Annotated in this window: 57 protein-coding genes, 2 pseudogenes and 1 riboswitch (2 of these 60 only partly in view); of the genes and pseudogenes, 32 read left to right on the forward strand and 27 right to left on the reverse strand. The window is 42.7% G+C overall.

Annotation, left to right across the window (positions count from 1 at the left end; genetic code table 11):
- The 5 genes and pseudogenes from ACNO7B_RS01150 to fabF form a co-directional block, all read right to left on the reverse strand.
- Window positions 1-637, reverse strand: partial view of a SurA N-terminal domain-containing protein gene (locus ACNO7B_RS01150; RefSeq protein ID WP_008359353.1) — the 5' portion only. It extends 134 nt beyond the left edge of the window; 637 of the gene's 771 nt are visible here — the first part of the coding sequence; its start codon is at window positions 635-637; its stop codon lies off the left edge, out of view.
- A gap of 152 nt (window positions 638-789) precedes the next feature.
- On the reverse strand, window positions 790-2,277 hold the full coding sequence (locus ACNO7B_RS01155) for a thioredoxin domain-containing protein (RefSeq protein WP_410685440.1): 1,488 nt from the start codon (window positions 2,275-2,277) through the stop codon (window positions 790-792).
- 132 nt (window positions 2,278-2,409) lie between these two features.
- Window positions 2,410-2,853 (reverse strand): annotated as a pseudogene (locus ACNO7B_RS01160) (thioredoxin domain-containing protein); the annotation flags it as partial.
- A complete protein-coding gene (locus ACNO7B_RS01165; protein WP_196768955.1) occupies window positions 2,816-2,989 on the reverse strand; it encodes a hypothetical protein in 174 nt (57 codons plus the stop codon). The pseudogene ACNO7B_RS01160 and the gene ACNO7B_RS01165, both read right to left, overlap by 38 nt.
- Before the next feature lie 20 nt (window positions 2,990-3,009).
- On the reverse strand, window positions 3,010-4,242 hold the full coding sequence (gene fabF / locus ACNO7B_RS01170; protein ID WP_099496265.1) for a beta-ketoacyl-ACP synthase II: 1,233 nt from the start codon (window positions 4,240-4,242) through the stop codon (window positions 3,010-3,012).
- 103 nt (window positions 4,243-4,345) lie between these two features.
- Between fabF and ACNO7B_RS01175 the strand changes: the two genes are divergently transcribed.
- Window positions 4,346-5,182, forward strand: coding sequence for a helix-turn-helix transcriptional regulator (locus ACNO7B_RS01175; RefSeq protein ID WP_410685388.1), 837 nt, complete (start codon window positions 4,346-4,348; stop codon window positions 5,180-5,182).
- A 68-nt stretch (window positions 5,183-5,250) separates the two neighbouring features.
- On the opposite strand, the pseudogene ACNO7B_RS01180 reads toward ACNO7B_RS01175, so the two are convergent.
- Window positions 5,251-5,375: pseudogene (locus ACNO7B_RS01180) on the reverse strand (DUF255 domain-containing protein); the annotation flags it as partial.
- Between the two features lie 241 nt (window positions 5,376-5,616).
- The gene (locus ACNO7B_RS01185) at window positions 5,617-6,399 is read right to left on the reverse strand and encodes a hypothetical protein (RefSeq protein ID WP_410685389.1); all 783 of its coding nucleotides are present in this window, start codon (window positions 6,397-6,399) and stop codon (window positions 5,617-5,619) included.
- Window positions 6,400-6,803: 404 nt separating this feature from the next.
- Between ACNO7B_RS01185 and ACNO7B_RS01190 the strand changes: the two genes are divergently transcribed.
- The 7 genes from ACNO7B_RS01190 (at window position 6,804) to ACNO7B_RS01220 (ending at window position 10,900) form a co-directional block, all read left to right on the forward strand.
- The gene (locus ACNO7B_RS01190) at window positions 6,804-7,064 is read left to right on the forward strand and encodes a metal-sensitive transcriptional regulator (RefSeq protein ID WP_003217059.1); all 261 of its coding nucleotides are present in this window, start codon (window positions 6,804-6,806) and stop codon (window positions 7,062-7,064) included.
- Between the two features lie 125 nt (window positions 7,065-7,189).
- The gene (locus ACNO7B_RS01195; RefSeq protein ID WP_035702998.1) at window positions 7,190-7,672 is read left to right on the forward strand and encodes a DsrE/DsrF/DrsH-like family protein; all 483 of its coding nucleotides are present in this window, start codon (window positions 7,190-7,192) and stop codon (window positions 7,670-7,672) included.
- 14 nt (window positions 7,673-7,686) lie between these two features.
- Window positions 7,687-8,043 carry a rhodanese-like domain-containing protein gene (locus tag ACNO7B_RS01200; protein WP_017366511.1) on the forward strand — a complete coding sequence of 119 codons (357 nt, stop codon included), beginning with the start codon at window positions 7,687-7,689 and terminating at the stop codon, window positions 8,041-8,043.
- Window positions 8,044-8,096: 53 nt separating this feature from the next.
- Window positions 8,097-8,657, forward strand: a complete 561-nt coding sequence (locus ACNO7B_RS01205; protein ID WP_024719146.1) for a sulfurtransferase TusA family protein — start codon at window positions 8,097-8,099, stop codon at window positions 8,655-8,657.
- A 15-nt stretch (window positions 8,658-8,672) separates the two neighbouring features.
- Entirely contained in the window at window positions 8,673-9,800 is a 1,128-nt protein-coding gene (locus ACNO7B_RS01210) for an MBL fold metallo-hydrolase (protein ID WP_417901056.1), read from the forward strand.
- Between the two features lie 34 nt (window positions 9,801-9,834).
- Entirely contained in the window at window positions 9,835-10,065 is a 231-nt protein-coding gene (locus ACNO7B_RS01215; RefSeq protein ID WP_008343881.1) for a sulfurtransferase TusA family protein, read from the forward strand.
- 58 nt (window positions 10,066-10,123) lie between these two features.
- The gene (locus ACNO7B_RS01220; RefSeq protein WP_138824945.1) at window positions 10,124-10,900 is read left to right on the forward strand and encodes a sulfite exporter TauE/SafE family protein; all 777 of its coding nucleotides are present in this window, start codon (window positions 10,124-10,126) and stop codon (window positions 10,898-10,900) included.
- Window positions 10,901-10,952: 52 nt separating this feature from the next.
- Here the strand turns inward: ACNO7B_RS01220 and ACNO7B_RS01225 are convergent, their stop codons facing one another.
- Window positions 10,953-11,129 (reverse strand): hypothetical protein, encoded by a 177-nt coding sequence (locus ACNO7B_RS01225; RefSeq protein WP_017358723.1) that lies wholly within the window; start codon window positions 11,127-11,129, stop codon window positions 10,953-10,955.
- A gap of 175 nt (window positions 11,130-11,304) precedes the next feature.
- A complete protein-coding gene (proS, locus tag ACNO7B_RS01230; RefSeq protein ID WP_417901057.1) occupies window positions 11,305-12,738 on the reverse strand; it encodes a proline--tRNA ligase in 1,434 nt (477 codons plus the stop codon).
- A gap of 399 nt (window positions 12,739-13,137) precedes the next feature.
- A riboswitch (purine riboswitch) is annotated at window positions 13,138-13,237 on the forward strand.
- 77 nt (window positions 13,238-13,314) lie between these two features.
- Between proS and ACNO7B_RS01235 the strand changes: the two genes are divergently transcribed.
- Complete coding sequence (locus tag ACNO7B_RS01235) at window positions 13,315-14,487, forward strand: MFS transporter (protein ID WP_017358727.1); 1,173 nt, start codon at window positions 13,315-13,317, stop codon at window positions 14,485-14,487.
- A gap of 53 nt (window positions 14,488-14,540) precedes the next feature.
- Here the strand turns inward: ACNO7B_RS01235 and ACNO7B_RS01240 are convergent, their stop codons facing one another.
- Together ACNO7B_RS01240 and ACNO7B_RS01245 are read right to left on the reverse strand one after the other, a co-directional pair.
- On the reverse strand, window positions 14,541-14,918 hold the full coding sequence (locus tag ACNO7B_RS01240) for a hotdog domain-containing protein (protein WP_048002330.1): 378 nt from the start codon (window positions 14,916-14,918) through the stop codon (window positions 14,541-14,543).
- A 137-nt stretch (window positions 14,919-15,055) separates the two neighbouring features.
- Complete coding sequence (locus tag ACNO7B_RS01245; RefSeq protein WP_417901058.1) at window positions 15,056-15,823, reverse strand: GNAT family N-acetyltransferase; 768 nt, start codon at window positions 15,821-15,823, stop codon at window positions 15,056-15,058.
- 207 nt (window positions 15,824-16,030) lie between these two features.
- On the opposite strand from ACNO7B_RS01245, the gene ACNO7B_RS01250 reads away from it, so the two are divergent.
- The 3 genes from ACNO7B_RS01250 to ACNO7B_RS01260 all read left to right on the forward strand — a co-directional run bounded on the left by ACNO7B_RS01250 (window position 16,031) and on the right by ACNO7B_RS01260 (window position 18,308).
- Complete coding sequence (locus ACNO7B_RS01250; protein ID WP_024719151.1) at window positions 16,031-16,489, forward strand: MarR family transcriptional regulator; 459 nt, start codon at window positions 16,031-16,033, stop codon at window positions 16,487-16,489.
- Between the two features lie 348 nt (window positions 16,490-16,837).
- The gene (locus tag ACNO7B_RS01255; RefSeq protein ID WP_417901059.1) at window positions 16,838-17,299 is read left to right on the forward strand and encodes a DUF523 domain-containing protein; all 462 of its coding nucleotides are present in this window, start codon (window positions 16,838-16,840) and stop codon (window positions 17,297-17,299) included.
- 181 nt (window positions 17,300-17,480) lie between these two features.
- Window positions 17,481-18,308, forward strand: coding sequence for an aldo/keto reductase (locus ACNO7B_RS01260; protein ID WP_035703019.1), 828 nt, complete (start codon window positions 17,481-17,483; stop codon window positions 18,306-18,308).
- A 50-nt stretch (window positions 18,309-18,358) separates the two neighbouring features.
- On the opposite strand, the gene ACNO7B_RS01265 is transcribed toward ACNO7B_RS01260, so the two are convergent.
- Window positions 18,359-19,441, reverse strand: a complete 1,083-nt coding sequence (locus ACNO7B_RS01265) for an iron-containing alcohol dehydrogenase family protein (protein ID WP_035703021.1) — start codon at window positions 19,439-19,441, stop codon at window positions 18,359-18,361.
- A gap of 199 nt (window positions 19,442-19,640) precedes the next feature.
- On the opposite strand from ACNO7B_RS01265, the gene ACNO7B_RS01270 reads away from it, so the two are divergent.
- Window positions 19,641-20,609, forward strand: coding sequence for a rhodanese-related sulfurtransferase (locus ACNO7B_RS01270; RefSeq protein WP_007498459.1), 969 nt, complete (start codon window positions 19,641-19,643; stop codon window positions 20,607-20,609).
- A 342-nt stretch (window positions 20,610-20,951) separates the two neighbouring features.
- Complete coding sequence (locus ACNO7B_RS01275) at window positions 20,952-22,571, forward strand: APC family permease (protein WP_417901060.1); 1,620 nt, start codon at window positions 20,952-20,954, stop codon at window positions 22,569-22,571.
- Between the two features lie 34 nt (window positions 22,572-22,605).
- On the opposite strand, the gene ACNO7B_RS01280 is transcribed toward ACNO7B_RS01275, so the two are convergent.
- Window positions 22,606-22,806, reverse strand: a complete 201-nt coding sequence (locus tag ACNO7B_RS01280) for a hypothetical protein (protein ID WP_046526618.1) — start codon at window positions 22,804-22,806, stop codon at window positions 22,606-22,608.
- A 185-nt stretch (window positions 22,807-22,991) separates the two neighbouring features.
- On the opposite strand from ACNO7B_RS01280, the gene licT reads away from it, so the two are divergent.
- The 3 genes from licT (at window position 22,992) to ACNO7B_RS01295 (ending at window position 27,364) form a co-directional block, all read left to right on the forward strand.
- Entirely contained in the window at window positions 22,992-23,828 is an 837-nt protein-coding gene (gene licT / locus ACNO7B_RS01285; protein ID WP_008343858.1) for a BglG family transcription antiterminator LicT, read from the forward strand.
- A 236-nt stretch (window positions 23,829-24,064) separates the two neighbouring features.
- Window positions 24,065-25,924, forward strand: a complete 1,860-nt coding sequence (locus tag ACNO7B_RS01290) for a beta-glucoside-specific PTS transporter subunit IIABC (RefSeq protein ID WP_008343857.1) — start codon at window positions 24,065-24,067, stop codon at window positions 25,922-25,924.
- Window positions 25,925-25,942: 18 nt separating this feature from the next.
- Window positions 25,943-27,364 carry a glycoside hydrolase family 1 protein gene (locus ACNO7B_RS01295; RefSeq protein ID WP_284724755.1) on the forward strand — a complete coding sequence of 474 codons (1,422 nt, stop codon included), beginning with the start codon at window positions 25,943-25,945 and terminating at the stop codon, window positions 27,362-27,364.
- A gap of 21 nt (window positions 27,365-27,385) precedes the next feature.
- On the opposite strand, the gene ACNO7B_RS01300 is transcribed toward ACNO7B_RS01295, so the two are convergent.
- Window positions 27,386-27,703, reverse strand: a complete 318-nt coding sequence (locus tag ACNO7B_RS01300) for a hypothetical protein (protein ID WP_098681017.1) — start codon at window positions 27,701-27,703, stop codon at window positions 27,386-27,388.
- A gap of 272 nt (window positions 27,704-27,975) precedes the next feature.
- Here ACNO7B_RS01300 and arr point away from each other — a divergent pair, with 272 nt between their 5' ends.
- Window positions 27,976-28,392 carry an NAD(+)--rifampin ADP-ribosyltransferase gene (gene arr, locus ACNO7B_RS01305; RefSeq protein ID WP_017366526.1) on the forward strand — a complete coding sequence of 139 codons (417 nt, stop codon included), beginning with the start codon at window positions 27,976-27,978 and terminating at the stop codon, window positions 28,390-28,392.
- Window positions 28,393-28,453: 61 nt separating this feature from the next.
- On the opposite strand, the gene ACNO7B_RS01310 is transcribed toward arr, so the two are convergent.
- The 6 genes from ACNO7B_RS01310 to ACNO7B_RS01335 are packed head-to-tail and all read right to left on the reverse strand — an operon-like array spanning window position 28,454 to window position 35,942.
- A complete protein-coding gene (locus ACNO7B_RS01310; protein WP_410685396.1) occupies window positions 28,454-30,373 on the reverse strand; it encodes a BglG family transcription antiterminator in 1,920 nt (639 codons plus the stop codon).
- Window positions 30,370-31,254 (reverse strand): ROK family protein, encoded by an 885-nt coding sequence (locus ACNO7B_RS01315; protein WP_058336297.1) that lies wholly within the window; start codon window positions 31,252-31,254, stop codon window positions 30,370-30,372. The genes ACNO7B_RS01310 and ACNO7B_RS01315 overlap by 4 nt, the downstream gene beginning before the upstream one ends.
- A 57-nt stretch (window positions 31,255-31,311) precedes the next feature.
- On the reverse strand, window positions 31,312-33,975 hold the full coding sequence (gene mngB, locus ACNO7B_RS01320; protein ID WP_417901061.1) for a mannosylglycerate hydrolase: 2,664 nt from the start codon (window positions 33,973-33,975) through the stop codon (window positions 31,312-31,314).
- Between the two features lie 27 nt (window positions 33,976-34,002).
- Window positions 34,003-35,121, reverse strand: coding sequence for a PTS fructose transporter subunit IIC (locus tag ACNO7B_RS01325; RefSeq protein ID WP_017358746.1), 1,119 nt, complete (start codon window positions 35,119-35,121; stop codon window positions 34,003-34,005).
- Window positions 35,122-35,157: 36 nt separating this feature from the next.
- Complete coding sequence (locus ACNO7B_RS01330) at window positions 35,158-35,487, reverse strand: PTS fructose transporter subunit IIB (RefSeq protein WP_007498438.1); 330 nt, start codon at window positions 35,485-35,487, stop codon at window positions 35,158-35,160.
- A complete protein-coding gene (locus ACNO7B_RS01335; RefSeq protein ID WP_008342176.1) occupies window positions 35,484-35,942 on the reverse strand; it encodes a PTS sugar transporter subunit IIA in 459 nt (152 codons plus the stop codon). The genes ACNO7B_RS01330 and ACNO7B_RS01335 overlap by 4 nt, the downstream gene beginning before the upstream one ends.
- A gap of 242 nt (window positions 35,943-36,184) precedes the next feature.
- On the opposite strand from ACNO7B_RS01335, the gene ACNO7B_RS01340 reads away from it, so the two are divergent.
- Together ACNO7B_RS01340 and ACNO7B_RS01345 are read left to right on the forward strand one after the other, a co-directional pair.
- On the forward strand, window positions 36,185-38,851 hold the full coding sequence (locus tag ACNO7B_RS01340) for a S8 family serine peptidase (protein ID WP_417901062.1): 2,667 nt from the start codon (window positions 36,185-36,187) through the stop codon (window positions 38,849-38,851).
- A 109-nt stretch (window positions 38,852-38,960) separates the two neighbouring features.
- The gene (locus tag ACNO7B_RS01345) at window positions 38,961-39,443 is read left to right on the forward strand and encodes a hypothetical protein (protein WP_048003127.1); all 483 of its coding nucleotides are present in this window, start codon (window positions 38,961-38,963) and stop codon (window positions 39,441-39,443) included.
- Between the two features lie 344 nt (window positions 39,444-39,787).
- Here ACNO7B_RS01345 and ACNO7B_RS01350 read toward each other — a convergent pair whose 3' ends face one another.
- The 3 genes from ACNO7B_RS01350 to mmuM form a co-directional block, all read right to left on the reverse strand.
- On the reverse strand, window positions 39,788-40,408 hold the full coding sequence (locus ACNO7B_RS01350; RefSeq protein ID WP_138824969.1) for a hypothetical protein: 621 nt from the start codon (window positions 40,406-40,408) through the stop codon (window positions 39,788-39,790).
- A gap of 113 nt (window positions 40,409-40,521) precedes the next feature.
- Complete coding sequence (gene mmuP, locus ACNO7B_RS01355) at window positions 40,522-41,925, reverse strand: S-methylmethionine permease (RefSeq protein WP_008342173.1); 1,404 nt, start codon at window positions 41,923-41,925, stop codon at window positions 40,522-40,524.
- Window positions 41,926-41,971: 46 nt separating this feature from the next.
- Window positions 41,972-42,910 (reverse strand): homocysteine S-methyltransferase, encoded by a 939-nt coding sequence (mmuM, locus tag ACNO7B_RS01360; RefSeq protein ID WP_035703182.1) that lies wholly within the window; start codon window positions 42,908-42,910, stop codon window positions 41,972-41,974.
- A 337-nt stretch (window positions 42,911-43,247) separates the two neighbouring features.
- On the opposite strand from mmuM, the gene ACNO7B_RS01365 reads away from it, so the two are divergent.
- The 4 genes from ACNO7B_RS01365 to ACNO7B_RS01380 all read left to right on the forward strand — a co-directional run bounded on the left by ACNO7B_RS01365 (window position 43,248) and on the right by ACNO7B_RS01380 (window position 45,250).
- The gene (locus ACNO7B_RS01365) at window positions 43,248-44,078 is read left to right on the forward strand and encodes a YitT family protein (RefSeq protein ID WP_025206673.1); all 831 of its coding nucleotides are present in this window, start codon (window positions 43,248-43,250) and stop codon (window positions 44,076-44,078) included.
- A 107-nt stretch (window positions 44,079-44,185) separates the two neighbouring features.
- A complete protein-coding gene (locus ACNO7B_RS01370; RefSeq protein ID WP_017360399.1) occupies window positions 44,186-44,503 on the forward strand; it encodes a PadR family transcriptional regulator in 318 nt (105 codons plus the stop codon).
- On the forward strand, window positions 44,496-45,083 hold the full coding sequence (locus tag ACNO7B_RS01375) for a DUF1700 domain-containing protein (protein ID WP_417901063.1): 588 nt from the start codon (window positions 44,496-44,498) through the stop codon (window positions 45,081-45,083). The genes ACNO7B_RS01370 and ACNO7B_RS01375 overlap by 8 nt, the downstream gene beginning before the upstream one ends.
- Entirely contained in the window at window positions 45,080-45,250 is a 171-nt protein-coding gene (locus ACNO7B_RS01380) for a hypothetical protein (protein ID WP_017360401.1), read from the forward strand. The genes ACNO7B_RS01375 and ACNO7B_RS01380 overlap by 4 nt, the downstream gene beginning before the upstream one ends.
- Before the next feature lie 209 nt (window positions 45,251-45,459).
- On the opposite strand, the gene ACNO7B_RS01385 is transcribed toward ACNO7B_RS01380, so the two are convergent.
- A complete protein-coding gene (locus ACNO7B_RS01385) occupies window positions 45,460-46,677 on the reverse strand; it encodes a multidrug effflux MFS transporter (RefSeq protein ID WP_017358619.1) in 1,218 nt (405 codons plus the stop codon).
- A 211-nt stretch (window positions 46,678-46,888) separates the two neighbouring features.
- On the opposite strand from ACNO7B_RS01385, the gene ACNO7B_RS01390 reads away from it, so the two are divergent.
- Complete coding sequence (locus ACNO7B_RS01390; RefSeq protein ID WP_008342165.1) at window positions 46,889-47,425, forward strand: GNAT family N-acetyltransferase; 537 nt, start codon at window positions 46,889-46,891, stop codon at window positions 47,423-47,425.
- 57 nt (window positions 47,426-47,482) lie between these two features.
- On the opposite strand, the gene ACNO7B_RS01395 is transcribed toward ACNO7B_RS01390, so the two are convergent.
- A complete protein-coding gene (locus ACNO7B_RS01395; RefSeq protein ID WP_136944900.1) occupies window positions 47,483-47,689 on the reverse strand; it encodes a hypothetical protein in 207 nt (68 codons plus the stop codon).
- Between the two features lie 114 nt (window positions 47,690-47,803).
- Here ACNO7B_RS01395 and ACNO7B_RS01400 point away from each other — a divergent pair, with 114 nt between their 5' ends.
- A complete protein-coding gene (locus ACNO7B_RS01400) occupies window positions 47,804-48,340 on the forward strand; it encodes a DUF402 domain-containing protein (protein WP_282900423.1) in 537 nt (178 codons plus the stop codon).
- Window positions 48,341-48,377: 37 nt separating this feature from the next.
- Here the strand turns inward: ACNO7B_RS01400 and ACNO7B_RS01405 are convergent, their stop codons facing one another.
- Window positions 48,378-49,991: a S8 family serine peptidase gene (locus ACNO7B_RS01405; RefSeq protein WP_417901064.1), complete on the reverse strand. Its 1,614-nt coding sequence runs from the start codon at window positions 49,989-49,991 to the stop codon at window positions 48,378-48,380.
- Window positions 49,992-50,179: 188 nt separating this feature from the next.
- On the opposite strand from ACNO7B_RS01405, the gene ACNO7B_RS01410 reads away from it, so the two are divergent.
- From ACNO7B_RS01410 to ACNO7B_RS01425, 4 genes are all read left to right on the forward strand, one after another.
- Window positions 50,180-51,664, forward strand: coding sequence for an amidase (locus ACNO7B_RS01410; protein WP_065459760.1), 1,485 nt, complete (start codon window positions 50,180-50,182; stop codon window positions 51,662-51,664).
- A 45-nt stretch (window positions 51,665-51,709) separates the two neighbouring features.
- Window positions 51,710-52,273: a TetR/AcrR family transcriptional regulator gene (locus tag ACNO7B_RS01415; protein ID WP_017366541.1), complete on the forward strand. Its 564-nt coding sequence runs from the start codon at window positions 51,710-51,712 to the stop codon at window positions 52,271-52,273.
- Window positions 52,274-52,353: 80 nt separating this feature from the next.
- The gene (locus tag ACNO7B_RS01420) at window positions 52,354-53,376 is read left to right on the forward strand and encodes a quercetin 2,3-dioxygenase (RefSeq protein ID WP_046526606.1); all 1,023 of its coding nucleotides are present in this window, start codon (window positions 52,354-52,356) and stop codon (window positions 53,374-53,376) included.
- 160 nt (window positions 53,377-53,536) lie between these two features.
- Window positions 53,537-54,670 carry a zinc-dependent alcohol dehydrogenase gene (locus ACNO7B_RS01425; protein ID WP_048003134.1) on the forward strand — a complete coding sequence of 378 codons (1,134 nt, stop codon included), beginning with the start codon at window positions 53,537-53,539 and terminating at the stop codon, window positions 54,668-54,670.
- A gap of 21 nt (window positions 54,671-54,691) precedes the next feature.
- Here ACNO7B_RS01425 and ACNO7B_RS01430 read toward each other — a convergent pair whose 3' ends face one another.
- The gene (locus ACNO7B_RS01430) at window positions 54,692-55,129 is read right to left on the reverse strand and encodes a MarR family winged helix-turn-helix transcriptional regulator (RefSeq protein WP_007498406.1); all 438 of its coding nucleotides are present in this window, start codon (window positions 55,127-55,129) and stop codon (window positions 54,692-54,694) included.
- A gap of 262 nt (window positions 55,130-55,391) precedes the next feature.
- Here ACNO7B_RS01430 and ACNO7B_RS01435 point away from each other — a divergent pair, with 262 nt between their 5' ends.
- Together ACNO7B_RS01435 and ACNO7B_RS01440 are read left to right on the forward strand one after the other, a co-directional pair.
- Window positions 55,392-56,900, forward strand: a complete 1,509-nt coding sequence (locus ACNO7B_RS01435; protein WP_417901065.1) for a class I adenylate-forming enzyme family protein — start codon at window positions 55,392-55,394, stop codon at window positions 56,898-56,900.
- Between the two features lie 67 nt (window positions 56,901-56,967).
- Window positions 56,968-57,274 carry the 5' portion of an amino acid permease gene (locus ACNO7B_RS01440; RefSeq protein ID WP_017358611.1) on the forward strand. The gene runs 1,076 nt beyond the window's last position, so the window shows 307 of its 1,383 coding nt (coding positions 1-307); its start codon is at window positions 56,968-56,970; its stop codon lies off the right edge, out of view.

The following is a 57,274-nucleotide window of genomic DNA, read 5'->3' on the forward strand; positions in this document are numbered from 1 at the left end:
TTTGTTTTTTCATTTGTTCGGCGTATTGGTCATAGTACGCTTTGACGTCTTTTTCAGACACAGAGGCTGATTTGATTTCTTTGTCGACATATTGGCTGTATTTGATGCTGTCGGCAATATCACTTTTCAGCTGATCCATTGTCAGTCCGCTCTTTTTGAGTGCTTCTTCAAATTGAGCATTGTCTTTAAATTGTTTCTTTTCTTCTTTTAGCTGCTTATCGACTTGCTTGTCAGAGGCTTTATAGCCCTTCTTCTCAGCATCTTGTAGGATGAGCTCTTGACCTACTAGCGCATCAATGGTTTGCTTCTTGACAGCTTTTGCGCCTTCTTTAGATGTTGGGTCTTGTCCTGACTGCTGAAGTTGACCTTGAATGGTTGATAGGGCGCTATTGTATTCACTGCCTGTGATTTTATCTTTGTTGACGGTCGCAACGACCTTTTGATCATCAATTTTTTGTGCGTCTAATTTCTTTTGCATCTCTTCCATTTGCTTTTGCTGCTCTTTTTGGTCAGCCTGTGTTGTTTCCTTGCTTTTTGCTGAATCGTTTTGCTTATCCTGTTTCGCATCGTTTGATGAGCAGGCTGCAAGCCCCACTGATAACAGACAAGCAATGAGTGTATATGATACTTTTTTCAATTATTTTCTCTCCCTTCGGTATGAGAACATCTAGTGCGCATTCTAACCGTTTTTTAGGAAAAATAAAACCGTACAGACAATTTGTTAGCGGATTGACATGTTTTTTATCTGTTTGTCCTCATTTTGTCTTCTCATAGTCATCATATGACAGCTTAAATTTGAAATAATTGTTCCATCGCTTCGTCGAGATTGGTGATCGGCTGGCGGCAACTGTAGTTCTCGCAAATATAGACTGTCATGCTGTCGTTGATCGTTTTGTAATTTTTTGCAAAAGGTGCGAGTTTTGCTAGTTCTTGCCCTGTTTCGGCAGTTAAAATGAGATCAAATGGCATGAATCGTTTTTGCAATGCTTGTAGAAGCTGTTCTTTTTGCGGATCGCCCTTTTTCCCGAGAATAATGATTTCTCGTTTTGCGGCATATTGGCTTAATAGTCCTTGTAAAAAAGCGGTATGTCCGCTTGGGTAGGAAGAGACATCGACGTAAAAGGCGCTGAACATCTTCTCTAGTGTTTCGATCCAGTCTTGACGTCCGATCATTCTGCTTAGTTTCAGAAGCTGTTGGAGTGCAGTGCTGTTACCAGACGGCATGGCCCCGTCGTATACTTCTTTTTCACGAACGATAAGCGCTTCTGCATCTGAGCCTGAGAAGAAAAAGCCCCCGATTTGCTCATCCCAAAATAGTTCAAACATATTTTCAGCAACGGCTTTGGCTTTTGTCAGCCAATCTAGGTCAAAGGTCGCTTCGTATAAAGACATATACGCTGTGAGCATGTGCGCATAATCCTCGATAAAGCCTAGATGCTTTACGTCCCCTTCCCTGTAGCGGACCATGAGCCGTTCCTGCTGGACGAGGTGTGTTTCGAGAAAAGACATCGCCTGTTTTGCCATGCGTATGGCCTCTTTTTCATGAAAGACACTCCCTGCTTTGGCAAGTGCGGAAATCATCAGCGCATTCCACGAGGTGAGTACCTTGTCATCGATTAGCGGTGCAGGTCGCTGCTGTCTTACAGTGAGTAAGATGTGTCGAGCGGATTGCAGTTTGGAATGAAGGGTTTTGTCGTCGATTGAATATGCTGCCTTGATGTCATCAAATGAGGTAGAAATGGTATGAGGGATGTTCTGTCCTTCAAAATTTCCTTCCTCTGTGATGTGGTAGACCGCACAAAATAAAGTGCCGAGGTCATCACCTAAATGGGTCATGATCTCCTTTTTTGTCCAAACGTAATATTGCCCTTCCTTTCCTTCTGAATCGGCATCGATTGCCGAATAAAAAGAGCCGTCACGATTCATCATGTCTCGTTTGATAAATTGAATGAGGTCCTGGACAAGCTTTTCGTACTCATGATGTTGAGTGATTTGATAGGCTTCGGTGTAGGCATCTATTAGCAAGGCGTTATCATACAGCATCTTTTCAAAATGCGGCACAAGCCATTTTTCATCTGTTGAATATCGAGTAAATCCAGAACCAATATGATCATAAATACCGCCGTTTGCCATGCCGTTTAACGTTTTTGTGACAGCATATAACGCATTTTCTTGCCCTGTCCATTCAAAATAACGCATGAGAAACGTGAGCATATGAGGCGCAGGAAATTTAGGCGCGGAGCCGAATCCGCCATACAGTGTATCAAAGCTGTTCATGAGCTGATAATAGGCTTTGTGAATTGCCTCTTGAGACAGCGTATTTTCTGTCTGCCCTGCTGCTTTAATCCTCAGATTATTTGTCGCTTTCTCTGCCAATGATTCAATATGATCTCGGTCGTTATGGTACGCATCCAGCAATTGTGTCAGTGCCTCGATGAAGCCAGGACGCCCATATGCACTTCTCTTTGGAAAATAAGTCCCCGCATAAAAAGGCTTTTGATCCGGCGTGACAAACACGTTCAGCGGCCAGCCGCCTTGCCCCGTCATCATCTGACAAACCGACATATACATAGAGTCGATGTCTGGACGCTCCTCACGATCGACTTTGATTGAAATGAAATGCTCGTTTAGGATGTCAGCGACTTGTTGATCTTCAAAGCTTTCGTGTGCCATGACGTGGCACCAGTGGCAAGTGGCATAGCCGATGCTGACAAGCACCGGTTTATTTTCACGTTTCGCTTTGTCGAAGGCTTCTTGTCCCCACGGGTACCAGTGAACTGGGTTGTGGGCGTGCTGAAGGAGATACGGGGATTTTTCATTGATGAGTGGGTTGGGTGTTTGGTTGTTTGGCATGGGTCACCTGCTCTTTCAATTTTTTAAGTATTTTCTTTTCTCCATTTAATATATCAGATTGCTGAGGCTCGTCATATTTTGTCTGTGAGGTATTCCCATCATAAAAAACAAGGGCTATAAACCCTTGTTTTGTCATTATTTCACCTTTTCATCACTTCAATCGTAATGTTTTAACAAGATGGCTGAATTATGTCCTCCAAAACCAAAAGAATTGGATAGCCCATATTTCAATGGAAGCTGTCTCGCTTCTAATACAACATCTAAATTGCAATCTGGATCTTGTTTCTCTACATTAATAGTTGGTGGAATCATTCCTCGTCTCAAACTTTCCACTAAAGCAATCGCTTCTACTCCGCCAGCAGCACCAAACATGTGCCCAGTCATTGACTTGTTCGCCGTTGTTGGAATTTCGCCTGAACGATCACCAAATAATTTCTTAATGGCTAGAACTTCTGAACGATCACCTACTTGTGTACTTGTTGCATGAGCACTAATAACATCGATTTCACTTGTTGATATATCTGCACTTCTCAATGCTTTCTTCATGGCTAAGTAGGCACCCCTACCTTCTGGGTGTGAAGCGACCATATGATGTGCATCTGAACTAGCCCCGTATCCCACTACTTCACATAATATCGGCGCATCTCTATGAATTGCGTTGTCTAATGATTCTAATACTAAGATACCTGCGCCTTCACTCATAACAAAGCCATCTCTATCTGTATCGAATGGTCGGCTGGCTCGACTTGGGTCTTGGTTTCTAGTAGATAGTGCATGTGCGTTTCCAAAGCTAGCCAAAGATATCTGATTGACGGCAGCTTCTGCTCCACCGGCAAATATAATATCTGCTTCATCGTTTCGGATCGCATTGAAAGCTTCACCAATAGAGGTGTTCCCAATAGAGCAAGCTGTGACCGGTGACAATGATGGCCCTTGTGCGCCCAATTTGATGCTGATTTGGGCCGCAGCTGCATTTGAAATCATCATGGGGACAAGGCTGGGGCTTACTCTCGAGGGACCTCGTTTGTCTAATACATGCACATTATCTACAAGCGATTGTATGCCTCCGATTCCTGAACCAACATATACGCCTAAACGTTCAAGATCTACTTGATCTAACTGTAATTGTGAATGTTCTAATGCTTGTTCGGCTGCTGCTAAGGCAAACTGACTAAAACGATCTAATCGTTTTGCTTCTTTTCTCCCTAATATTTCATCTGCATCGAAATCACGAACGATTCCAGCTATTTTTGTTTTATAATCAGTCGTATCAAAAGAATCAATGAGAGATATTCCTGATTGTCCTTTAACTAATTGATTCCAAAAGCTATCTATATCATTTCCAAGTGGAGAAATAACTCCCATTCCAGTAATGACAACTCTTTTCATGATCATTCCCTCCTTGTTTTTATTAACTTTAGCCATTGTGTTATCCTATTACAAGTTGTTGTTTATCCTAGTATAATGAATAATATTTTAAAAGGAGACCTTAATGAAACCTGAAACAAGACTTCAAGCATTATCAGAATTTCTAAAAAACCAACGTTCAAAAATCACGCCTCAAATGGTTGGTTTACCTGTAGGAACCCGCCGAAGAACACCAGGACTCAGAAGAGAAGAAGTGGCTCAACTAGCCGGTGTGAGTCTTACTTGGTATACATGGTTAGAGCAAGGCAGAGATATAAAAGTATCTACTTCGGTATTAGATGCGATTTCTAGTGCATTACAATTAAACAACGATGAAAGGAGATATTTGTACGCTTTAGCGTTAGAGGAAGGTGTGAAACAATCCTATATCATTGAGAATGAGAAGGAAATCAGTCCGGCTTTAGTGAAAATTCTGCAGGAACTTCGTTATTGTCCAACGATTATATCTGATAGAAGAAGTCAGATTGTTGGGTGGAATCAAGCTGCAGCTAATGTATTTTTGGACTTTGAACAAATCATCCCAGCAGAAAGAAATATCATCCGCTTACTATTCGCAAGAAAGGAATTTAAAAGTTTAGCCGTGAATTGGGAGCATTTTGTAAGAGGATATATCGCCATATTTAGAACGTATTATGGACAGTATGTGGCGGATGACTGGTATGAGCAATTTATAGAAGAAATGGAGCAGGCATATCCTGAGTTTCGTAAAATATGGAATGAAAATGAGATCAGTTATGCACCTGAAGTATTAATTGAATTTCGTCATGCTAAGGTAGGGAAAATGTTGTTTAATCTCACTTCATTACAAGTGTATGGGGCTACTGATTTAAGATGCAGTGTCTATACTCCAGTTGAGGATACTGAAACGGAGCTTAAGTTAAAACGTTTAATTGAAGGGTAGGTTTCGTTTGGATGAGGTTATTATGGCCATTAAATATAAAAGAGATCCTATGCCGTCAGTGAGAAGTGGGCATAACCGATGCTGATGAGCACGGGTTTATTTTCACGTTTGGCTTTGTCAAAGGGCTACTCCCACGGTTATAAGTGAACTGTTTGTGAGCGTGTTGAAGGAAGTATGTTGAATTTTCATTGATGAGTGGATTGGGATTAGTTGTTTGGTATGGGTCACCTTCTTTCTGATTATTATTTTATTCAAAGAAAGAGTTGGAAAACGTTCACTCAAAATAAACGTAAAATTTTACTATTAAAAAAAGAGCCATTTATATTTTGAAGCATGTCAAAATTATAGATGCATAATCAGATTTGATAAATTAACAATAGGCTTTAATACTCAAGAACAAAAAACATTTTACATTATAAACTGGTATCTATTTTTCATGAGATATCATCTGGATATCCATATGGATTAGAGATTGCAGAGAACCACCAATCCGATTTTGAACCAAGTTTTTGACCTATTTGTGTAAATAATTCGTTCGATTTATTTTTTGCATTATAATAGTTATCTATTGTGAATTTTTTTTTGAATTGGTGATTAAGCCTAATAATTTTTTTGAAATAAACATATCCTAAACCTCTAACTTCAAAATAATGTTTTATAAGTAACTCTTGTGCATTAAAATGATCTGTATGCCCTAAAAGTTCATATAGTTGAGTAAACATAAGGGGTCCTTGTATGTACTTGTCTACTTTATAAGAATTAATTTTAAGTTTTTTGCAAAGCTGAACATAGTCTAATAACAATGTATTGCAAAGAGCTATCTCTTTATCAATTGTCTTTTTATAGATAGTATCTGGTTCTTTATTAATCAGATTGAAATAATCCATGATTAATTCTGGTTTTGCATACTGTAAATTAGAACCTATTTTTTCTAATATCATTCTGAAAATCTTTTTTGGATTCTTTGATTGCAACCATAATAACTCTAATGGTTTTATCTCAATATTTCTAGCATGTACAAACTCCCCAATTATATAGTTCTCTATTTCAAAAATTACAGGAGAGTATAAATTCTGAAGAGATTCTTTATGATATTTTATATCTTCCCTTTTTCGGGAGAAATGATGTGAAAATAATTGGGCTGTAGAAGCAGCGCCAAATCCAGCAAAGATTGTTATAATTGTTTTAAGATCTAATTGTTCAAAAAAATTATCCACAACATCACCTATTTTTTGTTAATTATTTCGGTTCCTTTTTGGATAGAAAAAGTTATTTACATATTAGCAATCATCAGATGCCTTTTACGACGCTTCATTTTGTCGCAACTTTTATTAACCCTATCAAAGTAAAATTATACCATAAAAGCGTATTTTAACTACCCATTTTCTATATTATAGAGCAATAACGTGAACCTAATCTCATTTTTATTTCATATAGTGTGTTTCGCTCTTTATTCTATTTATAAGGTGAATATATACTCTATGAAAGAAGCTAGTGCGTAATGAGTAGAGTTGCTGGGATAATTATCTCATTAGCCTTTTATACTAATTCATCATGTTTGACTAAATACCTGTCAGGGTATACTATCTGATCATAGGGAAAAGAGAAAGGAGCGTTAAACGTGGAGTATAATCAGCAGATGAAGAATCGTCTTCGCCGGATTGAAGGGCAGATTAAAGGGGTTCTTGCGATGATGGAGCAGGGAAAGGATTGCCGCGAGGTGGTGACGCAGCTATCTGCATCACGCAATGCCATTGATCGTGCAATGGGTGTGATTGTGAGTACAAACCTTGAACAATGTGTCCGTGAAAGTCTTGAACAAGGCAAGGATACAGAGGGGCTTGTCAAAGAAGCGGTTGAGCTCTTGGTGAAAAGCCGGTAAGAAATTCCTCAGCCTTTGGAGGTTGACGAATTTTTTTACTTGTTATAATATACCCTTACCGGTATTTGTATATATTTTTTGTTTTCAATATACCCCCACGGGTAATGTATATAAGGAGGGTCATGATGGAGGAACAGAAAAAACGAACAACAATTGTTTTATTTAGTGGAGATTATGATAAAGCGATGGCCGCTTATATTATTGCAAATGGCGCAGCAGCTTATGATCACGAGGTGACGATTTTTCATACCTTTTGGGGGCTGAATGCCTTGCGTCAGGAAGAGATGGTGCCACTGAAGAAGGGATTTTTAGAAAAAATGTTTGGCAAAATGATGCCGCGCGGCGCTGATCGAATGGGGCTGTCAAAGATGAATTTTGCAGGAATGGGGCCGAAGATGATCAAGCATGTGATCAACAAACACAATGCCATGACCCTGCCGCAGCTCATTGATATGGCAAAGGAACAAGAGATCAACCTCGTGGCATGTACGATGACGATGGATCTCTTAGGGCTGCAGGAGAATGAATTACTAGCAGACATTCAATATGCCGGTGTGGCAGCGTATTTAGCAGAGGCTGAAATCGGGAATGTGAACTTATTTATCTAGGGGGGTGTCCATACATGATTCAAACGCTTTTGCTCATCATGGTGATCGCTTTGCTTGTGAGCCGTTTTCTTCCCGTACGGGGTGTGAAACAAATGGACGCAGCTCATCTGAAACCTAAATTGCATAGTCGGCATCAACAGCTGATAGACGTGCGATCACCATTAGAATTTCAAACAAACCATATAAAAGGCTTTCAAAATATCCCCTTACCACAGTTAAGGAATCGAGCGCATGAGCTTGAGAAAGACAAAGAAGTGTATGTGATCTGCCAAAGCGGGATGAGAAGTATGCAGGCGGCTAAATTGTTAAAAAAACAGGGATTTACCCACATTACGAATATCAAGGGTGGCATGAATGCTTGGCGATTATAGGTATAAATAGGCTTTGGAACATACCCCCACCCCTATAAAAAGGAGGAAAAACAATGCAGCAACCAACAGCAATTCTAGATGCAAAAGGATTGGCATGCCCAATGCCCATTGTCAAAACGAAAAAACAAATGAATGAGCTCTTGCCAGGAGATGTGCTTGAAGTGCAAGCAACCGATAAAGGGTCTACAGCGGATTTAGCGGCTTGGTCAAAAAGCGCCGGTCATGAATTTTTAGGAACAAAAGTAGAAGGACAGGTGCTTCATCATTTGATTCGTAAAGGCGGAGCGAAACAGGAGGAGGAGCAGTCAATGATTTCGGAAATGTCGTTGAACATGTTTCAACAGAAGGTAAAAGAAGATCAGTCATTGTTTATTTTAGATGTACGAGAGCCAGATGAATACGAAGCGGGCCATATTCCAGGAGCTGTTCACATCCCTCTTGGCGAGGTGGAACAACGTGCTGAAGAATTGAACCGAGAGACGCTCATTTACCTCATCTGTCATTCAGGCAGAAGAAGTGAATTAGCCGCACAAAAGTTAAAAGAAAAAGGATTCCATCAATTGATCAATGTAGTGCCAGGCATGAACAGCTGGACAGGAGAGATTGAAAAATAGGAGCTGAATGAAACGATGACTGTAAAAGCAATGACAGCAGAACAGTTAACAAAAAAGATCATCAACAAAGAGCCGATCTTTTTGTTGGATGTACGAAACGAATCAGATGTGCAGGACTGGAAAATTGAAGGGAAAGCCGTTGAATATTTAAATGTGCCTTACTTTGAGCTTCTTGATGGCGTAGAGGATATGGTGGAGAACATACCGGATGACCTAGATGTACTGGTCGTTTGTGCGAAAGAGGGCTCTTCTATTATGGTGGCAGAGATGCTGTCAGAGGCAGGCAGAACGATCCATTATTTGCAAGGCGGCATGAAGGCATGGAGTGAGCATTTAGAGCCAGTGAAGATCGGTGATTTAACTGGCGGTGGAGAGTTGTACCAATTTGTGCGAATGGGCAAGGGGTGCTTGTCCTATATGATCATGTCGAATGGGGAAGCTGCGATTATTGATGCGGCTAGAATGACGGAGGTCTATACGCAATTTGCTAAAAAACATCAAGTCACAGTGACGCATGTGTTTGATACGCACCTTCATGCGGACCATATATCTGGCGGGAAAAAGCTGTCTGAACAGACTGGGGCCACCTACTGGCTACCGCCAAAAGACGCCGAAGAGGTGACGTTTTCGTACAATCACCTTGAAGAAGGGCAGCGTGTGACGATTGGAGCGACGGAGATTGATATTCATGCCCTATATTCACCGGGCCATACGATTGGTTCAACCTCTTTTATCGTAGACGGCCGTTACCTCCTTTCAGGTGATATTTTGTTCATTGATTCGATCGGACGACCTGATCTAGCCGGTATGGCGGAGGACTGGGTAGGTGATTTGAGAGAAACCCTTTATACACGATATACGGCGCTTTCGGCAGAATTGATTGTGCTACCTGCACATTTTATGATCGTGGAGGAGCTTAATGAAGACGGCAGCGTTTGGAAGGAGCTAGGCGCTTTGTTTGAAGAAAATCACGGGCTGAACATTGAAGATGAAGACGTATTTAGACAAATGGTCACGCAGGATCTCCCTGCACAGCCAAACGCTTATCAAGACATTCGGTCTACCAATATGGGGAAGCTGAATCCAGACGAGGAAGCACAGAGAGACATGGAAATTGGTCCAAACCGTTGTGCGATTCGATAATGTTCAATAAAATAAAGAAGCGAGGGATGATCAGATGACATCAGATCACATTTTAGACGTAACCGGGCTTGCATGCCCGATGCCAATTATTCGGACGAAGAAAAAAATGAACGACTTGGCAGAAGGTCAAGTATTAGAAATACATGCAACAGATAAAGGAGCTAAAGCTGATTTGGCTGCATGGGCTAAGTCAAGCGGACATGAATTGATCACGCAGACGGATGAAGGACATGTGCTGAAGTTCTGGGTGAGAAAAGGGTCCTAAAGGGGAGAGGGGTATCTATGAGGGAGCCCCTTTTCCTTTTGCAAAGGAGGAGACCAGCGTGGATTTTGCATTTTTCATTACTTTATTTATCATTGGATTTATTGGTTCCTTCTTATCAGGAATGGTTGGAATAGGAGGATCGGTGATCAACTATCCCATGCTGCTTTATATCCCGCCTCTAGTCGGAGTGATGGCATTATCGGCACACGAGGTTTCAGGGATTGGTGCCATTCAAGTACTATTTTCGACACTCGGCGGTGTGCTGGCGTATCGAAAAAGCGGATTTTTACATCGACCATTGATTTTATATATGGGGAGCAGTATATTGGCAGGGAGTTTATTAGGCAGCTATTTATCAAATTTCCTTCCAGAGAAAGGCATCAATGTAGTCTATGGTCTTCTTGCCATTGTCGCTGTCATTTTAATGCTTGTTCCGAAAAAAGGTCAGCGGGCAGAAGCGGATGGAGAGGCGACCTTTCATAAAGGACTGGCGGCTGGTATTGCCTTTGTGATCGGAAGTGTATCGGGTGTATTAGGTGCAGGCGGTGCCTTTATTTTAGTGCCGGTGATGCTATCAATTCTCAAAATCCCTGTGCGGATGACGATTGCCTCGTCTCTGGCCATTACGTTTCTCTCTGCGATCGGCGCATCTGCTGGGAAAGTGCTGACGGGTCAAGTCATGTTCATGCCTGCTCTTGTCTTAATGGCGGCCAGTTTGATTGCTGCGCCGATTGGGGCGAAAATTGGTCAGAAAATCAATGCCGTTTATTTGCAGTGGGCGCTTGCCGTGATGATTACAGCCACAGCGATCAAAATCTGGGTGGATTTATTATAAGAAAAAGACCAACAACTGAGAGCAAGGGCTCTTTTCCATGTGTTGGTCTTTTTTATTTCATGTCATCGTGCTCGATATACGTTTCAAGTGCAGGGTGGTACTCTTTTTGATAATGAAGATTGGGGCATGTTTTCACGACTTTGCCTTGCAAGGCATTGGACTTCGAGACATCTAATGCTGTTTTACATTTTGGACAACGTTCGTTAAATATTGAGAGCCAGCGCTTCATAGATCACCACTCCAGTTAAAGTCTTAAAAACCGATTATATTAATATGAATTATAGGGGATTGTGTGAATGAGGTCAATGGATATTTGGCTCTTTTTAACAAAAAAGAAGCATCGTATAAGATGCTTCAGCGTATAGACAAACCCTCGCATTCTTTGTCAACAATTTGAAATATGATTAGTAGGCTTTCGCCCAGAACACCATATCAGAAGCAGGTTTCCCGCAGCAGACACATGTGTCAGAAACGGATTCTTGTTCAAACGGGATACAGCGTGATGTCGCCCCTGTTCTCTCTTTGATGTCGTTTTCGCAGTCTTCATCACCGCACCACATGGCTTTGATCAACCTGTTTTCTTCGGCAAGAAGCTGTTCGATGTCTTCGATTGTGTGGGCGTTTGATGTTTTTTCATGTAATCGTTCTTTTGCTTTTTCGTACATCGTCTGCTGAATGTCTTCAAGCGTGGACGTGATGGCTTGTTCAAGTGCATCTAACGTGATGGCTTGCTTTTCACCTGTGTCTCGTCTTGCGAGCATGACCTGGCCTTTTTCCATATCCTTTGGTCCCACTTCTACACGTAAAGGGATGCCCTGCATTTCACATTCGTTGAATTTCCAGCCAGGCTGTTTATCGCTTGCATCGATGTCAGCGCGTGCGATGCGGGCGAGTCGATCCTTTAATTCATAGGCATGATCGAGGACACCTTCTTTATGGGAAGCAATTGGCACAACACGTACTTGGATTGGTGCAATGTTTGGCGGCAGGACTAGTCCTCTGTCATCGCCATGTACCATGATCATAGCGCCAATGATTCTTGTGGTGAAGCCCCATGATGTTTGCTGGACATGCTCTAATTTTCCTTCTCGATTTAAAAATTCAATGCCAAACGCCTTGGCAAATCCGTTGCCGAAGAAGTGGGAAGTGGCGGTTTGCAGGGCTTTTCCGTCATGCATCAAGCTTTCAACCGTATAGGTGAAGCGGGCGCCAGCGAATTTTTCTTTCTCTGTTTTTCTTCCTTTAATGACAGGGATCGCTAGAAGCTCTTCACAAATAGACGCATAGATATGGAGCATTCTTTCTGTTTCTTCAATCGCTTCTTGCTCAGTCTCGTGACAAGTGTGCCCTTCCTGCCAGAGGAATTCAAGGGTTCTAAGAAATGGACGTGTTGTCTTTTCCCAGCGGACGACATTGGCCCATTGGTTATATAGCTTTGGTAAATCACGATAGGAGTGAATGATGTTTTTATAATGCTCAGCGAACAGCACCTCAGATGTTGGTCTGACGCAGAGTCTTTCTTGTAATTCCGAATCACCGCCATGTGTCACCCACGCCACTTCAGGAGCAAAGCCTTCGATATGATCCTTTTCTTGCTGGAGAAGGCTTTCTGGGATAAAGAGCGGCATATAGACATTCTCGTGACCTGTTTCTTTGATTTGACGATCAAGTTCGTCGCGAATATTTTCCCAAATTTTAAAACCGTATGGCTGAATGATCATACTGCCTCTAACGCTTGAATAATCGACGAGACGCGCCTTTGTGACAACATCTGTATACCACTGGGCAAAGTCGTCTTCCATGCTTGTAATTTTCTCAACAAATTGTTTCTTTGACATCGTCTTTTTCCTCCTTTTAAAAAAACAAAAAAGCTGTGCTTTAAGTTAGGGACCATTCCTGGTGGTACCACCCTAATTTAAAGCACAGCTTTACACTCGATCATGATAACGGTATGAACCGCTGTATGAAACAGAACTAAATCGGCAGGTTCACTTGAAGATGTCAGTAGGAACTTCTCAGCACCGTTCCCTCTCTGGTAAAGATCGATTCAAGCTACTATTCCAGATCTACGTTGATCCTTGTTCGTTGATTTTTCATCAGTTTACCTGTAAATGGGGGAGAAAGCAAGTTGGTCTGCAAGTTCATTTTATGCCTTTCTGAGGTCGTTTATGTTGAAGAGCCATTGGCAGATATTTTCTATTTTTGCAGCTTGCACGTTATGGAAGGCTATGCTAATATATTTGAAGAAAAAATAGACTTGTATAACCTCAATAATATGGTTTGAGGGTTTCTACCAGGATCCGATAAATCCTGATTACAAAAGCGCGCTTTCCTTTTTTGTAATCAGGGTTTTTTTGTTTGTCTGCACCCTGTATCAAAAGTGAAAGCCATGATATAGAGAAGGGATGTTAGACATGAACTGGAGAGTTTATTTATTAGCTGTTTCTACTTTTGCGGTTGGATTAGTTGAGCTTGTGGTCGGGGGCATTTTGCCAAGTTTAGCAGAGGATCTCAATGTGTCTCTTGCGACAGCTGGGCAGCTGATCACGGTATTTGCGATTGTGTATGCTATTTCAGCACCGGTGCTACTGACCGTCACAGCCAAAATCGAACGAAAGCGTCTTTATTTAATCGCATTATTGGTCTTTACATTAGGCAATGTATTCACATATTTTAGTTCCACCTTTGCCCTTGTCATGATCTCTAGGGTCTTGATTGCCATGAGTACAGCGCTTGTTGTGGTACTATCATTGACGATTACCGCCAAGCTGGTGGAACCGGCGCATCGAGCGAAAGCATTAGGTCTGATTTTTATTGGGATTAGCTCATCACTTGTTCTCGGTGTACCGATCGGTATTTTTATTACAGAGAGCTTTGGCTGGAGAGTGATGTTTTTAGGAATCAGTATTCTGTCAGCTATATCCATGGTACTCATTTATTTTCTATTGGAGAAAATGCCTGTTGAAAAAGTCACACCGCTTAAAGAACAAATTCGTTCTTTAGGGCATCCGAAAATTTTCAGTGCACATTTGATTAGTTTGTTCATGCTTGCTGGTCATTATATGCTGTATTCTTATTTCACGCCATTTCTGATGGAAGTTCTGCATATGACTCCGTTTTGGATTAGTATTTGTTATTTGGTCTTCGGGCTTGCGTCGATTGGCGGGAATGGGTTTGGCGGCTGGCTGAGTGACAAACTAGGATCAGGAAAAGCCATTTTGCTTGTGACCATGGCGTTTGCCATTGTGATGTTTATCCTTCCTTATACAGCGGGAGTGTTTATGCTCTTTATGGTGATGGTTGTCCTATGGGGTGCTCTTAGCTGGGCACTGACACCTGCTTTGCAGAGCTATTTGATTCAAACAGACCCTGTGACGTCTGATATTCAGCAGAGTTTGAACACATCCGCTTTGCAAATTGGGATTTCCATTGGATCAGCAGTGGGCGGCGTCATGTTTACAATGACCGGTTCATCTGTTGATTTGGCTAAATTCGGCGCTGTTTTTGTGCTGATTGCCTTTAGCTGTGCAGTGATATCATTAAAGAGACCGCCGCTTTATATGGATCGTCAGCATCACGCTGAATAGAAGAGAATAAAATCGTTTCCGTGTTAGTTAGCTGCCTCATCATAGGCAGCTTTTTATTTTTTGAAAACCACACCTTCACTTTTACCAGTAATGACTTCTTCTCCATGCTGATTGATATAACGGGAAAAAAGGTAGACTCGATGGTATTTTTCAAGGGGTTCTACCTTGGTGACGGCCATCTGGCAGGTAATGGTGTCACCTGTATAAACAGGGCGTATGAAGGTACATGTCATCTCTTGACCGATAAAATGAAACTGCCCGCCAAGCTTCGTGGCTAGACTTGCTGTGAGAAAGCCGTGTACCATGAGCCTGCCTTGATCATCTAGCTCGGTATGATGTTTGCCAAGATCACCTGTCATCTCGCCAAATTGGATCACATCTTCATGCGTATAGGTTTTGCTTGTTTGAAATTGATCGCCTGGTCGAACCATCTGTTCTTCAGCTCCTTTTTTTAAATGTACCAAAGGAGTGAATGAATGTACATTCATTTTTGTGATGAGATGTTAGAGGCAAAGAAGAGACAGGATGCCTTTCTTTGCCCTTGATACGTCAGGAAAAATGTCATCTTCTATTCAAAAATAACCATTTCTCCAATTGGATGAAATCCGGCACGCTGATAGATATGTTTGCCGTCATTTGAGGCTTGTAACATCACACACTTTTGTTTGTTATCTGTCTGGGTCAGAAGGTAATGAAACATGTCACTGCCAAGTCCTCTTCCGCGGTGTTCTGCCTTTGTGATGACATCATAAATACCATAGCTGTCTGCTGTTTCAATCAATAAGCCCGTTGTGACCGGTTTGTTGTGTTCATATCCAACGAACATGCGGGTACTCGGGTGTAATCGTTCAATCGAAAAGCGCTGGAAATAGCTGTTTAAAGCGATAGCCTCAGGTGATCCTTCGAAAAGTTCAATAAATAAATGTTGATAATCGAGAAAAGTTTGATCGTCAGTCACTTCCTTGATCGTAAGCGATTGAGAGGTCCTTTGATCGATGTCGTTTGTATGTTCAAGCATCATGATGGTATTGCGTTCCACTTCTTGAAGCCCATATTTCTGCATGATATTCGACCAATCGGTGTGGAGCAGGCTTTGAGTGATCCATGTGCTGAATGCTAGCTGCTGTTGCTGCATTTGTTCGATGGCAGCTTCCACTTTTTGTTGATCTTGTATGTGCGCTGAAATGGGTAATAACAAATTGAACGTGTCAGTTGATATATGCGTGTTTGATAAAACGAAATCTTCTGTTGATAGGAACGATCCGTTGACAACAGAAGAAAACAAATTTATTTTTTCTTCTAACTGGCGAATGGCCATTTGCTGCTCTGTTTTCATTCTCTCACCTTCTTTTTTTGATTGAGGGGTACCTATCATAAATAATAGCAAAGAAAAGGAAATTGTGCCGTCTCTTGCAATCTAGTAAAAAAGTTCTTTTATTTATCAGGTCTGATGACCCATTCTTTTCCTCATCCCCACATTTCTTTTGACTCCTTTATTGATTATTAGTACCATTTTATTAACCAGTTAAGAGTGGAGGTTCAGATGGAAACAAACGAGCAGATTGTCTTAAAAGCGATTCAAGATTTGATTATGCATAGGGAAAAGAAACGGAACGATCCAACAGATCCACTGATTACCACGACTGATACACTCAAGCAAGATTGGACACTTACACAGCTTCATATTTTATCTATGATTCAAGCAAACCCTAATGAATCCAATAATACATTTCTTTCACAACAACTAAAACTATCAAAACCAGCCATTACAAAGGCTGTGAAAAAGCTCATCGAAAAAGGCATGGTCGACTATTGCCACCGGCAAGGTGACAAGAAATCCGTCTATTATTCACTCACAGAGGAAGGCACACAGCTTGCGGCACTGCATGATGAGCTTCATGAACAGGCAGTCTCCTCCTATTTAGAATTCCTCCATGAATTTAATGAAGACGAACTACAGGTTATTGAGCGCTTCTTAAAGGCTTGGAAGGAAAAGATATAAATAACGGGCTGAAAGCTTTCTATAAACTAGATGCTTTCGGTTTTTTTATGGTAAAATTAACATATATTGACGTTGTTCGTGATGATGATTGAGGGAGGGAACCGTGTTGGTGGAAGAGATGATGGGAAATTTCAAAAAATATGTATTTATCATGCCGTTCGTCGGATTGTTTGTCAGCTTGCTATTATTTGTTTATTTTTTTGGGATCACAGGAGTTGAAGGGTCCATGTGGGCGGCTGTTTTGTATTGTGCTCTGCCCTTTCTGATGTACACGATACTCTGTTTGCCTTTATGGATTTATTTTAAAGTCAGCAAAAAACGTTCAATACATAGAAATGAGGAACATACATGATCGTTGTCAGCGCTTGTCTTGCGGGATTAAAGGTCCGTTATAATGGCAGCCATCGATTAGATCAACGTATCGAGGAGCTTGTGCAGGAAGGAAAGGCGGTAACAGTTTGCCCTGAGCTGCTTGGCGGTTTCTCTACACCAAGACCTCCCGCTGAAATTATTGGTGGAGATGGTCATGATGTCTTACGGGGGCAGGCTGCTGTTGTTGATGTTCATGGAAGAGATGTAACAGAGATGTATGTAAATGGTGCACAAGCCACGCTTAAGCAGGTTCAGACTCTTGGCGCAACATCCGTGGTGTTAAAAGAGTACAGCCCTTCTTGCGGAAGCCGGATGATCTATCGGGGAGAGTTTAACGGGAAGACAAAGGCTGGGGACGGTGTGACGTCTGCCTTGCTGAAACAGCATGGGATTCAAGTATTCTCTGAGGAGGATGATTGGACCTCGCTGTTTGTATAGGGATAAGTAGAAATCTATTTAATATAAAAACAAATATATTCACATAAAAATTATGTGTTGTTAGTATGGGACAAAATGAAATTAGATCATAGTAGCCCTTGCATGGTCTATTTTCATGCATGATCTTTCGCACATTCGGGTATAGTGCATGGTAAGCAAAAATGAAGCGGAGGTTTGTTTGATGAGTGGATTAACAGATACAGTCACATTAGCAAACGGAGTGAAAATGCCGAAGCTTGGCTTTGGTGTATGGCAAGTAAAAGATGGGGATGAGGCTGTAAATGCAGTCAAAGACGCACTTGAAGCGGGCTATCGCAGTATAGATACAGCAGCGGCCTATCAAAATGAAGAAGGTGTTGGCAAAGCCATTCAGCAATCAGGCATCTCTCGCGATGATCTGTTCATTACGACAAAAGTCTGGAATAGTGATCAAGGATATGAGTCAACGCTTGAAGCCTTTGAAACGAGTATGAACAAACTAGGTCTGGATATATTGGATCTTTATTTAATCCATTGGCCGGTTGAAGGCAAATATAAAGAAACGTGGAAAGCGCTAGAGAAGCTGTATAAGGATGGGCGTGTTAAGGCAATTGGCGTGTGTAACTTCCATCAGCACCATTTAGAAGATTTATTAGAAGAGGCAGAAGTGGTACCAATGGTCAATCAAATTGAGCTGCATCCGAAGCTGACGCAGGAGCCTTTACGTGACTACTGCAAGGCAAAAGGCATTCATGTAGAAGCATGGTCGCCATTAGGCAGCGGGAAACTTCTTAACCATCCGGTGCTTCAAGATATTGCGAAAAAACATGAGAAGTCAGTGGCGCAAGTCATTCTTCGCTGGGATTTGCAGCATGGCATTATCACCATTCCGAAATCTGTGACGAAGAGCCGAATCATCGAAAATACAAACGTATTTGATTTCGAGTTGTCCGCCCATGAAATGAGTGTCATTGATCAGCTCAATGAAGATGAGCGCACGGGTCCAGACCCAGATAACTTCGATTTTTAATAGAAAGAAAGCACAGGCGGGATGCCTGTGCTTTTTATTTGCCCGTATGTTCAAACCGTTTTTTGAGGCTGATAGGTCTCAATGATTTGAATGGCGTCGACAATTTGCTCTTTCGTATAGTCTCCAATCAAACAAAAGGTTTCATCTTTACGTGCAGCATGGTTTGCCACTGTATGTGCTGCTTCCTCTAGCTGAGATGTGATGCCAAGATCACGCATCGTTCTAGGTAATCCGAGTGTTTGATAGAGCTCAAGTAATTCTTCTACTTCCGTCATACGGTTTTCTGCGGCAAGCTGGACGAGAATGCCATAGGCCACTTTTTGTCCATGTAACACATGATGTGTTTCATCAATAAATGTTAATCCATTATGAACGGCATGGGCTCCTGCCATTCTGCCATAACGTCCTCCATAGCCGCCGACTGTTCCGGCTAACGTAATGATCGTATCTGTTACATCTGCAAAGGCTTGAGAAAGCTGGCCTGTTTTTAAACTGCTAACGGCTTCTTCACTATGAGTCAGAAGAATGTCACGAACGTACACTGCCTGCTTTAATGCAGCATGTACCATGAGCGGCAAGGTGCCTTTTGTGTTACGAATAATGGCTTCCGCTTCATACCATTTTGCCAGCGTATCCCCAATTCCGCTTTGGAGATAGGAAAGAGGAGATGAAAGCAAAAAAGTATGATCAATTAACGTGAGATAGCTGGACCGCTTATGATAGTCGACCCTCATAAAATTTCCCTTGTCATCATAAATGACGCTGAGCGGTGTAGAAGCCGCACATGTCCCAGGAATCGTCGGCACCATGATCACTTCAATTTGGAGAGCGTCGGCAACAGACTTCGCTGTATCTAAAATCGTGCCACCACCGATCCCGATGATCACGTCTGAACTCTTGAGTTCTTCCGCAATTCGTGTGATCGCATTTGGTGAACTGTAACCTTTATGCTGAACAACAGGCCACTCGGATGGAAGCTTTGTGTACTGTGAAAAGGCTTGATATGAGTCATATCCTGTCACTATAGCTGGTGACTGAAAGGGAGTAACAAGTGACTCGATTTCATGATAAATCCCCTTTTGAGAAATAAACTGGTTAGGACCGCTTCTGACGATCTCTTCTGGCTGGATCATTGACTTATGCTCCTTTACGAAATCATATAGTTCTTAAATCATCTCATTTTACAGAAAGTTCTGTCAAATAATCGAACAATATGAGACCATAGACCCTTCCGTTTTATGGAATTTAACTGCTGACATTGCCTTAAGGTATGTATTTCCTGTATGATATAAAATGGTATGTTTTGATTAAATTTAAGAGGTGTTTATATATATGGAAAAACAATATCGTGTATTACTTTACTATCAATATGTCCCCATTGAGGATCCAGAAACGTTTACAGCAGAGCATCTAGCATTCTGTAAGGAACTTGGTTTGTTAGGTCGTATTCTTGTTTCATCTGAAGGCATAAACGGAACCGTTTCTGGTACCATTGAGCAGACGGACAAGTACATGCAAGCATTGAAAGAAGATCCACGCTTTGCGTCCATGCCAATTAAAATTGACGAAGCAGATGGTCATGCATTTAAGAAAATGCACGTCCGTCATCGAAATGAATTGGTGAATTTAAGTCTTGAAGATGATGTGAATCCGCTAGAATTAACGGGAAAACATCTCAGCCCAGTTGAATTTTACGAGCAAATGCAATCACCTGATACGGTCGTGATTGATGCACGTAATGATTATGAGTTTGATGTCGGTCACTTCAGAGGTGCTGTGCGCCCTGACATTGAGACATTCCGTGAATTGCCTGAGTGGATTCGTGACAACAAAGAGATTCTTGAAGGGAAAAAAATTCTGACGTATTGCACAGGCGGCGTACGCTGTGAGAAATTCTCAGGATGGTTAAAGCGTGAAGGCTTTGAAGATGTATCCCAGCTTGACGGTGGAATTGTCACGTACGGAAAAGACCCAGAAGTTCAAGGAAAGCTATGGGACGGTCAATGTTATGTGTTTGATAACCGCCTAACGGTTCCAGTCAATCAAACAGAGCACGTCGTGGTAGGAAAAGATTTCTTCACTGGCGAACCTTGCGAGCGTTATGTGAACTGCGCGAACCCTGCATGTAACCGCAAAATGATTGCAACAGAAGAAAGCGAGCATAAATATATGCGCAGCTGCAGCCATGAATGCCGCACAAGCGAACGTAACCTTTATGTGAAACAGCACAATTTATCTGAAGAAGAAGTTCAAGAAAGACTAGCTGTCATTGAAAAAGAACAAGCAATCTCACAAGGATAAGAGGGTTTCCCTTTTATCCTTTTTTCTTTGGATGATATGTGTTCAGAGGGAAGAGGAAGTCATTTCCTCTTTCTTTTTTGTTTTGTTTTTTTCAAAATAAGGGTAAAGGTAGTTAATCAGTCTAATAGATTGAACAGTTGAAAAAGCGCTTTCTTTTGAAATAAGCATGTTCGACTATTTCAGAAAATGGAGAATTGAGAGATAATATAACGGGCAAAAAATGAACAAAGATAAAAGTTCAGATCAGAAAGTATTTGCCAATGGAATGAAAGGTGAGCTGCTATAAAAGAAAGGCGCTTGCTCGACACATGCTCTGTATTTTAATCGAAAGGTGTTATGAACATGAATCATTTGCATCGTAGGATGGGAACTTTCGCTTTAATGATGGTAGGTCTTGGCTCAATCATTGGTTCAGGATGGCTCTTTGGTGCGTGGCGGGCTGCTCAAATCGCCGGCCCTGCTGCTATTTTGTCATGGTTGATTGGGATGGTTGTTATTTTATTTATCGCATTGTCTTATAGTGAACTCGGATCGATGTTTCCAGAGGCAGGCGGAATGGTCAAATATACGCAATATTCACACGGCTCTTTTATTGGATTTATCGCCGCTTGGGCAAACTGGATCGCGATTGTCTCAGTGATTCCTGTTGAGGCAGTGGCCTCCGTTCAATACATGAGCTCATGGCCTTGGGAGTGGGCAAAGTGGACAAGCCATTTGGTCACAAAAGGGGTTTTGACGACCGAGGGGCTCATGGTGGCAAGTGTGCTGCTGGTGATTTATTTTCTGCTCAATTATTGGACAGTTGGGTTGTTTTCAAAGGCGAATACATTCATTACGGTTTTTAAAATCGTCATTCCAGGATTAACAATTGGTGCGCTCTTATTCGTAGGTTTTCATAGTGAGAATTTTACTTCTGGAACAAGTATTGCGCCGAACGGCTGGGCGAGTGTGCTGACAGCTGTCGCAACATCAGGGATTGTGTTTGCTTTTAATGGCTTCCAAAGCCCGATTAATATGGCAGGAGAAGCGAAAAATCCAGGGCGTTCGATTCCAATCGCCATTGTTGGATCGATTTTAATTGCAACGGTCATTTATGTGCTGCTGCAAATCGCTTTTATTGGCGCTGTCGATCCATCAATGATTGTGAATGGCTGGGGGCATTTGAATTTTAACTCGCCATTTGCTGATCTTGCCATTGCGCTAGGAATCAACTGGCTTGTCCTCATTTTATATGCAGATGCGTTCGTTTCTCCTTCTGGAACAGGGATTACGTATACGGCGACGACGTCTCGTATGATTTATGGGATGGAAAAAAACAAGTACATGCCGAGTGTACTTGGTCGTCTGCACCCAATTTATGGTGTGCCTCGTCCAGCGATGTTTTTTAACTTAGGCGTATCGTTTATCTTTCTGTTTTTGTTTAGAGGATGGGGGGTTCTCGCTGAAATTATCTCTGTGGCGACCCTGATTTCCTATTTAACAGGACCTGTGACAGTGATGACGCTGAGAAAGACGGGCACAGATTTATATCGTCCACTGCGAATTAAAGGACTCAGCATCATTGCCCCGCTTGGTTTTGTCTTTGCATCATTGACACTGTACTGGGCGAGATGGCCGCTGACGGGTCAGGTGCTGTTCATTATTCTCATCGGTCTGCCAATCTATTTTTACTATCAAGCAAAAGCGAAGTGGAAGGGCTTTGGCCGTCACTTTAAAGCAGGTGCTTGGATGGTTGTGTATTTGCTTGTGATGATGACGATTTCCTGTCTCGGTAGTGATAAATTTGGCGGGTATAACGTCATTCATTATGGTTGGGATATGGCGCTCATTGCAGTTGTGGCGTTGTTATTTTATATGTGGGCACTCAAAAGTGGATTTGAAACAGAGTTTTTAGAAGATGCGAAACAAATTAATGATGAACTGCGTGCTTCTCAGAAAGAAGCCGCCTCATCTAAGGAATAACGGAAGGGCTGCCTGAATACTGAGGGCAGCCTTTTTATTTGGATGGATGATGCATGACATGCTGCTTTAGCCAAGTGGTAACGCCGTGTAGAACGGTGGCTGTCACAAGACAGATAAGCGCATATCTCCATAGCTGATCTAAGCCTTGTCCACTAAGCCAAAAAACAATACCTAGAATAAAGAGAGTCAGAATGAACATGAATAAAAAAGATGCTGACCAGAAAAAAGCCTTCATCGAAGGTCACCTCCTCGGGGTATTGTATGCAGGCCGAGAGAGGATCAGACCAGCAAGAAAGAAGTGAAAATATCGTGAAATCTATTTCAAAAGTCAGATAAAAACGCCAAGTGATTTGACAGTTGTGTTAAGATGAGAGCATATTTTGAGTGTAGATGGCTGGTTATAGACGGAGGTGTTTGGAGATGCAGATTCAAAAGGTTCTAAACAATAATGTCATTAGTGTGATAGATGAACAAGGAAAAGAAATCGTCGTCATGGGCAGAGGCATCGCTTTTCAAAGACGTCCCGGCGACCCGGTGGACGAGGCGTTAATTGATAAAGTGTTCCGCCTAGAGGATCATTCCGTACATGAGCGAATGAAAATGCTGCTTCAAGAGGTTCCGTATGATGTCGTCAAGGTGACCGAGGAAATGATCCAATACGCACATACAAAGCTGAACCGAAGATTAAACGAAAGTCTGCATGTATCGCTAGCAGACCATATTCATTACGCCATCGAACGATTAAAGAAAAACCACTTGATTGAGAATTCGCTGATTTGGGAGATTAAACGTTTATACAAAGATGAGTTTCTCGTGGCGAAGGAATGCCTTGAGATGATTGAAGATCGTCTTCATATTGAACTGCCTGAAGATGAAGCGGGCTTTATTGCCATGCATATCATTAATGCAGAGCTCAATGAAGACATGAATACAACGGTCAATATCACGAAAGAAGTGAATGCCATACTGACCATTGTGAAATATCATCTGAACATGGAATTTGACGAAGACTCGCTCAACTTTTATCGTTTTCTCACACATTTACGCTTTTTCGTACAGCGTCTCATCAACGAAACGTTACTCGTCAGTGAAGATCAAGATTTATATCAGCTGATTAAAGTGAAATATCCGAAGGCGTACGAATGCGCAAAGAAAATCGCGGAATATGTGTATCAAACGTATCATCGCGACCTGACATCAGAGGAGATGCTTTATCTATCGATTCATTTGAATCGACTCATCAAACGAGAAAAATAAAGATAGAATTTTAAAAGAAAGCGTTGACATCATAAAAAGTGAGTGGTACTATTTGCTCATAAACATAAAAGAATACGGTTTCACAATGATCGTCTTAGAGGATTGTGACTGTTCGGCAGGCAAAACCTAAACGTTCACTGAAAAAGCGCAATAGCAAGTTGCGACTATTTTTGGTGCCCGTTTAGGTTTTTATTTTGCCTAAAAACGTATTTTTTTGAAAAAAAGGGGGTTTTTGTATGAGTCATCGTCAATTAGCAGAAGACATTATCAAACATATCGGGACAGAGAAAAATGTTCATTCATTGGTTCACTGTGCCACAAGACTTCGCTTCACATTAAATGACAGATCAAAAGCAGATAAAGCGGCCATTGAAAAATTAAATGGTGTGGTGACTGTCATGGAAAGCGGAGGCCAGTTTCAGGTGGTCATTGGCAACACCGTACCAGAGGTATATCGAGAGATTGGGGAGTTTACGAATCTATTAGAGGATTCCACTTCTTCATCTGCTAGATCAAGTGAAGAAAGTACAAGTCTTTTCGGAAAATTCGTCGACATTGTTTCTGGAATTTTCACACCGCTTCTAGGTGTCATGGCGGGTGCCGGTATTTTAAAAGGACTTCTAGGCATCTGTATCAATGCAAAATGGTTATCTCCTGAAGATACGTCGTATCAAATTTTATTTGCCGCATCAGACAGCTTGTTCTACTTCCTGCCGCTGCTGCTCGCATTCACTTCTGCTAGGAAGTTTAAAGCGAATCCATTTGTCGCTGTGACGATTGCAGGTGCACTGATCTACCCGACTATTCAAGAGCTCACAAAAGGCGGCGGAGATGTGTCGTTCTTTGGCATTCCGGTTGTCTTAATGTCTTATACATCAACGGTTATCCCGATTATTTTGGCAGTGTTTGTGATGGGATATATCGAACGTTTCTTTAACAAAGTCATTCATGAAAGTGTGAAAAACTTTATTACACCACTGATTTTACTGGTCACGGTCGTTCCACTGACACTGATCGTATTTGGACCATTTGGTGTGTATGCAGGGAACGGAATTGCAGCCGTCCTGCTGAAAGTATTCTCCTTTAGCCCTACACTTGCCGGTGCTTTAATTGCGATGGCATGGCAGGTTCTTGTCATCTTCGGTATCCATTGGGGGCTTGTGCCAGTCATTTTAAATAATATTGCGGTTCATGGAAAAGATCATATTAAGCCGGCTACTGCGCCAGCTGTATTTTCACAAGCCGGTGCTTCAATCGGTGTTATGCTGAAAACAAAGAACAAAAAGCTGAAATCATTAGCTGGATCGACAGCGGTTTCTGCTGTATTTGGAATTACAGAGCCTGCTGTATACGGCGTCACACTTCGTTTGAAAAAACCATTTATTGCAGCGGTTATCTCTGCCGGTGTGGGTGGTGCCATTATCGGTTATTCACAAAGTATTGCGATCGCGTCAGGTCTTCCGAGTTTACTGACACTTCCGATCTTCTATGGTCAAGGGTTTACAGGATTCTTAATCGGAATTTCCGTTTCATTTGTCCTTTCAATCGTCTTAACCTATTTGATTGGATTCAAAGATCCTGTGGATGAAGAAGATGCTCCTGCAGCTAGTTCTGCACCAGCATCTGAAAATGAACATGGTGTCAAAGCAGCTCATGTGAAAAGTCCTTTATCTGGCGAAGTCATCAAGCTAGAAGAGGTGCAAGATAAAGCCTTCTCATCTGGCGCATTAGGTAAGGGCGCAGCCATTATTCCATCAGAAGGCAAGCTGTTTGCACCAGTAACTGGGGTCGTGACAACGGTATTCCCAACAGGACATGCATACGGTCTCACCTCTGAAAGCGGAGCAGAAGTACTCATTCATATTGGACTGGATACTGTACAACTTGGAGGCCGTCATTTTACGCCGAAGGTTGAGCAGGGCCAAACCATTACAGAAGGTGAACTGCTTGCGGAGTTTGATATTGAGGCCATTCAAGCAGCAGGTCTTTCTGTCACAACACCTGTGATTATTACCAATTCCGGTGAATTTAGCGATATCATTGAGACAGAAGAAAAACAAGTGACACCAGGACAATCATTTTTACACTTAGTTTAAGAAAGGGAGGATATAATCATGAGATATTCAACACTAGCACCATTTCCAAAAGACTTTTTCTGGGGCGGATCGACTTCCGCCTATCAAGTAGAAGGTGCGTGGAACGAGGATGGCAAGGGACCTTCAGTCATTGATATGAGAGAAAGCTATCCTGAGGGGACAACGGATTTTAAGGTAGCCAGCGATCACTATCATCGGTATAAAGAGGACGTGAAGATGTTTGCAGAAATGGGCTTGAAGGCTTATCGTTTCTCCATTGCATGGACACGTATCATTCCAAATGGAGATGGGGAGATCAATCAAAAAGGAATTGACTTCTACCATTCTCTTATTGATGAATTGCGCCGCTATGACATTGAACCAATTGTGACGATGTATCACTTTGATTTACCTCATGCGCTTCAAGTGAAAGGCGGCTGGTCAAATCGTTCAACAGTCGATGCGTTTGAACGTTATGCGGAGGTTTTGTTCCAGGAGTATGGCGAGAAGGTAAAATATTGGCTGACGATTAATGAACAAAACATGATGATCTTACATGGATCGGCTCTCGGTACACTGGATCCAAATTTAGAGAATCCGAAAAAAGAACTGTATCAGCAGAACCACCATATGCTTGTGGCACAGGCGAAAGCCATGACGCTTTGTCATCGTTTGCTGCCTGAGGCGAAAATCGGACCAGCGCCAAACATCGCCCTTATTTACCCGGCATCACCAAAACCTGAGGATGTCATTGCTGCGGCCAATTACAATGCGATCCGCAACTGGCTATATCTTGATATGGCGGTATTCGGTCGTTATAACAACCTTGCATGGGCATACATGAAGGAAAAAGACATTCTTCCTGTGATTGAAGAGGGAGATATGGATATTTTGAAAAGTGCAAAACCAGACTTCATTGCCTTTAACTATTACACATCTCAAACGGTTGAAGCGAGTAAAGGAGATGGCAATGATGAATTTGCCCGCGGCGGAGATCAGCATTTAAAATCTGGTGAAGATGGCGTCTACAAAGGCGGCAACAACCCGTTCTTAAGTAAAAATGCATTTGGCTGGGAAATTGACCCTACCGGCTTCCGATCTACGATGCGTGAAATCTACGACCGCTATCAGCTACCGCTTATTATTACAGAAAACGGGCTGGGCGCTTTTGACAAGTTAGAAGAGGATGGATCGATTCAGGATGATTATCGAATTGATTATTTAGAAAAACATATCGAACAAATCAAATGGGCGATTACTGACGGTGTTGAGGTATTCGGGTACTGCCCGTGGTCAGCCATCGACTTAATCAGTACACACCAAGGCTGCTCAAAACGTTACGGTTTTATCTACGTCAACCGTGATGAATTTGACCTGAAAGACCTGAAGAGAATTCGGAAAAAGAGCTCTTATTGGTATGAAACATTGATCGAGCAAAATGGAGAGAACATCGGGAAGTAACAATATCACACTAAAAAACCCCTAATTTTTAGGGGTTTTTTTCTCTTCATGACTTGTAACTATATCAACTGGATGTATCAAGTTTTCATCATCATTATCCTCATCAGTGTAAGGCATAATAAGTGAATCCAATTCTTCTTTATCATCAACTAAAGCAACGTAAGTTGTATAATCCTCTAAATCTGATGGAAACAATTCAGCTTGACCAACATTACTTTTCAATGCTTGGTCAATAGCATTCTTTAATTCTATTAAACCCTCACGATTACCAATAATATAAGAATCCATATGCCAACTTTTTTGTGCATATATATGGCAAATCTTATCTCTATCTTTCATTATCTCATTACACCCTTCCTGAAGAATTTAATTGATTATGTGCCAACACGCCAACCACATAAAACGTCAAACGTCTCTTTGGCTTTTATGGCGTCTAACAGCTTTTTATCTCTTTCAAGAAGACTGCTTTGTATGTATGCTTGCTGTTTTTTCACACCTTACTCTCTACTATCATTATACCCCGAATTTAATCTCATTTATAGACTGTTTTCCGCCCGCATCAGGCCGTATACTGTTATACGCAAGTCAAAAACGATAAGGGATGTGGCTGTATGAATGACAAGAAAGATGTTTTAGATCCTGGGCCGTTTTTTCATGGGACGAAAGCAGAATTGAAGATTGGGGACCTGCTTGAACCATTGCATTTATCCAATTATCAGGATAAACAATCGAACCACATCTATTTCACCGGAACATTAAATGCAGCCAAATGGGGAGCTGAATTAGCCCGGTCTGATTCCAAAGAGAGAATTTATGTTGTGGAACCGACAGGCGAGTTTGAAGATGATCCGAATTTGACGGATCAAAGGTTTCCGGGGAATCCGACCCGTTCTTATCGATCGACATCCCCTTTGAAAATTGTCGCAGAATTAGGCGCTTGGGAAAGACACTCCGATGAAGAAATCAACCATATGCTGACGTCGTTAAAAAAGTTAAGGGAAGAAGGAAAAAATGTCATATACGATTGACTCCTATGTGAGGAATAGATGAATAAAAGGCCGTCCGATTTCACTTGGGCGGCCTTTTGTACTATTGAAACAGGACATGCATCAGCTCATCAAATGTCTTTGCATGTGTCAAGGAATGAAGGCGGTCAGGACTGTCTAATAAATCGACAGCTTGTTCAAAAAATTGATTCATGCAGGCAGCGTCATCTTTCTGAATGGCTAACAAGAAAATCAGAGATACTTGATCTCCCTGCCAATCAATTGGCTGTTTCAATCGTGCAATTGCCACGCAGGAGGTGCCTTCATTTGTGATGAGCGGGTGAGGCATCGCAATCCCCTTGCCAAGATAAGTAGATGACATTTGCTCCCGCTCCAGCACGGAGGAACGAAAAGAAGATGAAACAAGATGATGCGCCTCCAGCCGGCTGCAAAGCGTATCTAATACCTCTTCTTTGCTTGAAAGGTTCACATCCAACAAGGTCAATCGTTCTTGGAAAAAAGCCATCAGCTCCTGCGAAGGGGAACCATGTCCGTTTAACAGGTGAATGACCTCACTCACACGCTGGACATCATGATGTTCAAAAAAAGCATTCACTTGAATGATTGGTTTCCCCTTTGGTGCGAGAGGTACGGTTGTAATAATTACATCACATGGCAAAGTCGTGCTAAAAGCGTAATCCTGATAAGAATAAAGCTCAACAATCTCAAGCTCATGTTGAAAGGCCGCCTTCAATTTAATTTCAAGCAGACGTGCCGTTCCTAGTCCAGACCCGCATACAATAATGGCCCTCTTTTTTTGCGAGGTGTCAAGATGACTTCTTTCAAATGAAGCAGCAATATGTAAGGCAACATATGCCGCTTCATCTTCATTTGGCGTCCGCACCAGCTGTAAGGCATTGAGTCCGCTGACAGCCAAATCAAACGGATAAGGATAAGAAGTTTTGATCTCATGCAAAAGCGGATTTTGTAAAGACACACCGTATTGAATTCGATTTAATAATGGCTTCATATGCAGCATCAAATCTTGACGCAGGATATCGTCATCTACAAAACGATGACCGCTTGTTTTTTCAATGTGCTGGAGAAATCGTGTCACTGCCTGACGTACTTCTTCTGTTGTTTGGTGCTCATCGATTTCTTTCCACGTTTGATTCGCTAAGAGATGCATCACCAAGTAATCTGTTTCATCCTCTGATAAGGTGACATGAAACGTGTCGTTTATTTGATGAGTGATCTTTTGAGCGATTCTTGTTAACACTGGCGGTTTTTGTGTATGAGTGGTACTGGCGGGTATCCGCTGGTTTTTTTTCGTTTGTTGAATGGCAATCGCTAAGTGAATCACTAAATTCTTTAGGGCAATATCTTTAATGAGCAGTGATTCTTGATATAGATTTGTCAGCACAATGGATCGAATGGTTTCAAGTGAAATGTCAGGGAAATGAAGCTGTTCCCGCTCAGTTATATGAGATAGGGCGGGTTCTTCTTCAAGCAGTAAGTCTGCGTAGCACGTCCTTTTTTGCAATTCGTCTCCGTCTACTTTTAAGCCAAATCCGGGCTTTGAGACAAGGGTCATACCGTAACGGGCTAACAGCTCCCGTCCTTTTTTTAAATCACTGCTGACCGTCATACGGCTGATGAACAATTCTTCTGCTAATTGATCAATTTTTAAGTAGTCTGATTGAAGCAATAGTTTTCTCATCATAAATCGTATGCGCTCTTCTGGCATGACGGGTACGAGAGAGCGGGCAGGAAGCTTTTGCTGATGAAGCCAAAGCAGGAAAGCGTCTTGGTCACTTGTTAAGAGCGTATACCCTTTCCCTCGGATGGTCTTGATCATGGCTCCAGCTTGTGTTAACAGCTCGTTTGCTTCTTTGATTAAATTGCGGATGGAGCGGTCAGATAAGCGAAAAGAGGCAGTGAGCTCCTCCAGCTTCACGAACCCTTTCGTTTCAAATAGCCGCTGAATGAGCTGGTAGGTTCGAGTATCTGCCGTCATCATCATTGCGCCGCTCCTTGTTCCTTTAAGGCATCAGCTCCAAGGGCAATGGCTCCCATTAAACCAGATAATCCGTCAAAGGAAGGCTTTGTGACGATTTCATTTAATGGCTTTGGTAATTGTAAGTAACCATGAAGACGCTTGTCTGTTTCTTCAAGGATGAGCGGCAGCAAGGCCGGCTGTTTCATGACACCTCCACCCAAAATAATGCGTTCTGGTGAAAGGGTGAGTAATAAATTTGCGGTCATTTGCCCGAGATAATAAGCTTGAAGTGACCAGGCTGGATGCTCTTCTGGCAGCATTTGTGCCAATGTATGATAGCGGCCTTCTATGGCAGGTCCAGATGCCAGTCCCTCTAAACAATCATGATGGATCGGGCAGCAGCCCCCATAGGTGTCATGAGGGTGGCGCTGAACGGTGATATGTCCCATTTCTGGATGAAGCAGTCCGTGGATGAGGCGGTTTTCAATATAGGCACCGCCGCCGATTCCCGTCCCAACCGTGATATAGATCAAGGAATTTGGTCTGTCTGTTTCCGTTGAAAAACGAGCTTCACCAAGCGCCGCACAGTTCACATCCGTATCAAGCTTCATAGGGAGACCGAGTGCTTGTTTTAAGGTTGAGAGTAATGGAAATTGGCGCCAAGCTGTTTTGGGTGTTTCGAGAATTGTTCCATAGCTGGGGCTGTGTTCTTTTACATCGACAGGTCCGAATGCGCCTATGCCAATCGCATCGACTGGATGCTCTGTAAAGTATTCGATCACTTGCCGGCATGTTTCTTCTGGGTTCCCTGTTGCAAAGGAAGTCATATGTTCAATCGTTCCGTCTGTTGTTCCGTAGCCGCAGACAAATTTTGTACCGCCTGCTTCGATGCCTCCAATTCGCATGATCAATGCCCTCCATTAAAGAGGGGCGGAATCCAAATGGATCCCGCCCCTACATGTTCATTTTTTCTTTACAATGTAGGTTTGTACCTGACAAGGTGTGAGCGGTTCAATGTGTAATGATCCATGTTGTGCTTTCAGTATATGTCCTTCAGGTGTTTCGCCTAAATTCGCTGTTTCTCCATGTTGTAGAGATGAACTATTGATTGAAGCGGCTGTTTGACGTGTTAAATATGGATTGAAGAGACGAATGACAATGCCTGTTCCATGCTCTTCCTTTTTCAAAGCGCTTAGAACGGCCCCGTCTGTCTCAATGTCAAGCAGGCTATAAGTAGATTGTAAGTCTTCTTTTTCATCTCGGAAAGAGAAAATTAAACGACCGTTTAAAAAGTCTGCCCGCTCGTAGCACTGAACCGGGGTGGTGTAACGTTTAGCAAGTTGAGCCAAGTGTCCTTCACTCACCGCTTCTTGGCTATAGTGCATGCCAAAGGAGAATGATAGCGATCCTTGAAGCTGGGCGTCAGGTGTTTCCACGATTTTTTCTCCAGAAGCCCGGCCAGGACGGTAAAGAAGGTTTTCTTTCCCCATTTTTCCGAAACAGCGGAAGAGTGTGTAAGCAATGGTTGTGTAGTCTTCGCCTGTGATTTGGTATTCTCTGACGCAGTCCGTCAAAAGAGAGACACCATATGCTTCATTGCGAAGTGCAACAAATGATTGCATGGGTTCAATGGTAATCGGTTTTTCTTCCCAATGTTCATTGTTCCACCATTCTAGCTCTTGCGTCAGCTCCGTTGGACGTTCGATGGTGCCAAACTGTTGATCGCTGAGTGATACGTTTGATGCAATACCTGTATCAAAGAGTACCCGTAGACGGTGGTCTAGCGCATGGTTGTCCACATTTACATGAAAACGGATGACCGCTTCATCTTTATTTAAAGCCACCTTCGCTGTGATCGGGAGGGAAGTCGTCACCTTTTGCTTCGAACGTTCCTCTAAATCATATGGGACAGTCAATTGAAGCTTGATGGTGAGCTCTTCCTGTAAACTGCTTTTAGATACGGTGATGTCTGCTGATGAGATATCTTTAGACGATACATAAAGATCCTCACGCGGTGGTGAATAGTTATAAGAATCCCCATCATCTCCGTTGTCTTCAAAGATCATTTGCTCAGAGAACGTTCGTCCAGTCTGTTTATCCGTAATTTCTAATGACCCATTGTCATTTGCTGCAATGCGGTAAAACGTATTTTCAATGACACGACCTTCTGTTTTTTCAAAAATGGATTCACTAGATTCATCGAAAACCATGCTGACTTGTGTATAACCAACGGATGGCAAGTCGACTGCTTCAATGAGTAAAACAGCTTTCCATACTTGCTTTGGCATGTACACCTCTTTGCTTGGGTTAAGTGAAATCTGCTGTGCTAAGACATAATCTGTCACATCGGTTTTGCTTTTGACTGTGTAGTGAAGAGTTCGTCCATCAGCGTCTTTTAGTGTAAATGGACGTTCTGTGATAAAGGTTTCGACTTCAATGACTTCAGAGCGCTTTGAAGGCAGTGTATTAAATAAAGTGAACGTGATTTCTTGCTCAGTTTGCAGCCGGATGGCGATGAGACGCATGTGTAAGTCCACAAGATTCTCGGCGATTTCCTTTGCCTGTTTATAGCGGAAGAAGACATCTTGATTCGTCGTATCACTATTACAGCCGCCAATGCTATCATGCGCTGCATTTTCAAACATGAGGTACCAAATATCACGCACCGTGTCATGCGGATAGTCATGTCCGAGTGAATAGCTGATTGTAAGGATCGGCTCCATCACATTGACAAGATAGTTTTCAATTTGGTTGTTTAAGATTTTCAAATCTGCTCTTGTTGAAAAAATAGACTTATGAATTCGCATATGCTTGGCATGAATGAGCTCTCCTTCTAATGTCTCAAAAGAAGTCCGCTCTTTTTTCACTGCTGCAATGTAGTCTTCTAAACTGCTGATTTGATAGTGGTGCTCGTCTATTTCATTGGCTTTTTCTAATAAGTCAGGCAGGTTTTTACGAATAGGCGCCTGGTCAAAGCCATTTGGGAAATAGACATTCTTTGTCGTGGCTTTTGCTTGCAGCGCCCCGATTTTTTCAGAAAGGAAAGATTGCAGGTCTTCATCCTTTTCAGGAATATTTCCTCCGTAGTAGTAGCCAAATGGCAGATTCACTGCAAAAACTTCACTGCCATCCGCCCCGCGCCAATTAAATTCTGTGTGATTCGTCATATGATCAGAAACGCCGCGCCAAAAGGCTGTGTCGACAATACCAAAGCCTTGATAAATTTGAGGCATTTGTGCAGATTGACCGAAGGAATCAGGGACATAACCGACCTTCATGACATGTCCAAACTGCTGACAGCGCTCAATCCCATATTGCAGGTTCCGTACAATCGATTCCCCAGAAATCACGAGCTGATCCGTTTGTGTATACCACGGACCGATGATGAGGCGTTTTGCTGTGACGAGCTGTTTGATTCGATCCTCATCCTCTGGGCGCCATTTCAAGTAATCATCTAGCAAAGATGCTTGTGCATCGAGCATGAAGTAATGGAATCGTTCATCTGTTTCGAGGGTGTCCAATATGTCCATTACGCTTTTCATTAAGTAGATACGGGAGCGGGAGGTGGTAAAATACCATTCCCGGTCCCAGTGAGTATGTGGAATCACATGTACATTGACAGTCATTGTGTAACACACCTTTCTTTGTTCAAATTATCCTTCTAGCACAAGGTCAAAATCATCTTCTTCTTTCTGCTTCTGATCATGTTCTGGCTTTTGGGGTTCTTTTTTCTCAGAGAAGTTCACAAGTAGGTTGGCACCAATTCCAATAACAAGTGCGCCAGTTAGCGCGCCGATTAAATATGCCCACCAGTTTCCTACTGAGAAGAATCCGTAGAGTCCGCCAATTGGCGGCATGATGTCATGGACACCTAATAAGGCAGCAACCCCGCTTCCAGCAGCACAAGCGACGACATTCAGCGGAATCAATTTCAAAGGATTGACGAGTGTAAAGGGAATGGCTCCTTCTGTAATCCCGATAATCCCCATCACAAGACCGCCTCGTCCGGCTTCTCTGAAGGTAGGAGAGAAGTTGCGTTTTCGAATCAATGTCGCAAGCCCGTATCCAAGCGGAGGAATGACAATCGCGATATTGACGAGAATGGCAGGAAGATAGACACCTGATAGGAAGAGCGCGTTACCAGCCATCCAAGCTGATTTATTCACTGGGCCGCCAAGATCGAAGCCAATCATGGCACCTAGAATGAGAGCAAGTGCGAGTGTACTTGTTCCATCTGCAACCATGCCTTTGATCCATTCAATTAATGCGGTGTTCAAAGCCCCTAATGGACCGCCCAGCAGAACGGACATGAGAAGTCCGGTTAAGCCAACAGTAATGAGCGGTAAGATGAGCAGAGGGACGAGTCCAGCTGCGGAGCCTTGAATTTGAATTTTTCTTTTCACAAAGAGAGCGACATATCCGGCGAAGAAACCTGCAATGACGGCGCCGATAAAACCAGCATTTGTTGAGCTGGCAAGAGCTCCGCCGATAAAGCCGGCCGCAAGACCAGATTTATCCGCAATCGAATAGGCAATAAAGCCAGCGAGCAGTACGTTCATTAAGCCAATGCCTGTCCAGCCAACCTGTTCCATCAAATAGGCACCATGTAAAATGCCGCCTGCATCTTTATAGGCGTTTAAATCTGACACACCAAAACCTAACCCGACTAGTTTGGCTAAACCAACGATAAGTGAAGCTCCGATGATCACCGGAAGAATATAAGAAATACCGGTCATGAGGTGGCCTTCAATGACTTTTAATTTTGCTTTCATTCTGCTTTGCTCCTTTCTATATGGCATTGCTCTTGTTTATTGGGATTCAGATTTTTTCTTTTCAACCAGCGCAACGGCTTTTGTGATGATTTGCTCGGCATTTTTTAGGGCGCGTCCGATTTCGACACGAACAGTAGGAATACCTGAGAAGCGTTCAGCGTCGTTAATATGCTGATTGGAGGCGATAATGCAAAGGTCTGCCTGCTTGGCTTCCTCTGCTGTAATGCCATTCACCTGTCCCATAATTCCTTGTTGCTCGATTTTAATCTCGTGTCCAAGCTGTTTACCCGCATTCTCTAATGCTTTTGCTGCCATTGGTGTATGAGCTAACCCTGCTGGGCATGAAGTGACACCGACAATTTTCATTGTGTAATCCCCTCTTTCAATTGTTGTTCAATGACTTCGTAATAATAGTCTGCTGTTTGACCGGGTTGAATCTTTTCGATGAAAGCAGGCTCCATTAAACTTGTGGCAATGCCAGACAGTAATTTGAGGTGTGTGACATTGGCCTCTTCTAGTGGAACGAGCAGTGTAAATAAATAGCTTGTTGGCAAATCGTCGAAGCTTCCCCAATCAATGGGTTGTTCAAGTTCTAAAAAGAGAAGTGAAGCCGTTTGAACAGCAGAGCTTTTTGTATGAGGAATCGCAAAACCTTGCTGAAGTCCTGTTGAGACTTCGTCTTCGCGTTTCAACAAATCTGTTAATAACCCTGACTGATCATCTGTAATGTGAAGGTCTTCAGCTTTCTCGGAAATGTATTGTAAAATCTCATTCTTTGATCGACCGTTTACTTGTGTAAAAACATGATCTTTTTGGAACAAGCTGATCCCTTCTCTCTTGTTTGTTAAGCGCTTACAATTTGATTGTAATGTACTTTTCGACATGGTTAAATAGCATCATTTTCCGTTTGAAATGGCAAAAAGTTTATGAAGCGATTAGACTAGCCATCTGAATATCTCAAATCCTAGCTTAAAACGAGTTTAATTATGTCAAAAATAGATTCTACTAAAAGGGATTATGTGATATTCTTCCAAGGTATTGTAAAAGATAAGGGGGTCTTTTCATGTTTAAAAAGCAGGTCAAATCCTGTGTGGTTGTACTCATGGCCATCATTCTATGTATGGCTGCATTACCTGGGTACGAAGCATCAGCAGCTAGTAAAGGCACAAGTGTCAATGAAGCCATTGGATTGAAAGATGGTGAAGTCATCTCAGGTACATTACAGAATGAAAAAGAAGAGTCATGGTACCAAATCACGCCATCTGCAGATGATGTGGCAAAACATACACATATGCAAATTGCTGTCAAAAGCAAACAAGTGTTATCTGTATCGGTCTACCCAAGTAAGGATAGAGCGATAAAGGATGACACTTATTCGAGATATCGTGTGGACACAGCAAGTGGAGAGACAGAAATCAACTTCCCGCATGCATGGTCAGGTCCTTACTATGTCAAAGTGCTGTATTTAGGTTCAGAGGAAGACAGCCGTGATGAGGAAGAGGATGCAACATATACAATCGGGTATAAAGGTGCGAATCTTCCGCCATCTGAACCGATTTTTCCTGAAGAAGAAGAACCAACGATCATCATTATTGAGAAAAAGCATGGACGTGAAATTCTTCAATCCATTCGTACGATCGAAGACAAACGATTCAATGAAACAGCCGATGGTCAGAAGCTTACACGTCTGCTACAAAAAACAAAGCCGTTTCTCAAATCTAAACTCATCAACAATCAAAAAAAGCAGCAAACGGTGTATAATCATTTGCTTACATTGAAATCATTGCTAAATGACGTAGAGAAAAATGGTGCATTCAGCGGTCATATCGTCACAGAGAAAGAGCAACAGGCGATCCGTTCCCTTTTTGATATGCTCAAAGAGGCAAGTCCAGCCTATTTAAAAAAGGAATTAGAAACAGTGGGGCAAAAAGTAGGAATCGATCAGCTTGAAGGAAAATCGATCGGTTATGTCCTCGAGAAACAAAAGCTTGTTCCAGAAGAAAAGGTCAACACAAACAAAATCATCTTTAAATTAAAGGATGGACAAACGCTTCAATCCGCAAAAAAGAAAATGAAAAGCTACGGAATTCAAGAAAACCGTGTGACATCTCAGTCAGTAAATCCTTTATTTAAAGGAATGTATGTTTATGATGTACCGGCAGGGAAAGAATCAGCAGGCAAAACGCTTAAAGCAGGCAAAGCTGTGATCAAAAGCACGGCGAGAAAGCTTTCTAGTATGCCGAATGTTGAATTTGCAGAGCCTGTACAAACGTATCGTGCGCTCAGCAATGACGCGCAGTATGGTTATCAGTGGCCGCTGAAAAACAGTGCGCAGAACAGTGGGAAAAAAGGCGCTGATGTGAAGTTTGAACAAATGAATACATTGATTGGTACAAGCAAAATGAAGCAAACGTTAATCGCTGTTGTGGATACAGGTGTCGACAGCCGTTTGTCCGATTTAAGCGGAACGGTTCGCACAGACTTAGGTGCTAATCTCATTGGCCGTAATAAAGATGCAATTGATGACAATGGCCACGGTACCCATGTGGCAGGTATCATTGCAGCAAAAGCCGACAATCATTACTCCATGGCAGGGCTGAATCAACATACAGGGATCATCCCAGTCAAAGTACTGGATGCGTATGGAAATGGAGATACAGAGCATATTGCTCTTGGCATTAAACATGCAGTGGACAAAGGAGCAAAGGTCATCAACATGAGCCTTGGCGGCTACTACAGCAAGGTCATTGAATATGCGATGAACTATGCTGCACAAAAAAATGTATTAGTGGTAGTGGCGAGCGGAAACGATGGCATTCCAGAAATGGGTTATCCTGCGACTTCCAAGTACGCCATGGCAGTTGGTGCAAGCAATCGCATGGATATTGCCGCTGAATTCTCAAGCTATGGGAAAGGATTAAGCGTGTCTGCACCAGGGTCTGATATTCCAAGCTTAATGCCTGATGGGAATGTTTCATACCTGAGCGGGACATCAATGGCTACACCGTATGTTGCAGCAGCAGCAGGATTACTGCTTTCTAAAAATCCAACCCTGAAACCAAATCAAGTGAGAAATATTTTACAAAATACAGCGGATGATATTTCATTTAAAGCTGTTGATGGAACAGATGACGTTTTCTATGATGAAAATGACGAGCCTGTTGTTGATCCGAAAATTCCGGGTATCGATTGGGTGACAGGACATGGCAGACTCAATGCTTTTGCCGCGTTAAGTGCTGTTGAATTAAACGCATCAGTTAACAAAGTAGAAGATCAGCATCAAAAGGTGACAGGAAAGGCGAAAGCCGGCGCTGCCATTTCTGTGTATAGAGGCAAAACCCTGCTTGGAAAAGGCACGGCAAGCAAAAAGGGAACCTTTAGTGTGAAGATCAAGCATCAAAACAAAAATAAAGTGCTTCACATCAAGATATCAAAAGGAAAGGCTGCGACTTCGCTCAAAACGGTCGTGAAAAAGGGCAAAGCGCCAGCTAAGCCAAAAGTGAATCGAGTAACAGTGAAAAGTAAAACGGTCAAAGGAACTGCGGGTGCAGGCTTGACGATCAAGGTGAAGAACAAATCAAAGAAAGTCATTCAAACGGTCAAAACCAATAGCAAAGGCGCATTTACAGCTAAAATCAAACCGCAAAAAGCCAAAACTGTCTTATATGTGACAGCTTCAGATGTGAGAAAAAGAGAAAGTAAAGCAGTGAAAGTTGTTGTGAAAAAATAGTTTTGCAGCTTCCCTTTTTTGAATAAAAAGGGAAGTTTTTTGTTTTTTACTGGAAAAATGACAATAACTGTCGATAGTAATATAGTAGGAAAAAAAGGAGGATTTATCGATGAAAAAAATCATGTTTGCTTTCTTTCTATCATTGCTTCTCGTTTTCCCAAGCTTTGCACATGCAGAGGAAACAGGAGCAGTACCAGCATCCGTACAAGTAACAGGCGTCACAGCAGCAGACGGTGGTATAGTTAATTACGGTTCTGGCAGTAAATATCGTGTAGGTTCATATTATCCAGCTACTTTTAAAGGAACATTAAAGGACACAAGTGGTCAACTCATGGCGAATCAGCCAATTCAGCTTTATTTTGAAGCAGCAATCAAATCATATGCTCAAACAGCGACAGGTACAACAGACGAGAATGGACAATTTTCACTAACGATTCAAGTGCCTGCAGGTGCAGGCTACCGTACATACAATAATGCAGGCTGGTCTACACATTACTACGATATCGTTCCAGTGACTTTCACTTCAAACGACATCACGCTATCTTCAAATGTGACAAGTGTGTACCATTTGGCATATACATCACGTTACTAATCTGCTAGAAGAGGCGACTTGGCGCAAGCCTGTCGTTTTCATAGAAAAAAGGATGTCACTAGCTGACATCCTTTTCTTTTTGTTAGCAAACCTGCTGGGCGGCAACCGAAAGAGTCGATAAACAAACACTCATGAGCCGTTTCTCCCAGATTCGATCGAGCATTGAGCTTTACATCTTGAGCTTTGATGGATAAGACCTTTGAATACTTGAGCTTTCAGCTTTGAACGTTCAGCTTTGAGCTTTTATCATGGATCATCCTAAGATGATCATCAGATGAGGAGGGAATGACCTTTCCCTCGGAGGTGTTTAGTCCTATCGATTTTCGGCTCACTAACAAAATCGACTAGTCGATCTGTATTTTTGTCAAGGTATTGCTTTCTGATAAGGAGAAATCCACTTCCATTTGGAAATCTTCAATCTCTTTCGAAAGCTGTTCAATCTTCACTCGAAGACGAAGAGGGTCAATGATCGCCGCCTCATTTTCAGCTAGGAATGACTTGACGATCTCTTGGTTGGCAGCGGCTTGTGTTTTTCCGTCTTTCCCAAATAGTGTTTCTAAATGTTGATCCAGTCTCTTTTTCACATCTTCATTGATTTGTTCTGACCGGTCAACCAGCTCTGTGTAGACCTTTTTTAATTTTCGTAAAAAACGAATATCGTAATCTATGGATGTCTTGCGTTCAATAGCTTCTGCTACGGTCATGCTAACACCCGCCACCTCAATCGTTGTCGTAGCATTCGACACAACGATGGCTGATTTAATGGCATTTCGGCGTTTGATTAATGCTTGAATCGATTGGTCATCTGCTTTTGCCTTTTTTTCTACTTCTTCTTGATTTTGAAATCCGTTCTGTATATGTTTCCCGATGACCAAGCCACCGAGTACAGCTTCATCAATCGTTCGGTTGATTCTTTTATCTAACATTTTCAGTTCACTTAATGCTCTTGTAATGGTCATTTCCATATTAAAAACAGCTCCCTTGATACGTCCTGAAAATCATAGATTCCTATCATATACCAAAATGTCTTTGTTTTGCTAGTGATATCCTTTTTTGGGGCAAACAAAAAACCCTGGTGCTATACACCAGGGTTTTCTCGTTTTTTCTGAATCCATGTTGTCACGTAATAGGCAGCATAGCAGAGTGCGATAAAAGGGATACCGCAGATGAGAGCGATGCGCTGATTTGGATCAAAAGCAATGCCGATCACAGATGCAAGGCATAGGAGGAAGGCAGCAATCGGAACCACCGGATAAAGCGGGGTTCGGAAAGATAAATCATGAAGCTGTCCGCCATCCTGTAAGAATTTTTTGCGAAACATGAACTGTGAAGCTGCAATTCCCATCCATACAACAACAACGGCGAGTCCAGAGATTGAAACAAGAACCAGATACACCGTTTCAGGTGCGATGACACTCGATAGCAAAGAGAGAATGCCCCCAATCATACTCAAAATGAGTGCATTCAAAGGAATTCCCTTTGACGTCAATTTTGCCAGCTTTTTAGGTAATGTTCGTTCTTCAGAAAGGGACCATAGCATACGAGATGAGGCGTATAGCCCTGAGTTTGCAGCAGATAAAATCGCTGTCAGAATGACAAAATTCATGAAATCTGCCGCATAAGGAATACCGATGCGGTCAAATACCACAACGAAAGGACTTTTGATCACCCCGGCTTCTTCTACTGGAATTAAGCCGGCTAAGACCACGATCGTTCCGACGAAAAACAGGACAAGGCGCAGCACAGTCGTGCGAATCGCCCGGGGAATGGTCTCATCTGGATTGACACTTTCGCCCGCAGCAATCCCAATCAGCTCAGTACCCGAAAAAGCAAAATTAACAGCCAACATGGTCATTAAAATCGGTAAAAAGCCGTTTGGGAAGAGACCCCCATCTCCAGTGAAGTTAGAGAAGAACGGAGCGGCCTCACCGCCTTTTAGTGGAATCAATCCAAACATCGCGGCTCCGCCAAGGATAATAAAGAGAATAATAGCCATGACTTTAATGCTAGAAAACCAAAATTCCGATTCTGCAAAAAACTTAACTGTAAAAGCATTGAGTAAAAAGATGAGAAGTGCAAAAACACCGCTCCACATCCAAACCGATGTGTCCGGGAACCAGCGCTGCATTAAAAGACCTGCCGCTGTAAATTCTGAACCAAGTGCCACGGTCCATGTCAGCCAATAAAGCCAAGCCACTGTATAGCCAGTGCCGGGCCCAATGTATTTTGTTGCATATGTGTGAAAAGCGCCTGTAACCGGCATTGCGACAGACAGTTCACCTAAACAGAGCATCACGAGGTACACAATTAATGCCCCAACCAGATAAGCCAAAATCGTTCCCGCAGGTCCGGCCTGATTGATCGTATATCCTGAACTTAAAAAGAGTCCTGTGCCAATCACGCCACCTAAAGAAAGCATGAACAGGTGACGGCTTGTCATTTTTCGTTGATATTGTTGTGACTGATCTTTTGCTTGTTCCATGTCTTCCCGCCCTTTTGCTTAGAAGTATGTGTGTTGAGTCATGATGCTACGATGTTGCCTGTTTTAAGATATCGGTAATATCCTCTGGTGTCGTCCGGCAGCAGCCGCCGATGATTTGTGCGCCGTCTTTATACCATTGCTGCGCACATTCACCAAATGTATGGTGAGACGTATCTCCGCTCCAAACCTTCTCTTCAGGATCATATAATTCGCCTGAGTTCGGATACACGACAATCGGTTTGCTCGTCCCTTTTTTCATCTCCTGAATAAGAGAAGACATATATTGCGGCGGTGTACAGTTTACGCCAACAGCAGCGATCTGCTCATATGGCTCGAGTGCTTGTACACAGTCCCTAAGTAAATCTCCTTCACTAATGTGCTGACCATCCTTTGCACTAAATGTAATCCACGCATATACACCGCTGAACTCATCCTCCAGCAGTTTAGCGATGGCGATTGCTTCAATGAGACAAGGGATGGTTTCACAAGCGAGAATATCTGCACCAGCCTCTACCAATGCTTGAATTCTTGGTCTGTGAAAATCAATGAGCGCCTGTTCTGTGAGTCCGTAATTTCCCTTATATTCTGAACCATCAGACAAATAAGCGCCGAAGGGCCCCACAGATCCAGCGACAAATGGTTTTGCCCGCTCTTTACGTTGTGTCTCATCCTGCCAAAACTGCTCGCACGCTTCTTTTGCTAACGTGACAGATCGTTTCATTAATTCGATGGCTTCTTCTTTTGTATAGCCTTTTTCAGCAAAGCCATCAATTGTCGTTTGGTAGCTGGCTGTTGTTGCACAGTCAGCACCTGCTTGGAAGTAGTCCAAGTGTACTTGCTGAATCAATTCTGGCTGTTCAATGAGGATTTTGGCTGACCATAAACTGTCGTTTAAATCACAGCCCTTTCGTTCAAGCTCCGTTGCAAGTGCACCATCTAAAATCAAAGGTGCGTGAGCCTGTAATCGGCTTTGAATAGGATTCATATAAATCAAACAGCCTCCTTTGTCGATCGGAAATAATGGATATGATATGAGGCAGTAGTTTAAATGACTAAAGTGTTTTTGTCAAGGAGAGGAATAAGCATCATATGACGGAAAAACCCTGAAAACATGCGGGTTTGAGTGCATAAACATACAGTTGAAATAATAGAAAACCAAGTCATTGACAGCCTCTAAAAAGAGATATATATTATGGAAAGGTTCATTTCAGAAAGCTTCATCAAAAGGCGCCGTCTTTTGATTTTTATTTTGTCCAACGACTGTCTTCTTTCGTGCAGAAAGAGGGTTTTTTATATGCTTAAAAAAAGGAGGAAAGAAGAAATTGAAAAAATGTGTAAAAGATATTGCAATGATTCTAGTTGGTTCTTTTTTATTTGCTGCAGCTGTGAACATGTTTGTCATTCCACTTGAGTTTGGTGAAGGCGGCGTAACGGGGCTGTCCATCATTTTCTACTATATGTTTGAGATTGCGCCGTGGCTGACAAACCTTGTGTTGAATGCGATTTTATTACTTGTGGGGTATAAATACTTGGACAAGAAGACCACGATCTACACAGTGGTAGCTGTCGCAAGTAACTCTCTATTTTTACATTTGACCACTACATGGGTGGTGAATGTCCATGAATTGATCATTGGTTCTATTTTCGCAGGGATCATCATTGGGATTGGCATTGGTCTTGTTTTAAGAGCGGGCGGTACAACAGCGGGATCTGCTATCCTCGGGCGAATTGCGAATAAGTATCTAGACTGGAACGTGAGCTACGCCATCTTGTTCTTTGATCTGATCGTTGTTTTTGCTTCTTACTTTATTATTGGTGCGGAAAAATTAATGTTTACGATTGTGATGCTGTATGTGGCGACTAAGGTGATGGATTTCGTCATAGAAGGGCTTAACACGAAAAAAGCAGTGACGATTATTTCTTCATGCAAAGATGATATTGCAGAAGAAATCAATCACACCTTGGATCGAGGCGTGACCATTTTAAACGGTCGCGGTCATTATTCGAAGGAATCGAAGGAAATTCTCTATGCAGTCATTCAAAAACAGGAGCTGATGCGTTTAAAGAAAATCATTAAGAAAATTGATCGAGACGCATTCGTTGTTGTCCATGACGTGCGTGATGTGTTTGGAGAAGGATTTGTGAATATATAAAAGTGAAAGGCCCTGTGGGGGTCTTTTTTTTATGCTTTTACAAAATAAATACCTCTTGTCACATCATACTATGTATTGTATAGTATAAATAGTTAGGAGTTGTAAACATGAATGCACAACTAAAAAAAGGATTACTGGAATTCTGTGTACTGGCGGTATTAAAGAAAAGCGATTCCTATGGTTATCAAATGATTAAAGATATGTCCCATTGTATTGAGATTTCAGAATCGACATTATATCCGATATTAAAGCGGTTAGAGCAAAACAATTATGTGGAGACCTATTCACAGGAACATAACAGTCGATTAAGAAAATACTACCGGATGACAAAGAACGGACGGGAGCATATCGCGCAATTTTTAGCGGAATGGGATCAAGTGATGGCGATTTACGACTTTATTTCTGGAGGACAGAGCAATGAATAAAAAAGAATTTTTAGCCAGCTTGGAGAAGCATCTGCATCGTCTAGGCGAAAAAGAAAGTGATCGGTTCATCGAGTATTACGATGAAATGATCGAGGATTATCAGGAAGATGGCTACAGTGAACAGGAGGCAGTTCATCAAGTCGGTCAGCCTGCCATCATCGCTGAAGGGATTATGAAGGAACAAGGAATCAAAACAGTTCAGGTGCCGACGTTTGGAGAAAAAGCCACAAGACTCTCCATCCTCATTTTGGGCTTTCCGTTATGGGGCAGCATTCTCGCAACAGTATTCCTGCTGATTCTTTCTGTGTATATGGTGATTTGGTGTGTTCCACTCGTGACAGGTACAATGACGCTAGTTGGTTTGCTCGGTGGTTTTTGGAGTATCATTGGTTCTCCATTTATTTTTCAGGATGGTTTGCATGTGGTGGTGACGCAGATCGGAGTTGGGATTCTTCTATTAGGTGTCGGATTATTAAGCGGCATAGCCACGGCGTATTTAACAAAGCTATTTGTGCAAGGGACTGTTCAAACCACTAAGGCATTCATGGGAATGTTTAAAAAGAAGGTCGTGAGAGTATGAACGTGAATGATTTAAAAAAGCAATGCATCAAATGGGGGATCATCTTCACCGTTGCCGGAGGAATTGTCATGGCAATTGGTTTTGGACTTTCAGGCTTTGACCTAGATGCATATCAAAATAATGACCAGTACAATGTGTTCCGCACGATCAATTGGAGCAAGCCATAAATGAAAGACCCGCTTATGCGGGTCTCAGCGTGTAGACAAACCCTCGCATTCGGTGTCAGTCCTGCGCTTCGGTGCTCACGAATGTCAAATTCGCTCCGCGCCGATGCTCGTCCTTCCTAGGGCTGCAAAGGTTTTCTATCACGCTGAAAAGAAGACAAAGAGCCAAAATAAAGTTCATTTTAGCCCTTTGTCAACAATCTGCTACCCGCTTATGCGGGTCTTTTTTTCGCTCTGGCAACAAAGAAAAAATAACAGCAGAGTGCGCCAAGGTCACAGAGCATAATAATCAGCCCCATGGGAAAGGCAGTCTGGCTTCCAGCTAAGCCGACAAGGGGTGTCATGCATGCGCCAAGAAGCATTTGTGCCACACCGATGAGGGCAGCGGCACTTCCAGCATGCGCACCGTGATGCTGCATCGCAAGAGAAGGAGCAGACGTGCCGACAATCCCAACGCTAGAGACCACAAAAAAGAGCGGAATGAGGATGCCATAAAGCCCTGCATCAATAGAGATCATCACACACAAGGTGACGCCTCCTAAAGCAGCTGTCAGCAGCCCAATGCGAAGGACTTTCTCCTCACCAATTTTCGCAGCAACGCGGGCAAATACTTGTCCGGCTGTGATGATGCCAAGACTATTCACCGCAAAGGCAGCACTGAAGCCCTGCGGAGAAAGGTTGAAAATCTCCTGCAGTACAAACGGTGATCCAGAGATATACGCAAACATGGCGGCGAAGACAAGCCCTTGTGAGAGAGCATATCCGACAAAGAGTCGATCGCTCGCTAGAATTTTCATCGCACCTAGGATCTGTTTGAAGCCTCCAGTCTGTCTGCGTTCCACAGGTAAGCTTTCTTTCAATGAAAACATCGATCTTAGGAGCATGAGTGCCCCGAGGATTCCTAGCAGAACAAACACACCCTGCCACGTCGTGAACCGTAACATTTGTCCGCCCACGATCGGTGCCGCAGCTGGAGCCACTCCGTTGACTAACATGAGCAAAGCAAAGAATTTCGTCATTTCTGAGCCTTCATAATGATCTCGTACGATGGCTCGTGCAATGACAATGCCTGCTGATCCAGCAAGTCCTTGAATCAGCCTTAAAAGAATGAATGTCCAAATTGATGTGACCACTATGCATAAAAGAGAGGCCGCAATAAAAATGATTAATCCAATCATGAGCGGCTTTCTTCTGCCGACTGTATCACTGATTGGACCTGCAATCAGCTGTCCAAGCGCAAGTCCAATCAAACAAGCCATGAGACTTAACTGAGACAGCGCCGTGCTTGCTTCAAAGTCACGGGCGATATTAGGTAAAGCAGGTAAATACATATCCATTGCCAGCGGTGCAAGGGCTGTTAAAGAGCCAAGAAGCGCGGCAAGGAGGAATCGATTTTTTTTCGATTCTTGGGGATAAGATAAAGAATTCATATGATGCCACTCCTTGTATACGTCCTCAAATCAGCATAATGAATCAAGCTTTCCATTTCAATCAAAATTTTCAAAGAAAATTTCGTGCAAAATAATTGATCTTTAAAAGAAGACTCTTTACATTGAATGAGTAGAGAAAAGAATCAGATCATAGGCATGCAGTGATTGCATGATACGTATATCCATTCATAGACAAACAGGAGGTGCTGGCATGGAGCAGCAAGAGTTGATCATTCGTCAAGCAGTGAGTGAAGATCATGAGGCGATCACACATGTGCTGATCAAATCATACGCACAGTATGAGCCTCAATTTACAGAGGAAGGCTGGCAAAATTATTCTGCAGCCTTGCGAGCGGCTGTAGATAACCCAAACATGGAGTTGATGCTTGTGGCCGAGCTTGAGGGCAAGGTCGTGGGGACCCTTCAAATGTTCCGATCATCAGAACAGGCATATGACAAGCCGGAGATGGGCATTACTTCAGCGATTGTCCGGTTTTTAGGGGTAGATCCTGATGTGAGAGGAAAAGGTATTGCAGAGTCATTGTTGCGTAAAAGTATAGAACTGACGCAATCGTGGGGCGAGAACGTCCTGTACCTTCATACGTCGGATAAAATGCAGGCCGCCATTCGTTTATATGAAAGAATGGGCTTTGAACGGGCACTTGATAAAGAATTTGTGAATCAAAATGGGACGCATGTGAAGAGCTATCAGTATGTGATCAAAAAAGAACAGCCGGCTGGCTCATAACACGCTGCATAAGAAGAGGAAGAGCATGTCCTGCATGGACGGGGCTCTTCCTCTTTCTCATGATACCCATACGTTCAGTGCCATATATGAAAAGCACCATGAGATTAATCCGAACATGACAAAGAATTTCAACACATGTTCATAAGGGGTCAGCTTTCGATCTCTTTTCGTTTTCACCAGCCGCCAGTAAAGGGCATCGCCACAAAAAACCAAGATGATTTGTCCGAGTTCTGCTACGGTTTCGATGATTGTGATTCCGTTCATTTGTTTTCACCTCACCATATGTCTTCCATAGGCAGCAGCAGTGAACCTTTATTTCTTCAAAAGAAAGCAGTGTATACTAGAATAAGAAGTAGATGCAGAAGGGGTTGTGACCGATTGTTTCCGCTATATGCAAATTCTTGGGATGACGTCATTGAGAGAAAAATCAAATACGATGATCAGGTTGTGGAACATACGTGTCAGCTGTTAGACGCACAGGAGCAGCAAGTCGTGTTGTTTCATAAAATTCAAGAACCATTTACAATGGTTGCTGGTGATGGCACTGTCACGATTCCAAAAGGGAGTTATACGACCGCCTATTATTGGACGGACCGGCCTTACAATGTCTATTTTTGGCGAGATGATCAAGGCAATGAACTTGGCTCTTATGTGAATATCGTCAGACATACATGGTTTGAAGAACGGGCGGTTGTTTTTGAAGATTTATTGATTGATCTACTCGTTCTTCCGAATGGTGATTTCTTTGTTTTGGATGAAGATGAACTGCCGGAGAGTTTAGCTTCCTTTGAGCAGGGCTCGGTTCATCGGGCACTCCGTGATGTCATCCATTCGTTAGCGCACATCCTCGATCAAGTGAGGCTGGATGCGAAAGGGAAATATCCTCACACCCTGTTTCAGAAGATGTTGAAATAGAAAAAACGATTCCTTGCTGAAAGGAATCGTTTTTTTATCAAACCTTGATCCGGCTGATTCGTTTTTGTAAATCAGTTTTTGTTTTAGATGCTTTTAGTTGTTTGACCGCACTTTGAGCGGTTGCTTTTGTTTTCTTTGTTCGTTTGGCTTCGGCTTTTTTGACTTTTTGTTTGGCATCTGTCACTTTCTTTTGATAAGCGACTTGTTTTTTGACTTTGTCGAGCCGGTTTTGCAGGCTTGTTTTTTCTTTGCCTTTGGATAGCTTTTTAATAGCCGTTTGGGCACTTTTAATCGAGCCTTGGGTTTTACTTTTTTCAGCTGATTTGACCTTCGCTCGTGCGTCACGAATATCAATGGCTGTTTGGACTTTTTTGACTCGGTCAGTGAGTGCGGTTTTTTGCTTGCTGGCAGTGAGTCTGCCAATTTTCGTTTTGGCTTGATCAACATCTGTCTGTTTTTTAGATGTTTCGGCTGTCTTGACTGCGCTTGTCGCAGCCTTTAAAAAGGTTGACTGCGGCACATATTGCACGCGGCCATAGCCGAATTGTGAATCTTTTCCTTTTGCGCCAAGATCCACTGTATAGCTGCGCAATAAAGTGCGGAGCTGAACATTTGTTTTCTTAGGATGTAGCTGTTTTAACAGCGCCAGCATCCCTGTGACATGCGGTGCCGCTTGTGATGTACCCGTGGCATACCAATATTCATTTTTCAAATAGGTACTGATGACGTTCTCGCCGGGAGCGGAAAATTCAATTCCTTTCCCCGTATTAGAGATGGAGGCGAGTTTGTCTTTGTCAGTCGTTGCGGAAACAGCAATGACGCTATTGTATGCGGCAGGATAGCTAATCCCATTCTTCTTTCCATCATTTCCACTTGCAGCAACGACCAGCAGTCCTTTTTTGTATGCTTCATCAACTGCTGAACGTAAAATCGGAATGTTATCTTCAAAAGCTAGACTTAGGTTGATGATGTCCATCTTATTGCTAATCGCCCAATCAATGCCTCGGAGCAGACTGTATAAGTCGCCCTCTCCTTTTTTATCTAATACTTTTACAGCATACAGCTTCACACCAGAAGCGACGCCGACCGTACCGTAATCATTATTGAGCGCCCCAATTGTACCGGCGACATGTGTTCCATGTCCTTCATCATCTTTGTAAGAAGACGTGTAATCGACGAATGATTTACCGCCGGCTACCTTTAAATCTTCATGTGGGAAAATACCAGTATCGAGAACGGCTACTTTCACATTTTTCCCTGTCACGCCTTCTTTGATTGCTTGCTTTACATTGAGCTTCTGCAGGTTATAAGATTTTTGTACCAAAGCATCCTGGCCAGTAGCAGCAGCCGTTTTTTTTACGGTAGTAGCAGCGAGTTTGACCCTAACGTTTTTTGAAACATAAGCGATGTTCGGGTCTTTTTTAAGTGAGGTGACAGCTTGCTCATCTGCTGTCACTGCTACAGCTGGAAGATGTATGTATTGAGCGTTCACTTTTTCACTTTCTTGAATAGCCGTCTGTTTTCCTTTTTGATTTTTATAGACGATGATGACATCTGTTTCTTTTGGTGGTGCAACTGCCTGCGAATGGAAGGGCAAAGCAGTTGTCAAAGCAAGAAGAAACGCGATGACCACGACGATTTTCTTTTTCAAGGCAATGGCTCCTTGCATATGAGGTGACCTCCGTCTTTTTTTCTTTATTATATCGGAGAAATAAGATAGATGGTTAGAAGAATCATAGTCTAGAAAGAAAGTTTTTTTCACACGTATCCCGAAATTGAATTTCATAGAATTCTAGTAGACAATAGAGAGATCAAAATATGAGAAAGAAGGACATGCCGATGAATGTAAAAGAGTATATGACGTATGATGCAACGGGATTGGCGTCACTTGTGCAGAAAAAGCAGGTCACGCCCGAAGAGCTTGTACAAGCTGCATTTACTAGATTGGAAGAAGTGAATCCAGTACTAAATGCGGTGATTCATACTAGACGAGATCAAGTGTTCAAAGACATGAAGTCACTAGATGCGGATCAGCCTTTTGCTGGTGTTCCGTTTGTGTTGAAAAATATATCGCAGGGGTTGGAGCATGAACCTTTGACGGCGGGTGCTTTGCTGTTAAAGGATGTAAAGGCGCAAACAGATTCCCACTTTGTCCGTCGATTGAAGCAGGCTGGGCTCCTCATGATCGGTCATACAAACACACCTGAATTCGGATTGCGAAATGTGACAGAACCCTTTTTATATGGTCCGACGAGAAACCCTTGGAATGCTGACTATTCTCCGGGCGGTTCAAGCGGCGGGACGGCAGCAGCTGTGGCAAGCGGCATCGTACCGGCGGGTGGAGCGAGTGATGGCGGAGGGTCTATTCGGATTCCGGCATCCTTTACTGGTTTATTTGGACTCAAGCCAACAAGGGGGAGAACACCGGTCGGCCCGGGTGCAGGAAGGCAGTGGCAAGGAGCTTCCATTGACTTTACGCTCACAAAAACAGTTCGAGACAGTGCAGCCCTGCTTGATTTGCTTCAAGTCATTCAGCCAGAGGCTGCGTTCCAAACGCCATTATATGACGGCAGCTATCAAGAGGATTTGGTGAAACGAACCTCTTCTATGCGAATTGCTTACAGTGTAGACTCTCCAGTAGGCACGAAGGTGAGTGAGGAAGCAAAGCAGGCAGTCTTGAACACTGTGAAATGGCTGAGTGAACAAGGGCATCAAATAGAGGAAGCGAAGCCGGACATTGATGGTGTCCATCTGATGCAGCAATATTATGTCATGAACAGCGGTGAAATGTCTGCCTTATTTACCTCTCTGGCTCGTTCATTCGGGCGTCCGGTGAAGCCGGAGGAGACAGATATTGTGGCATGGGTACTGGCGGAAGCAGGAAAAAATGTGACAGCTGCTGCTTATACAGAAAGTCTTGATGCATGGGATATGGCCGCTGCAAAAATGGCCGCATTTCATCAAACCTACGATCTATATGTGACCCCAGCTACTGCCTATTCGGCTCCAAAGGTTGGCGAGTTGATGCATAACGATCAAGAAATTGCTGCATTGTTACGTGTGTCATCCCTTTCAATGCAAGCACAGCAAGATCTGATTTATGAAATGTTCCTCAAGAGTTTGACCTACACACCATTTACACAGCTGGCTAACCTAACCGGCCAGCCATCTATGAGTGTGCCAGTTCATCTCACAGAAGCAGGCATGCCTTTAGGCGTACAGGTGACAGCACCGAAAGGAAAAGAGGACTGGCTGCTCAGACTGGCGTCAGAAATAGAATCATCCTCATTATGGAAAGGAACGCATCCATTACTGAATCAATAATACAATGGCATCGACGTTGGTCTATGGAGGAAAGGAGTGTCACACGTGAGTACGAAGGACAAAATCATTCAAACGGCCGCACTTCTTTTACGTAAACAGGGGTATCATGCGACAGGGTTGAATCAAATCATTAGAGAGAGCGGCACGCCGAAAGGATCTCTATATTATTACTTTCCAAATGGAAAAGAAGAGCTGGCCATAGCAGCCGTTGAATATATTAGTCAAAGGGTCATCGATCAAATTGAAGCAAGCTTTGCCTATTCTGATGACCCATATGTCGCCGTCGATCATTTTATGACAAATATTATTCGGGGTTTTATGGAGCAAGAAAGTGAAAGAGGGATACCGATTGTCTTACTGGCGGCTGAGTCAAAACCTGAACATACAAAACTTCATGCTGCATGCAAACAAGAAATGATCCGCTGGCAAGAGCTTGTCAAAGAAAAGCTGATGAATAGCGGATATGATGAAACAAAAGCGGATGAGCGGGCATCTCTCCTTCATTCAATGGTCATCGGCGGATTATCAATGACCACTGCATTAAAGCAAACGACTCCTTTAGAGCACGTAAAATGTTACCTTAGACACTTATTTATGCGAGAAGAGTAAAATCTCTCGCATATTGCCTATCTATTATATCAATTGGTCTATATAATAAAGATAGTCAATTAGTCATGAGGAGTGATGGGATGTCGGAGCAACCACAATCGATCAAGCAATCCGAAGATACCTCTTTTTATACCGTGTCCGGTTCGGGGGAGCTGTATGGTTTGGAAAATCAGCTTGTACATGTGCTGGCAGAAGCAAATCAAACAAATCAACTGTTTGAGCTTGTCTTAATCACAGGTGGGAAAGGTGCTTACTTTCCGCTGCATTGTCATGAGACGCTATTTGAAACCATCTTTGTGCTGGAAGGGAAGCTGGAAGTGATACTGGACGGTAAAAAGTATATGGTGACGGCCTGCGATTATATTCATATTCCGCCCAAAACAATTCATGGCTATAGAATGCATAGTCACAAAACAAGGTTTATTTCTTATACACTGGGCGGGCAAATGACAGATGTCTATCAGCAAATCGGAAAGAGGCTGTTGCAGAATGAATGGCCGATGACTGATCACCCATTTGATGCAGACAGCTTTCATCAGGCTGAAAAAGAAAGCGATATCATATTGATGCACGGCATTAGGGAGCTATCCAATACAACCAAGCCAGCTGTTTTGTTTCATAGTCAGCTCCCGCGCGCAGTGCAGCCATATGTGCTGGAGGCTGGTGAAGGAAAGCAATACATGGTCGAAGGTCAGCTTCATGAGCTGATTGCGACAACGGAAACAACAGGAGACGGATTTAGTTATTTTGTGATTGAAGGGACAAAGGGAAAAGGATTACGTTCGCATTATCATGAAATGCATACAGAAGCACTTTATTGTGTTGAAGGCAGAATCAATCTTCAGTTAAACGGAGAAAATATTTGCTTGATGCCAGGGGATTTTGCCTATATTCCTCCGAATACCGTTCACTCGTATGAATTCGTGTCTCATTCAAATAAAATGTTGGTTTTGCTGCTGCCTGGCTATATTGAGCAAGTGTTTGAACAATTTGAAGAAGCACAAAGTCCAGGTATGTGCCCTTATTTTATACAGGAAGGGGACATGATGGAGGATGGGGAGACCTCTGCTCAGTATGATTTGGTGTTTGTCGAAGAAAAATAGCTGTGTAACGCGTTACACAGATTTGAATAAACAGCCTGCCGAATCAATCGGCGGGTTATTTTATTTCCCTTATGGAACAGCATCCCTATTCATATGTATGAACCATCCATTCAAGGTGAAGCTATAGACATGATGACCTTAGCTAAAGGAGGAAATGCACATGAGAGCTGTCACCTATCAAGGCAAAAGCCGCATTGCGGTGAAGGAAATAGCTGCACCATCTATACAAGATCGTGAAGATGTCATCGTTCGGATAACATCTACAGCAATTTGTGGGTCAGATTTACATTTATATCAAGGGAATTTCCCGCTTCCTATCGGCTATGTGATTGGGCATGAACCGATGGGGGTGGTAGAGGAAGTCGGGCCGGATGTCACTGCGGTGAAAAAGGGAGATCGTGTCGTCATTCCATTTACCGTGGCATGTGGTCAATGCCAGTATTGCCATCATCATCTAGAAAGTCAATGCGATCACTCAAACCCCCATTATGATTCAGGCGGACTTTTTGGATACAGTGAGAAATATGGGAATTACCCCGGAGGACAGGCTGAATATTTACGTGTGCCCTTTGGAAACTATACACCATTTAAGGTGCCGGATGATTGTGAGCTAGAGGATGAACAATTGCTGTTTTTATCAGATGTTCTGCCAACTGCTTATTGGAGTGTAGAACACGCAGGTGTAAAAAAGGGGGATACAGTCATTGTGCTGGGGTGTGGACCTGTTGGGTTAATGGCACAGCAATTTGCTTGGCAAAAGGGCGCAGAGCGGGTCATTGCTGTTGATTACATTGACTACCGTCTACATCATGCAAAACGAATGAGCGGCGTAGAAGTATTTGATTTTACAGAAGACCCTGACATGGGAGAAACCCTAAAGGAGCTCACAAAAGGCGGGGCGGATGTTGTCATTGATTGTGTGGGGATGGATGGGAAAAAGTCACCGCTTGAAAAGATTGAACAGAAGCTCAAGCTGCAAGGCGGAACGATAGGGCCCATTCAAATTGCCACAAAAGCCGTGAGGAAATGCGGGACTGTTCAGCTGACGGGTGTGTATGGAGGTCTTTACAATATGTTCCCATTGGGTGCTTTTTTCGCAAGAAACGTCACGCTGAAAATGGGACAGGCACCGGCGAGAGGGTACATGTCAAAGCTTTATCAAAAAGTGACAACCGGGGAAATTGATCCTAGAGCGATCATCACACATCAATTACCGCTAGATGATGCAGCTCATGCGTATCACATATTCAATGAAAAACAAGATGATTGTATAAAAGTCATCTTAAAGCCATAAAAAGAAGGCTTAGGATATTTCCTAAGCCTTTAATGTGCGCTCGTCCATCATTTTTTCGATTAATTCAAAAAATGTTTTTTTATCTTCTTCTGATAGGTGATTGAACAGTTGATTGACAAGCAGCTGACGATTGTCGATCATTTGTCTGGCGATTTGTTCACCTGATTCAGAGAGTGTAATCCATACCGTACGGCGGTCATTGTTATTTCTAGAGCGGATAATCAGCCCTTCATCTTCTAAGTGATTGAGAGCGGTTGTTGTTGCGGAGGGAGATAATGAAACTTCCTGCAGAATATTTTTCACAGTACATGATTGATGGCGGTAGATGATGCGTAAAATAAACCCTTTTACATTCGTGACGTTTTTAGGGATATTCTCTTCATCTATTCGTTTCGTCGCCTTTAAATACTTTGTCAGTGCATGGTCTAACAAACTTGCCTCTAGCTCGAAATGTTGCATTCTCCATACCTCTTTTCCTATTGCATTCGCATTTTCCGATCAATTACTAGGTCTATCTTATCATAATAAGCATCATCATTTAAACCAAAATGGAAGACGGCTATAAAATTACCTATATTATCAATTAATAAAAGGAACAATTCCAAAATGAAATGATTTTACTTTCACCTTTTTTTATTTTAGAATGTGAATGAGATAAAATCTGCCAATCCAATTCACTGGAAATTGGCTATTGGACATCAAACGTTTGGAGATGAAGATATTGAATACTTTACAGGCATTACTAAACGACAGAATGGAACGCTCTTCACAAATTGAAGCGGTAACTGGCGGAGGTGTGTCTTATACATTTGAAGAATATGCAAAACGCATTGATCAGCTAGCACATTACTTACATCGTAAAGGAATTCGAAAAGGTGACCGGGTGTGCTTTATTTGTCAAAACCATCATCACTTTTCTACGATTATGCTCGCAGCCATTAAAGCAGGTGCTGTCGCCGTACCGCTTAGCTGGCAGCTTACCTCTTTTGAGCTAGAAGGTATCTTGAAAAAAGCAGAGCCAAAGGCTTTATTTTTTGACCGTGAATTCCGTGACATCATTGCGGCAGTAAATGTGTCTTTAGAAGATTGTCTCATGGTGGAATCTGGTGTCAATGCGAAAACAACACAGCTGTTTGAAGACATATTGGCGTCTAATGATGGAAGTGATCTTGCTGAACAGGTATCAGAAGAAGATTTGGCCATGATTTTATTCACTTCAGGTACAACAGGTAATCCAAAAGGCTGTATGGTCGGACATGGACGAATCTATCAATTTTTAACAAGACGTGGGAATCGAGGATTTGATCTGAAAGGAAAACGGTACTTGGCAAGTCATCCGCTGTATCATATGAGTTCTATTAATCACTTGATTGCAGCTGCAATTGAAGGGTATACGTTAGTCTTCTTACATGATGCAACACCGAAACGCATTTTAGAAACGATTGAGAAAGAAAGAATTACGTTTATGATGGCTTTCCCATCAGCTTATACGTACATGCTAGAAGAAATGAAGCGCGGTTCGTACGATCTCTCATCTTTTGAAATTGCGATTTCTGGTGGTACGAAGGTACCGGTACGCTTAATTAAAGATTACAAAGAAGTAGGCATTCAGATGATGCATGGCTATGGAAGTACGGAAGCGTGGGTTGTGAGTGCGTGGCATCCAGCGATGGGCGAGGATAAGATGGGCTCTGCTGGTAAAGTGGATCCGGATGTAGAAGTCAAAATCGTGCATCCTGAGACAGAGGAGGCGCTGCCAACTGGAGAAATTGGCGAGGTCGTCATGAGAAGCCCATTTTATTTCTTAGGCTACTATCATCAACCTGAAGCGACAGAGAAAGTGCTCAAAGATGGCTGGTTCCATATGGGGGATGCAGGCTATCTGGATGAAGACGGTTTTCTTTACATCACAGGGAGATACAAAGATGTGATTCTATACGGTGGGGATAATATTTATCCTGACCAAGTGGAAGAGGTCATTGATCAAATTCCAGGTGTAATTGAATCTGCTGTCATTGGGGTACCAGATGACTTATATGGTGAAGTACCAAGTGCGTATATCGTAAAAGACGAATCTGTCGATTTCTGCGAAGAAGATGTGTTGAATTACTGCAAGGAACGTTTAGCAGATTACAAAGTGCCATCCATTCATTTCACGCAGGATCTGCCAAAAAATAAACTTGGTAAAATCATGAAGAAAGATTTACGTGAATTGGTTGTGAATGCATAGGACCTATTCTGCTATAATGAAATTTGAATGATTTTTTTGTTTTTCTAACGTTTTGGAGGGAAAGGGTTTGCGACATATACTTCGTAAGAAACACATTCACGATTTGTTAGAACAGAGCAGACAGCAAAAGGTAAAGAAAACACTGGGCGGGCTTGATCTCACGCTCCTTGGCATAGGGGCTGTGATTGGGACGGGGGTCATGGTGTTAACCGGAATTACAGCAGCTAAGGATGCAGGACCGGCTGTTATTTTCTCCTTTGCGATTGCAGCGATTGTGTGCAGTTTAGCAGCACTTTGTTATGCAGAAATGGCTTCTGCGCTGCCTGTGTTCGGCAGTGCGTACATTTATTCATATACCACAATGGGTGAACTCG

This window comes from Bacillus sp. AK25 (assembly GCF_048270685.1).
GTDB lineage: Bacteria > Bacillota > Bacilli > Bacillales > Bacillaceae > Bacillus > Bacillus altitudinis.

Bases quoted from the DNA above. Each gene is read 5' to 3' on its own strand.
- ACNO7B_RS01165 (WP_196768955.1), bottom strand. From the start codon at position 2,989: ATGACAAAACAAGGGTTTATAGCCCTTGTTTTTTATGATGGGAATACC.
- ACNO7B_RS01210 (WP_417901056.1), top strand. From the start codon at position 8,673: ATGACTGTAAAAGCAATGACAGCAGAACAGTTAACAAAAAAGATCATC.
- ACNO7B_RS01315 (WP_058336297.1), bottom strand. From the start codon at position 31,254: ATGCGAATTGGAGGCATCGAAGCAGGCGGTACAAAATTTGTCTGCGGC.
- ACNO7B_RS01240 (WP_048002330.1), bottom strand. From the start codon at position 14,918: ATGGTTCGACCAGGCGATCAATTTCAAACAAGCAAAACCTATACGCAT.
- ACNO7B_RS01340 (WP_417901062.1), top strand. From the start codon at position 36,185: ATGTTTAAAAAGCAGGTCAAATCCTGTGTGGTTGTACTCATGGCCATC.
- ACNO7B_RS01295 (WP_284724755.1), top strand. From the start codon at position 25,943: ATGAGATATTCAACACTAGCACCATTTCCAAAAGACTTTTTCTGGGGC.
- ACNO7B_RS01300 (WP_098681017.1), bottom strand. From the start codon at position 27,703: ATGAAAGATAGAGATAAGATTTGCCATATATATGCACAAAAAAGTTGG.
- ACNO7B_RS01215 (WP_008343881.1), top strand. From the start codon at position 9,835: ATGACATCAGATCACATTTTAGACGTAACCGGGCTTGCATGCCCGATG.
- mmuM (WP_035703182.1), bottom strand. From the start codon at position 42,910: ATGAATCCTATTCAAAGCCGATTACAGGCTCACGCACCTTTGATTTTA.
- ACNO7B_RS01420 (WP_046526606.1), top strand. From the start codon at position 52,354: ATGTCGGAGCAACCACAATCGATCAAGCAATCCGAAGATACCTCTTTT.
- ACNO7B_RS01290 (WP_008343857.1), top strand. From the start codon at position 24,065: ATGAGTCATCGTCAATTAGCAGAAGACATTATCAAACATATCGGGACA.
- ACNO7B_RS01350 (WP_138824969.1), bottom strand. From the start codon at position 40,408: ATGGAAATGACCATTACAAGAGCATTAAGTGAACTGAAAATGTTAGAT.
- ACNO7B_RS01410 (WP_065459760.1), top strand. From the start codon at position 50,180: ATGAATGTAAAAGAGTATATGACGTATGATGCAACGGGATTGGCGTCA.
- ACNO7B_RS01265 (WP_035703021.1), bottom strand. From the start codon at position 19,441: ATGATCCAGCCAGAAGAGATCGTCAGAAGCGGTCCTAACCAGTTTATT.
- ACNO7B_RS01380 (WP_017360401.1), top strand. From the start codon at position 45,080: ATGAACGTGAATGATTTAAAAAAGCAATGCATCAAATGGGGGATCATC.
- ACNO7B_RS01310 (WP_410685396.1), bottom strand. From the start codon at position 30,373: ATGATGATGACGGCAGATACTCGAACCTACCAGCTCATTCAGCGGCTA.
- ACNO7B_RS01205 (WP_024719146.1), top strand. From the start codon at position 8,097: ATGCAGCAACCAACAGCAATTCTAGATGCAAAAGGATTGGCATGCCCA.
- ACNO7B_RS01280 (WP_046526618.1), bottom strand. From the start codon at position 22,806: ATGAAGGCTTTTTTCTGGTCAGCATCTTTTTTATTCATGTTCATTCTG.
- mngB (WP_417901061.1), bottom strand. From the start codon at position 33,975: ATGACTGTCAATGTACATGTGATTCCACATACTCACTGGGACCGGGAA.
- ACNO7B_RS01390 (WP_008342165.1), top strand. From the start codon at position 46,889: ATGGAGCAGCAAGAGTTGATCATTCGTCAAGCAGTGAGTGAAGATCAT.
- ACNO7B_RS01330 (WP_007498438.1), bottom strand. From the start codon at position 35,487: ATGAAAATTGTCGGTGTCACTTCATGCCCAGCAGGGTTAGCTCATACA.
- ACNO7B_RS01255 (WP_417901059.1), top strand. From the start codon at position 16,838: ATGATCGTTGTCAGCGCTTGTCTTGCGGGATTAAAGGTCCGTTATAAT.
- ACNO7B_RS01385 (WP_017358619.1), bottom strand. From the start codon at position 46,677: ATGAATTCTTTATCTTATCCCCAAGAATCGAAAAAAAATCGATTCCTC.
- ACNO7B_RS01250 (WP_024719151.1), top strand. From the start codon at position 16,031: ATGGAAACAAACGAGCAGATTGTCTTAAAAGCGATTCAAGATTTGATT.
- ACNO7B_RS01325 (WP_017358746.1), bottom strand. From the start codon at position 35,121: ATGAAAGCAAAATTAAAAGTCATTGAAGGCCACCTCATGACCGGTATT.
- ACNO7B_RS01155 (WP_410685440.1), bottom strand. From the start codon at position 2,277: ATGAACAGCTTTGATACACTGTATGGCGGATTCGGCTCCGCGCCTAAA.
- ACNO7B_RS01430 (WP_007498406.1), bottom strand. From the start codon at position 55,129: ATGCAACATTTCGAGCTAGAGGCAAGTTTGTTAGACCATGCACTGACA.
- fabF (WP_099496265.1), bottom strand. From the start codon at position 4,242: ATGAAAAGAGTTGTCATTACTGGAATGGGAGTTATTTCTCCACTTGGA.
- ACNO7B_RS01200 (WP_017366511.1), top strand. From the start codon at position 7,687: ATGATTCAAACGCTTTTGCTCATCATGGTGATCGCTTTGCTTGTGAGC.
- licT (WP_008343858.1), top strand. From the start codon at position 22,992: ATGCAGATTCAAAAGGTTCTAAACAATAATGTCATTAGTGTGATAGAT.
- ACNO7B_RS01195 (WP_035702998.1), top strand. From the start codon at position 7,190: ATGGAGGAACAGAAAAAACGAACAACAATTGTTTTATTTAGTGGAGAT.
- ACNO7B_RS01425 (WP_048003134.1), top strand. From the start codon at position 53,537: ATGAGAGCTGTCACCTATCAAGGCAAAAGCCGCATTGCGGTGAAGGAA.
- ACNO7B_RS01395 (WP_136944900.1), bottom strand. From the start codon at position 47,689: ATGAACGGAATCACAATCATCGAAACCGTAGCAGAACTCGGACAAATC.
- mmuP (WP_008342173.1), bottom strand. From the start codon at position 41,925: ATGGAACAAGCAAAAGATCAGTCACAACAATATCAACGAAAAATGACA.
- ACNO7B_RS01260 (WP_035703019.1), top strand. From the start codon at position 17,481: ATGAGTGGATTAACAGATACAGTCACATTAGCAAACGGAGTGAAAATG.
- ACNO7B_RS01370 (WP_017360399.1), top strand. From the start codon at position 44,186: ATGAATGCACAACTAAAAAAAGGATTACTGGAATTCTGTGTACTGGCG.
- ACNO7B_RS01270 (WP_007498459.1), top strand. From the start codon at position 19,641: ATGGAAAAACAATATCGTGTATTACTTTACTATCAATATGTCCCCATT.
- ACNO7B_RS01345 (WP_048003127.1), top strand. From the start codon at position 38,961: ATGAAAAAAATCATGTTTGCTTTCTTTCTATCATTGCTTCTCGTTTTC.
- ACNO7B_RS01245 (WP_417901058.1), bottom strand. From the start codon at position 15,823: ATGAAAACAGAGCAGCAAATGGCCATTCGCCAGTTAGAAGAAAAAATA.
- ACNO7B_RS01275 (WP_417901060.1), top strand. From the start codon at position 20,952: ATGAATCATTTGCATCGTAGGATGGGAACTTTCGCTTTAATGATGGTA.
- ACNO7B_RS01375 (WP_417901063.1), top strand. From the start codon at position 44,496: ATGAATAAAAAAGAATTTTTAGCCAGCTTGGAGAAGCATCTGCATCGT.
- proS (WP_417901057.1), bottom strand. From the start codon at position 12,738: ATGTCAAAGAAACAATTTGTTGAGAAAATTACAAGCATGGAAGACGAC.
- ACNO7B_RS01235 (WP_017358727.1), top strand. From the start codon at position 13,315: ATGAACTGGAGAGTTTATTTATTAGCTGTTTCTACTTTTGCGGTTGGA.
- arr (WP_017366526.1), top strand. From the start codon at position 27,976: ATGAATGACAAGAAAGATGTTTTAGATCCTGGGCCGTTTTTTCATGGG.
- ACNO7B_RS01175 (WP_410685388.1), top strand. From the start codon at position 4,346: ATGAAACCTGAAACAAGACTTCAAGCATTATCAGAATTTCTAAAAAAC.
- ACNO7B_RS01225 (WP_017358723.1), bottom strand. From the start codon at position 11,129: ATGAAGCGCTGGCTCTCAATATTTAACGAACGTTGTCCAAAATGTAAA.